Source organism: Rhodanobacter sp. KK11 (assembly GCF_033345435.1).
In the GTDB taxonomy this organism is placed as follows: domain Bacteria; phylum Pseudomonadota; class Gammaproteobacteria; order Xanthomonadales; family Rhodanobacteraceae; genus Rhodanobacter.
Map to the genome: position 1 here is coordinate 1 of NZ_JAWPMI010000003.1, position 55,272 is coordinate 55,272.

The 55,272-nt window shown below is 67.8% G+C and carries 53 protein-coding genes (1 of these 53 only partly in view); 31 read left to right on the forward strand and 22 right to left on the reverse strand.

Going from position 1 to position 55,272, the window contains the following annotated elements; all coding sequences use genetic code 11:
* The 4 genes from R5H19_RS07840 to R5H19_RS07855 form a co-directional block, all read left to right on the forward strand.
* Positions 1 to 805, forward strand: an 805-nt coding sequence (locus R5H19_RS07840) for an HlyD family efflux transporter periplasmic adaptor subunit (protein WP_318158440.1), incomplete at its 5' end; no start/stop codon positions are given.
* 119 nt (positions 806 to 924) lie between these two features.
* A complete protein-coding gene (locus R5H19_RS07845; RefSeq protein WP_318158441.1) occupies positions 925 to 1,329 on the forward strand; it encodes a DoxX family protein in 405 nt (134 codons plus the stop codon).
* Between the two features lie 139 nt (positions 1,330 to 1,468).
* Positions 1,469 to 2,455, forward strand: a complete 987-nt coding sequence (locus R5H19_RS07850) for a multidrug resistance efflux transporter family protein (protein WP_318158442.1) — start codon at positions 1,469 to 1,471, stop codon at positions 2,453 to 2,455.
* A 98-nt stretch (positions 2,456 to 2,553) separates the two neighbouring features.
* Positions 2,554 to 3,837: an MFS transporter gene (locus R5H19_RS07855; RefSeq protein WP_318158942.1), complete on the forward strand. Its 1,284-nt coding sequence runs from the start codon at positions 2,554 to 2,556 to the stop codon at positions 3,835 to 3,837.
* 125 nt (positions 3,838 to 3,962) lie between these two features.
* On the opposite strand, the gene R5H19_RS07860 is transcribed toward R5H19_RS07855, so the two are convergent.
* Positions 3,963 to 5,249: an ectonucleotide pyrophosphatase/phosphodiesterase gene (locus tag R5H19_RS07860; RefSeq protein WP_318158443.1), complete on the reverse strand. Its 1,287-nt coding sequence runs from the start codon at positions 5,247 to 5,249 to the stop codon at positions 3,963 to 3,965.
* A 52-nt stretch (positions 5,250 to 5,301) separates the two neighbouring features.
* Here R5H19_RS07860 and R5H19_RS07865 point away from each other — a divergent pair, with 52 nt between their 5' ends.
* On the forward strand, positions 5,302 to 5,712 hold the full coding sequence (locus R5H19_RS07865; RefSeq protein WP_318158444.1) for a hypothetical protein: 411 nt from the start codon (positions 5,302 to 5,304) through the stop codon (positions 5,710 to 5,712).
* Between the two features lie 154 nt (positions 5,713 to 5,866).
* Here R5H19_RS07865 and R5H19_RS07870 read toward each other — a convergent pair whose 3' ends face one another.
* The 3 genes from R5H19_RS07870 to R5H19_RS07880 form a co-directional block, all read right to left on the reverse strand.
* Positions 5,867 to 6,373, reverse strand: coding sequence for a methylated-DNA--[protein]-cysteine S-methyltransferase (locus tag R5H19_RS07870; protein ID WP_318158445.1), 507 nt, complete (start codon positions 6,371 to 6,373; stop codon positions 5,867 to 5,869).
* Positions 6,370 to 7,875, reverse strand: coding sequence for an AlkA N-terminal domain-containing protein (locus R5H19_RS07875; RefSeq protein WP_318158446.1), 1,506 nt, complete (start codon positions 7,873 to 7,875; stop codon positions 6,370 to 6,372). The genes R5H19_RS07870 and R5H19_RS07875 overlap by 4 nt, the downstream gene beginning before the upstream one ends.
* Before the next feature lie 193 nt (positions 7,876 to 8,068).
* The gene (locus tag R5H19_RS07880; RefSeq protein WP_318158447.1) at positions 8,069 to 8,836 is read right to left on the reverse strand and encodes a hypothetical protein; all 768 of its coding nucleotides are present in this window, start codon (positions 8,834 to 8,836) and stop codon (positions 8,069 to 8,071) included.
* 14 nt (positions 8,837 to 8,850) lie between these two features.
* Between R5H19_RS07880 and hutU the strand changes: the two genes are divergently transcribed.
* The 5 genes from hutU to R5H19_RS07905 all read left to right on the forward strand — a co-directional run bounded on the left by hutU (position 8,851) and on the right by R5H19_RS07905 (position 15,075).
* Entirely contained in the window at positions 8,851 to 10,521 is a 1,671-nt protein-coding gene (gene hutU / locus R5H19_RS07885) for a urocanate hydratase (RefSeq protein WP_318158448.1), read from the forward strand.
* Between the two features lie 100 nt (positions 10,522 to 10,621).
* Positions 10,622 to 12,364: a hypothetical protein gene (locus tag R5H19_RS07890; protein ID WP_318158449.1), complete on the forward strand. Its 1,743-nt coding sequence runs from the start codon at positions 10,622 to 10,624 to the stop codon at positions 12,362 to 12,364.
* Between the two features lie 162 nt (positions 12,365 to 12,526).
* A complete protein-coding gene (locus R5H19_RS07895) occupies positions 12,527 to 13,246 on the forward strand; it encodes a phospholipase D family protein (protein ID WP_318158450.1) in 720 nt (239 codons plus the stop codon).
* Positions 13,247 to 13,525: 279 nt separating this feature from the next.
* Positions 13,526 to 14,026 carry a hypothetical protein gene (locus R5H19_RS07900; protein WP_318158451.1) on the forward strand — a complete coding sequence of 167 codons (501 nt, stop codon included), beginning with the start codon at positions 13,526 to 13,528 and terminating at the stop codon, positions 14,024 to 14,026.
* 182 nt (positions 14,027 to 14,208) lie between these two features.
* A complete protein-coding gene (locus R5H19_RS07905; protein ID WP_318158452.1) occupies positions 14,209 to 15,075 on the forward strand; it encodes an alpha/beta fold hydrolase in 867 nt (288 codons plus the stop codon).
* A 37-nt stretch (positions 15,076 to 15,112) separates the two neighbouring features.
* On the opposite strand, the gene R5H19_RS07910 is transcribed toward R5H19_RS07905, so the two are convergent.
* Positions 15,113 to 16,381 carry a glycoside hydrolase family 2 gene (locus R5H19_RS07910; RefSeq protein ID WP_318158453.1) on the reverse strand — a complete coding sequence of 423 codons (1,269 nt, stop codon included), beginning with the start codon at positions 16,379 to 16,381 and terminating at the stop codon, positions 15,113 to 15,115.
* Positions 16,382 to 16,496: 115 nt separating this feature from the next.
* On the reverse strand, positions 16,497 to 16,856 hold the full coding sequence (locus R5H19_RS07915) for a helix-turn-helix domain-containing protein (protein WP_318158454.1): 360 nt from the start codon (positions 16,854 to 16,856) through the stop codon (positions 16,497 to 16,499).
* A gap of 251 nt (positions 16,857 to 17,107) precedes the next feature.
* On the opposite strand from R5H19_RS07915, the gene R5H19_RS07920 reads away from it, so the two are divergent.
* Together R5H19_RS07920 and R5H19_RS07925 are read left to right on the forward strand one after the other, a co-directional pair.
* Complete coding sequence (locus tag R5H19_RS07920) at positions 17,108 to 17,827, forward strand: hypothetical protein (RefSeq protein ID WP_318158455.1); 720 nt, start codon at positions 17,108 to 17,110, stop codon at positions 17,825 to 17,827.
* 52 nt (positions 17,828 to 17,879) lie between these two features.
* Positions 17,880 to 18,416, forward strand: coding sequence for a GNAT family N-acetyltransferase (locus R5H19_RS07925; RefSeq protein WP_318158456.1), 537 nt, complete (start codon positions 17,880 to 17,882; stop codon positions 18,414 to 18,416).
* 67 nt (positions 18,417 to 18,483) lie between these two features.
* On the opposite strand, the gene R5H19_RS07930 is transcribed toward R5H19_RS07925, so the two are convergent.
* The 7 genes from R5H19_RS07930 to R5H19_RS07960 form a co-directional block, all read right to left on the reverse strand.
* Positions 18,484 to 19,866 carry a chloride channel protein gene (locus R5H19_RS07930; RefSeq protein WP_318158457.1) on the reverse strand — a complete coding sequence of 461 codons (1,383 nt, stop codon included), beginning with the start codon at positions 19,864 to 19,866 and terminating at the stop codon, positions 18,484 to 18,486.
* A 120-nt stretch (positions 19,867 to 19,986) separates the two neighbouring features.
* Positions 19,987 to 21,420, reverse strand: coding sequence for a GAF domain-containing protein (locus R5H19_RS07935; RefSeq protein ID WP_318158458.1), 1,434 nt, complete (start codon positions 21,418 to 21,420; stop codon positions 19,987 to 19,989).
* Between the two features lie 221 nt (positions 21,421 to 21,641).
* On the reverse strand, positions 21,642 to 22,049 hold the full coding sequence (locus R5H19_RS07940) for a VOC family protein (protein ID WP_318158459.1): 408 nt from the start codon (positions 22,047 to 22,049) through the stop codon (positions 21,642 to 21,644).
* Between the two features lie 151 nt (positions 22,050 to 22,200).
* Positions 22,201 to 22,854, reverse strand: coding sequence for a glutathione S-transferase family protein (locus tag R5H19_RS07945; RefSeq protein ID WP_318158460.1), 654 nt, complete (start codon positions 22,852 to 22,854; stop codon positions 22,201 to 22,203).
* Positions 22,855 to 23,144: 290 nt separating this feature from the next.
* Positions 23,145 to 23,624, reverse strand: coding sequence for a VOC family protein (locus tag R5H19_RS07950; protein ID WP_318158461.1), 480 nt, complete (start codon positions 23,622 to 23,624; stop codon positions 23,145 to 23,147).
* A 94-nt stretch (positions 23,625 to 23,718) separates the two neighbouring features.
* Complete coding sequence (locus R5H19_RS07955; protein ID WP_318158462.1) at positions 23,719 to 24,477, reverse strand: metallophosphoesterase; 759 nt, start codon at positions 24,475 to 24,477, stop codon at positions 23,719 to 23,721.
* 60 nt (positions 24,478 to 24,537) lie between these two features.
* Entirely contained in the window at positions 24,538 to 25,002 is a 465-nt protein-coding gene (locus tag R5H19_RS07960; protein WP_318158463.1) for a GFA family protein, read from the reverse strand.
* 236 nt (positions 25,003 to 25,238) lie between these two features.
* Between R5H19_RS07960 and R5H19_RS07965 the strand changes: the two genes are divergently transcribed.
* The 3 genes from R5H19_RS07965 (at position 25,239) to R5H19_RS07975 (ending at position 27,501) form a co-directional block, all read left to right on the forward strand.
* A complete protein-coding gene (locus R5H19_RS07965; RefSeq protein ID WP_318158464.1) occupies positions 25,239 to 25,736 on the forward strand; it encodes a hypothetical protein in 498 nt (165 codons plus the stop codon).
* A gap of 177 nt (positions 25,737 to 25,913) precedes the next feature.
* Complete coding sequence (locus R5H19_RS07970; RefSeq protein WP_318158465.1) at positions 25,914 to 26,282, forward strand: hypothetical protein; 369 nt, start codon at positions 25,914 to 25,916, stop codon at positions 26,280 to 26,282.
* A 304-nt stretch (positions 26,283 to 26,586) separates the two neighbouring features.
* The gene (locus R5H19_RS07975) at positions 26,587 to 27,501 is read left to right on the forward strand and encodes a diguanylate cyclase (RefSeq protein ID WP_318158466.1); all 915 of its coding nucleotides are present in this window, start codon (positions 26,587 to 26,589) and stop codon (positions 27,499 to 27,501) included.
* Positions 27,502 to 27,639: 138 nt separating this feature from the next.
* Here R5H19_RS07975 and R5H19_RS07980 read toward each other — a convergent pair whose 3' ends face one another.
* The 5 genes from R5H19_RS07980 to R5H19_RS08000 all read right to left on the reverse strand — a co-directional run bounded on the left by R5H19_RS07980 (position 27,640) and on the right by R5H19_RS08000 (position 32,063).
* Positions 27,640 to 28,086 carry an SRPBCC family protein gene (locus R5H19_RS07980; protein ID WP_318158467.1) on the reverse strand — a complete coding sequence of 149 codons (447 nt, stop codon included), beginning with the start codon at positions 28,084 to 28,086 and terminating at the stop codon, positions 27,640 to 27,642.
* Between the two features lie 73 nt (positions 28,087 to 28,159).
* Positions 28,160 to 28,516, reverse strand: coding sequence for a DUF1428 domain-containing protein (locus R5H19_RS07985; RefSeq protein WP_318158468.1), 357 nt, complete (start codon positions 28,514 to 28,516; stop codon positions 28,160 to 28,162).
* A gap of 410 nt (positions 28,517 to 28,926) precedes the next feature.
* Complete coding sequence (locus R5H19_RS07990; protein ID WP_318158469.1) at positions 28,927 to 29,391, reverse strand: SRPBCC family protein; 465 nt, start codon at positions 29,389 to 29,391, stop codon at positions 28,927 to 28,929.
* Between the two features lie 68 nt (positions 29,392 to 29,459).
* Positions 29,460 to 30,281 carry an NAD-dependent protein deacetylase gene (locus R5H19_RS07995; RefSeq protein ID WP_318158470.1) on the reverse strand — a complete coding sequence of 274 codons (822 nt, stop codon included), beginning with the start codon at positions 30,279 to 30,281 and terminating at the stop codon, positions 29,460 to 29,462.
* 99 nt (positions 30,282 to 30,380) lie between these two features.
* Positions 30,381 to 32,063, reverse strand: coding sequence for a winged helix-turn-helix domain-containing protein (locus R5H19_RS08000; RefSeq protein ID WP_318158471.1), 1,683 nt, complete (start codon positions 32,061 to 32,063; stop codon positions 30,381 to 30,383).
* A 203-nt stretch (positions 32,064 to 32,266) separates the two neighbouring features.
* Between R5H19_RS08000 and R5H19_RS08005 the strand changes: the two genes are divergently transcribed.
* The 6 genes from R5H19_RS08005 (at position 32,267) to R5H19_RS08030 (ending at position 37,053) form a co-directional block, all read left to right on the forward strand.
* Positions 32,267 to 32,950 (forward strand): GNAT family N-acetyltransferase, encoded by a 684-nt coding sequence (locus tag R5H19_RS08005; protein ID WP_318158472.1) that lies wholly within the window; start codon positions 32,267 to 32,269, stop codon positions 32,948 to 32,950.
* Positions 32,951 to 33,168: 218 nt separating this feature from the next.
* Positions 33,169 to 33,789, forward strand: coding sequence for a CPBP family intramembrane glutamic endopeptidase (locus tag R5H19_RS08010; RefSeq protein WP_318158473.1), 621 nt, complete (start codon positions 33,169 to 33,171; stop codon positions 33,787 to 33,789).
* A 171-nt stretch (positions 33,790 to 33,960) separates the two neighbouring features.
* Positions 33,961 to 34,365: a host attachment family protein gene (locus R5H19_RS08015; RefSeq protein ID WP_318158474.1), complete on the forward strand. Its 405-nt coding sequence runs from the start codon at positions 33,961 to 33,963 to the stop codon at positions 34,363 to 34,365.
* A 103-nt stretch (positions 34,366 to 34,468) separates the two neighbouring features.
* Positions 34,469 to 35,173, forward strand: coding sequence for a glutathione S-transferase N-terminal domain-containing protein (locus R5H19_RS08020; RefSeq protein WP_318158475.1), 705 nt, complete (start codon positions 34,469 to 34,471; stop codon positions 35,171 to 35,173).
* 43 nt (positions 35,174 to 35,216) lie between these two features.
* A complete protein-coding gene (locus tag R5H19_RS08025) occupies positions 35,217 to 36,248 on the forward strand; it encodes an aldehyde reductase (protein WP_318158476.1) in 1,032 nt (343 codons plus the stop codon).
* 109 nt (positions 36,249 to 36,357) lie between these two features.
* The gene (locus R5H19_RS08030; RefSeq protein WP_318158477.1) at positions 36,358 to 37,053 is read left to right on the forward strand and encodes a VIT family protein; all 696 of its coding nucleotides are present in this window, start codon (positions 36,358 to 36,360) and stop codon (positions 37,051 to 37,053) included.
* A 27-nt stretch (positions 37,054 to 37,080) separates the two neighbouring features.
* Here R5H19_RS08030 and R5H19_RS08035 read toward each other — a convergent pair whose 3' ends face one another.
* A complete protein-coding gene (locus R5H19_RS08035) occupies positions 37,081 to 39,309 on the reverse strand; it encodes a penicillin acylase family protein (RefSeq protein WP_318158478.1) in 2,229 nt (742 codons plus the stop codon).
* Complete coding sequence (locus tag R5H19_RS08040; RefSeq protein ID WP_318158479.1) at positions 39,309 to 39,551, reverse strand: hypothetical protein; 243 nt, start codon at positions 39,549 to 39,551, stop codon at positions 39,309 to 39,311. Before R5H19_RS08040 ends, R5H19_RS08035 begins: the two co-directional genes overlap by 1 nt.
* Here R5H19_RS08040 and R5H19_RS08045 point away from each other — a divergent pair.
* From R5H19_RS08045 to R5H19_RS08060, 4 genes are all read left to right on the forward strand, one after another.
* A complete protein-coding gene (locus R5H19_RS08045; RefSeq protein WP_318158943.1) occupies positions 39,535 to 41,046 on the forward strand; it encodes an acetyl-CoA hydrolase/transferase family protein in 1,512 nt (503 codons plus the stop codon). The genes R5H19_RS08040 and R5H19_RS08045 overlap by 17 nt on opposite strands.
* A gap of 87 nt (positions 41,047 to 41,133) precedes the next feature.
* Complete coding sequence (locus R5H19_RS08050; RefSeq protein ID WP_318158480.1) at positions 41,134 to 41,562, forward strand: VOC family protein; 429 nt, start codon at positions 41,134 to 41,136, stop codon at positions 41,560 to 41,562.
* A 107-nt stretch (positions 41,563 to 41,669) separates the two neighbouring features.
* Positions 41,670 to 42,554: a patatin-like phospholipase family protein gene (locus tag R5H19_RS08055; protein ID WP_318158481.1), complete on the forward strand. Its 885-nt coding sequence runs from the start codon at positions 41,670 to 41,672 to the stop codon at positions 42,552 to 42,554.
* Positions 42,555 to 42,695: 141 nt separating this feature from the next.
* On the forward strand, positions 42,696 to 44,528 hold the full coding sequence (locus R5H19_RS08060; protein WP_318158482.1) for an FAD-binding oxidoreductase: 1,833 nt from the start codon (positions 42,696 to 42,698) through the stop codon (positions 44,526 to 44,528).
* Between the two features lie 55 nt (positions 44,529 to 44,583).
* Here the strand turns inward: R5H19_RS08060 and R5H19_RS08065 are convergent, their stop codons facing one another.
* Positions 44,584 to 46,881 (reverse strand): cbb3-type cytochrome c oxidase subunit I, encoded by a 2,298-nt coding sequence (locus R5H19_RS08065; RefSeq protein ID WP_318158483.1) that lies wholly within the window; start codon positions 46,879 to 46,881, stop codon positions 44,584 to 44,586.
* Between the two features lie 388 nt (positions 46,882 to 47,269).
* Here R5H19_RS08065 and R5H19_RS08070 point away from each other — a divergent pair, with 388 nt between their 5' ends.
* The 6 genes from R5H19_RS08070 to R5H19_RS08095 all read left to right on the forward strand — a co-directional run bounded on the left by R5H19_RS08070 (position 47,270) and on the right by R5H19_RS08095 (position 53,552).
* On the forward strand, positions 47,270 to 48,046 hold the full coding sequence (locus R5H19_RS08070) for an iron-containing redox enzyme family protein (RefSeq protein ID WP_318158484.1): 777 nt from the start codon (positions 47,270 to 47,272) through the stop codon (positions 48,044 to 48,046).
* 64 nt (positions 48,047 to 48,110) lie between these two features.
* A complete protein-coding gene (locus R5H19_RS08075) occupies positions 48,111 to 50,867 on the forward strand; it encodes an EAL domain-containing protein (protein WP_318158485.1) in 2,757 nt (918 codons plus the stop codon).
* Positions 50,868 to 50,973: 106 nt separating this feature from the next.
* Positions 50,974 to 51,951 carry a lipoyl synthase gene (lipA, locus tag R5H19_RS08080; protein ID WP_318158486.1) on the forward strand — a complete coding sequence of 326 codons (978 nt, stop codon included), beginning with the start codon at positions 50,974 to 50,976 and terminating at the stop codon, positions 51,949 to 51,951.
* A gap of 59 nt (positions 51,952 to 52,010) precedes the next feature.
* Positions 52,011 to 52,226, forward strand: a complete 216-nt coding sequence (locus tag R5H19_RS08085) for a hypothetical protein (RefSeq protein ID WP_318158487.1) — start codon at positions 52,011 to 52,013, stop codon at positions 52,224 to 52,226.
* Positions 52,227 to 52,258: 32 nt separating this feature from the next.
* Complete coding sequence (locus R5H19_RS08090; protein WP_318158488.1) at positions 52,259 to 52,600, forward strand: carboxymuconolactone decarboxylase family protein; 342 nt, start codon at positions 52,259 to 52,261, stop codon at positions 52,598 to 52,600.
* A 1-nt stretch (position 52,601) separates the two neighbouring features.
* The gene (locus R5H19_RS08095; protein WP_318158489.1) at positions 52,602 to 53,552 is read left to right on the forward strand and encodes a cysteine synthase family protein; all 951 of its coding nucleotides are present in this window, start codon (positions 52,602 to 52,604) and stop codon (positions 53,550 to 53,552) included.
* Between the two features lie 45 nt (positions 53,553 to 53,597).
* On the opposite strand, the gene R5H19_RS08100 is transcribed toward R5H19_RS08095, so the two are convergent.
* A protein-coding gene (locus R5H19_RS08100) for an aminopeptidase P family protein (RefSeq protein ID WP_318158490.1) crosses the window boundary here: on the reverse strand, positions 53,598 to 55,272 show its 3' portion. 125 nt of this gene lie beyond the right edge of the window; only the last 1,675 of its 1,800 coding nucleotides appear in the window; the start codon falls outside the window, past its right edge; it ends in the stop codon at positions 53,598 to 53,600.

The following is a 55,272-nucleotide window of genomic DNA, read 5'->3' on the forward strand; positions in this document are numbered from 1 at the left end:
GGCCGCGCGCGACGCCAGCCGCATGCGTACGCTCGGCGCCTCTGGCGTGGTCAGCGTGGCCACGCTCGACGAAGTCGAGGCGCGCCTGGCCCGCGCGCAGGCGGCGGCCGCGGCGGCGCAGGCTGAGCGCCGTGCGGCCGCGCAGCAGCGCGCGGCGCTGGCGGCGCTGCTGCTCGGGCAAGGCCGCAGCGGCGGGCAGGCGGTCGAGCTGCGGGCGCCGATCGACGGCGTGGTCGTGCATCGTTTCCAGGAAAGCGCGGCGCCGGTGCAGGCCGGGCAGCCGCTGCTGGAATTGGGCGACCTGCGCCAGCTCGAGGTGATGGTGCAGGCGCTGTCGCAGCAGGCGACCCTGCTGCGACCGGGCTCGTCGGCGCGGATCCTGCGCTGGGGCGGCGCGGACGCGTTGCCGGCGCGGGTGACGCGGATCGAGCCGGGCGGCTTCACCAAGGTCTCGGCGCTCGGCGTGGAGGAGCAGCGCACCCTGGTGTGGCTGGACATCACCGCGCCGCGCGCGCAGTGGGAGCAACTGGGCGACGGCTACCGCGTCGAGGTGGAGTTCGAGGTGGGGCGCCGCGCGGACGTGCTGCAGATGCCGTCCAGCGCGCTGTTCCGCGACGGCCGGCGTTGGGCGGTGTATCGCGTGGCCGGCGGCCGTGCGCGCCTGACGCAGGTCACCCCGGGGATGCAGGGCGATGGCGCGACGGAGATCGTGGCGGGCTTGCGCCAGGGCGAACAGGTGGTTGCCTATCCGGACGACCGCATCGCCGACGGGCTGCGCGTGCGCCCGCTGGCCGTGTCGCCGTGAAGGCACCGCGCCGCTTGCGGGGATCGGCCCGTGCGGCGGGCGCAGAATCGGTTTAGCCTGTGCGCGCGTTGCGTGCCGTCGACGACGGCTTTCCGGAAGCCACCAAGGGGGAGAGTCTCATGCAGGGTTCTACCGATCTGGGCAAGCTGGTGCTTCGAGTCGTGCTGGGTGTGTTGATCCTGTTCCATGGCGTATCCAAGCTGATCCACGGGCCGGGCTACATCATCGGCGTGGTGACCGGTGCCGGCCTGCCGTCGTTCCTGGCCTACGGGGTGTACGTGGGCGAGGTGGTCGCGCCGCTGATGTTGCTGCTCGGTTACTGGACGCGGGTCGGTGCGCTGATCATCGTGATCAACATGCTGGTGGCGATCGGGCTGGTGCACATGGGCCAGCTTGCCACGCTGGCCGACACCGGCGGCTGGGCGCTGGAGCTGCAGGGCATGTTCCTCGGCACCGCGCTGGCGATCATGCTGCTCGGCGCCGGCCGTTACAGCTTCGGTGGCAGCGGCGGCCGCTGGAATTGAGCGGGTTTCCGTCCGCCATCGCTTGACCGGAACGCCCGCCTGCCACGGCGGGCGTTTCGCGTGGACTCCCGCCGCCGTACCGGATGCTTCGCAGACGCAGCGCGATTTGCCACACTCGCGCTTTGCCCGATGGCGCCGCATGCGCACCCATGCCCTTGCCGCGGTGGGACTGGCGCTGTGCTCGGCGCTGTTCTTCACGCTGACCTACGTGCTCAACCGCAGCCTGGTGGCCGGCGGCGGCCACTGGGCGTGGGCGGTGATCCTGCGTTACCTGCTCACCTTGCCGATGCTGGCCGTGGTGCTGCCGCTGCAGGGCGGGCTGGGCGAGTTGCCGCGCGAGCTGCGCCGGCATGCGCGGCCGTGGCTGCTGTGGAGCAGCGTGGGCTTCGTGCTGTTCGGCGTGCCGCTGACCTGGGCGGCCAGCAGCGGGCCGTCGTGGCTAGTCGCCGGCAGTTTCCAGACCACCGTGCTGGCCGGGCCGCTGCTGGCGCCGCTGATCTATCGCGACGAGCGGCGCCGGCTGGCCTGGCGCACGCTGGCGCTCGGCGCGCTGATCGTGACCGGCGTGTTCGCGCTGCAATGGGGTCATGCGCAGGGCCAGCTGCGCGCCGGCGAGTGGCTGGCGATCGGCGCGGTGGTGCTGTCCGCGTTCGCCTATCCGCTGGGCAACCGCCAGCTGCTGCTGCACCTGGAACACTGCGGCACGCGGATCAACGCGGTGCAGCGGGTGTTCGGCATGACGCTGTGCAGCTGGCCGTTGTGGCTGGCGTTCGCCGTGGTCGCCTGGTTCACCGTCGGCCCGCCGAGCTTGCGCGAGGCGCTGCTGGCCGGCGGCGTGGCGCTGTCCTCGGGCACCATCGCCACCATCCTGTTCTTCCGCGCCACCGACATGGTGCGCCGCGAGCCGACCGCGCTGGCCGCGGTGGAGGCGATGCAGGCGGCCGAGTTGCTGTTCGCCACCGTGCTCGGCGTGCTGTTCCTCGGTGAGGCCTGGCCGCGCGGCTACGCCGCGCTCGGCGCGCTGGCGATCATCGTCGGTATCGCCCTGTTCGGCTGGTTCAGCGGGCGCGGCGCGGCAGGGCACGACGAGCAAGTCCGCGCGCTGCGCGGTGACCGCAGTGCCTGAGGCATCTTCGCCGGCGCTGGCGGCGTGCGTGGGCCGCCGCCGCGCCGCGCGGCTTTATCCTTGCCGGATTGAATACCCTGCAGCAGGCGGACGAGATGATGCGTGACGTGGAGCCGGGCGCGGCAGAACCATCCACGGCCGGAGTGTCGGCGCCATGCATCCACCATGGCACGCCGTCGTTCCGGCGCACCAACCTCGCACTGTTCGCCGCCGGCCTCGCCACGTTCGGGCTGCTGTACTGCGTGCAGCCGCTGATGCCGGAGTTCAGCCGCGACTACGGGGTGAGCGAGGCGGGTGCCGCGTTGTCGCTGTCGCTGACCACCGGCGTGCTGGCGTTCGCGATGTTGTTTGCCGGGGCGCTGTCGGATGCCTGGGGGCGCAAGCCGGTGATGCTGGTGTCGCTGCTGTCGTCGGCCGTGCTGGTACTGGTCACCGCCGTGACGCCGGACTGGACCGCGCTGCTGGTGGTGCGCAGCTTGCTCGGGCTGAGTCTGAGCGGACTGCCGGCGGTGGCGATGACCTACCTCGGCGAGGAGATGGACGCCGAATCGATTGGCCTGGGCATGGGCCTGTACATCAGCGGCAGCGCGGTTGGCGGCATGGGCGGGCGACTGGTGTCCGGCGTGCTGGCCGACTTCTTCGGCTGGCGCATCGGCGTGGCGGTGGTCGGCGTGATCGGCCTCGGTTGCGCGCTGGCGTTCTGGCGCGCGTTGCCACCGTCGCGGCATTTCAGCGCGCAGCCGCTGCGCTGGCGCACGCTGGTCGGGCGCTTTGGCGGCATGTTCCATGACCGTGGCCTGCCGTGGCTGTTCGTCGAGGGTTTCCTGCTGCTCGGCGCCTTCGTCACCGTCTACAACTACCTCGGCTATCGGCTGATGGCACCGCCGTACAAGCTGAGCCAGGCGGTGGTCGGGCTGATCTTCGCGATCTATCTGATCGGCACCTTCAGCTCGGCGTGGATGGGGCACCTGGCCGGCAAGCTCGGCCGGCGCAAGGTGTTGTGGACGGCCTTCGCGCTGATGCTGGCCGGCGTGGCGCTGACCATGGCGCGACCGCTGCCGCTGGTCATGCTCGGCATCGTGGCGATCACCTTCGGCTTCTTCGGCGGCCACTCCATCGTCAGCAGCTGGGTCGGCCGCCGTGCCGGCGCGGCGAAGGCGCAGGCCGCGTCGGTCTACCTGTTCTGCTACTACATGGGCTCCAGCGTGGCTGGCGCCAGCGGCGGGCTGTTCTATGCATCGCACGGCTGGAACGGCGTGGCGCTGTTCACCGGCGTGCTGGTGCTGGCCGGCCTGCTGATCGCGCTGCGGCTGTTCCGGCTGCCGCCGCTGGTCAACGTGGCGACGCCACCAGTGCCGATGAGCCGGGGCGCGATGCCGTAAGCCGCGCTCTGCCCCTCCTCTGCATGCAGGGGAGGGTTGGGGTGGGGTGCTCTTTGCCCGGACTTCAGATCAAAAGCCTCACCCCCACCCAACCTCCCCCTGCAAGCAGGGGGAGGGGCAACGGTTCAGCGCGCCGCGGGTTTCAGCATGTCCTTGACGGCGTCATAGTCGCCGTCGTTCGCGGCGGCGGGCAGGCCGAGCAGGTGGGTCATCAGGGGATAGACGTCCACGTTCGGGAACGCCGGCAGCTTCGCGCCGACGCGAAACGCCGGGCCGTGCGCCACGAAAATCGCCTGCATCAACGGCTCGGCGTTGTCGAAGCCGTGCTCGCCCAGGCTCAGCCGGCCCTTGCGCCTGGCCGCGTGCTCGCTGGTGGTGATGCGCCAGTGCACGTTCGCCAGGCACAGCAGCTGCGGCGCGCGCGGATTCTTGCCGTAGGCCAGCCGTGCCGGTACGCGGGTCTTGTCCCAGCACTGCATGTGCGGGTGCGGCTGCTCCAGGGTCCGTTCGACCTGCGCGAAATCGGCGCGCGCCTCGGCGCTGTCCGACTTCGGGTTGAAGCCGGCCAGGATGCCCATGCTCACCGTCTGTACCCGATCGAGCGGGATCACCTTGTCGATCAGCACGCTGTTCGCCTCCGGCACGCTGGCCATGCCGTGGTCGGACAGCACGATCAGGTTGATCCGCTCGAACAGCCTGCGCTGCTTCAGCCCTTCGACCAGCCGCGCCAGCGCGGCGTCGGTCTCGCGCAGTGCGGCGTCCACCTGGGTCGAGTCCGGTCCGTGGACGTGGCCGGCATGGTCGACTTCGTCGAAGTACAGGGTGAGGAAGTCGGGTCGTTCGGCAGCCGGCAAATCCAGCCAGGCCAGCACCTGGTCCACGCGCTGGTCGGCCGTCACGCTGGCGTCGAACGGTTTCCAGTAATCCGGCCGGTGACCGCGGATATCCGCCTCCGAACCGGGCCAGAACATGGTGGCGGTGCGCAGACCATGACGGTCGGCGGTTTCCCAGATCGGCGTGCCCTCGGCCCACCAGCGGCCGTCGCCGACCGCCTTGCGGTTGCCCAGCGAGAACTTGCCCAGCTGCGGATCGAACATGGTGTTGTTGACCACGCCGTGGTGATCCGGGGTGAGGCCGGTGACGAGGGTGTAGTGGTTCGGGAACGTCAGCGACGGGAACGCCGGCTGCATCGAGGCGGCCTGCACGCCGCCCTGCGCCAGCATCGCCAGGGTCGGGCTGAGCCCGCGTTGCAGGTAGTCGTGGCGGTAGCCGTCGATCGAGACCAACAGCAGGGGAGCGGGTTTGCCGGCCGGTGCCGTGGTGGCGGTTGCGGGCAGGGCCGGGTGTTGCGTGGCACAGCCGAAACTGAATGCTGCCAGTGAACACAGCAGCACGCGAAACAGGATTTTCATGCAGGGAACCTTACGATGGATTCAAACCGTCCCTGCATGATCGCGCACCGTCATGACCATTACACGTCCAGCCTGGCACTCCCCGCTGTTACGCACGCTGTTGGCGGGTGTGCTGGCGCTCGCTCCGCTGGGCGCCGCCTGTGCCTGGCAGCAGCCCGGCACGCAGCCGGTGATCCGGCCGGTGCCGCCGAGCGTGCGGTTCCAGCAGGACGCGCAACAGCAGCAGGTGCGCGACGAATTGCAGAAGAGCCAGCTGCAGCAGCAGTTGCAGCAGAGCGTGTCGGACAATGCGAAGCGGCCGATGACGGACGACGCCCGCCGGCAGCTCGAGCAGGCCGACCAGGCGCAGCGCGAGCGCGAGCGCGCCCGGCAGCAGGACTTGATCGACCGCGAGCGCGCCGCCGCGGATCTGCCGCGGGTGGTGCCGAAGACATTGCCGGCATCGGCGCGCAGCGGCGGCTGATCGGAGTCCGGGGCGGCGGTTTCTGCAAGAGCGACTCGGGCAAAACCAGAATGCAAGGGCGGGCACCGCCCGCCGTTTCCGCTCTGCCGTAAGACCACCGGAGGCAAGAGCCGACGGGCAGTGCCCGCCCTGCAGGAGCGGCGAGGGTCGCGTCTCAGCCGAACAAGTCGCCATGCGCGATGCGCTGTTCCAGGCTCAGCAGGTAGCGCTTGACCGGCAGGCCGCCGCCGAAGCCGGTGAGGCTGCCGTCCGCGCCGATCACCCGGTGGCATGGCAGCACGATCGGCAGCGGGTTGCGCCCGTTCGCGGCGCCGACCGCGCGCACCGCCAGCGGCTTGTCGATGCGCCGGGCCAGTTCGCCGTAGCTGATGGTGACACCGTACGGAATCCGCCCCAGCTCGTGCCATACCTCCAACTGGAACGGCGTGCCGACGGGATGCAGCGGCAGCTCGAAGTGCTGGCGCTCGCCGGCGAAGTATTCCTCCAGCTGCACGCGGGCGAACTTCAGCGGCGCGGTCGCGCGGACCCAGCCCGGATGCGCCCGCTTCGGATGGCGCTCGCGTTCGAAGCGGATTTCGCGCAGGCCGCGATCGTCCGCGACCAGGCACAGCGTGCCGACCGGGCTGTCCATCTCGTCGTAGCAGATCGTGTCGTTCGTCATGCGCTGGCCTCCGGCTTTCTCCGGCGGGGCGGCGACGGCGCCTGCGCAGCGTTGCGCCACAGGTGGATGACGGCGTACGCGCGCCACGGGCGCCACGCGTCCGCGCATGCGGCCAGCGCCTTCGTGCCGAGCGGCGTGGTGTCCGCTGCCGCTTCGCGGCGCAGGATCAGGTCCGCCGCCGGGAACGCGTCCGGGTTGCCCAGCGCGCGCATCGCGATGTAGTGGGCGGTCCATGCGCCGATGCCGGGCAGCGCGACCCAGCGCGCCACGAACGCGTCCAGCGATTGCTCCGCGCGGAAATCCACGCGGCCGTCCAGCAACGCCTGCGCCATGGCGCTGATCGTCGCGGCGCGCGTCGTGGTCAGGCCGATCTCGCGCAGGTCCGCCTGCGCCAGCGCGGCCGGCGTCGGGAACAGCCGCTCCAGCCCCGGCAGCGGCGCCGCCGGCAGCGGTTCGCCCCAGCGCTGCACGATGCGCGTCGCCAGCGTGCGCGCGGCCGCCACGCTGATCTGCTGGCCGAGCACCGCGCGCACCGCGATCTCGAAACCGTCCCAGCCGCCGGGCAGGCGCAGGCCGGGCTGGCGCGCGACCAGCGGGCCGAGCACGGCGTCGTGCCGGAACGTGTCCGCGATCGCCTGCGGGTTCGCGTCCAGGTCGAACATCCGGCGCAGCGTCGTCACCACGCCGAGCAGCTGCGTCGATTGCGGACAATGCAGTTGCAGCTGCAACGCATGCTCGCCGCCCGGCCACGCGCTCAGGCGCAGCCAGCCCGGTGCGTTCGCCGGGCCGAACACGCGCGCATAACTGCATTCGTCCACTTGTTCCGCGCCCGGCAACGCGCGCGTGCGCTGGAACGCAAGCAGGCCAGGAAAGTCGTACGGCGGCCGGTAGCCAAGCCGCAGCAGCAGCGCCGCGCCGGCCGCCGCGCGCGGGTGGCGGCGCAGCTCGCGCGGCGCGATGCGGTTCGCCTGCGCGAATGCCGCGTTGAAGCGGCGCAGGCTGCGGAAGCCGGACGCGAGCGCGACTTCCGTCACCGGCAGCGCGGTCTCCGTCAGCAACTGCTTCGCGAACAGCAGCCGGCGCGTCGTGTGCACGCTGACCGGCGGCGCGCCGAGGCGCTCGACGAACAGCCGGCGCAACTGCCGCGCACCGATGCCGACGCGCGCGGCGAGTTGTTCCAGCGACTGCTCCGCCAGCGCGCCGGACTCGATCAGTTTCAGCGCACGCGCGACCACATGGTCGCCGCGCTGCCACTGCCCGTTGCCCGGCGCCAGCTCCGGCCGGCAGCGCAGGCACGGCCGGAAGCCGGCCGCTTCCGCGGCGGCGGCGTTCGCGTAGTAGCGCACGTTCGCGCGCTTCGGTGTCGGTGCCGGGCACACCGGCCGGCAATAGATGCCGGTGCTGGCGACGGCGGTGAAGAACAAGCCGTCGAAGCGTGCGTCGCGACTCAGTCGAGCCTGTTCACAGACGTGCGCAGCGGGCAGGGTGGGCGCTTCGTTCATGGCTGCAGGCTAGCACCGCCGCCACGGCTCGACTCGCCGTTTTCGGACATCAATGGCGCAGGCGGGTTATTGTTGTCCGCGGGGCGGGCAACGGCATGCAAACGGGCCGGTCGGGGCGGTACGTTCAACCGGCCAGGACATCAGTTCGCGTGTTCGATCCACGCAGGCATCGTGCATGTTTCGTTGCGGCATCTCATTTGACCGGCGCCATCAGGTGCTCGTACGGCGTATCGGGCCACATGATGTACGGCGCGCTCGTGTCCGGCTGCGCGCTCCTCGGGTAGTTCGCATAGAACGCCGGGTCCGCGCCAACGACCATGAAATGCGGTCCGGTCTTGACCCAGTGATTGCCCGCATCCGGCTTCGTCGCGTACGGGTCGGTGTTGCTCGCGTCCGTGCCGCCTTCAAGCATGTACATGAGGCCGAGCTTCCCGGCAGGCGGCGGCTGGTGGGCCATCCACGCCTGCGCCCATGCCAGTGCGTTCTTGTCCATGCACATCGGGTCCGGGCCGGGAGTCGTCGGGCTGTCCGGCATGCAGGTGAAGCCATTCGTGCCCTCGCGCAGCGTGCGCATTTTTCCGTCGGCGCCCATGGCCACGATGGTGGCGTGCTTCGACACGTTTGCCGGCGCCGCGCGCATGGCGCTCTGGATCATCTCGGCGTCGGTCGGCGCTTTCTTGCCGGATGCCTGCACGGTGCCACTGAGCAACAACATCGTGGCGGCCAGCGCCAGCGCCAGTGGCGCGGTGGGGATTGCTGCATTCATGGTGAATCCTCCGCAGTGGATCGCGTTGGTCTTCCCGGCATTCCCCTTCGGCAGTCTGAGCTTTTGCAGGGATGGGGTCAAACCGGATCCGGGCCGTTTTGCACGACAGCTCCGCCGTCCTCCGGCCGCCGCACACGGCGCGTCGGCCGGGCGTGCGCTGTCGGGTGCTGGCCTATACTTGGCGGTCTGACTCACCGGAGCGAATCGTGATGAACGCACCCACCCGCATCGACACCACCCGCACCGTCCGCGCGCCGCGCGGCAGCGAGCTTTCCTGCAAGAGCTGGCTCAGCGAGGCGCCGTTCCGCATGCTGCAGAACAACCTCGATCCGGAGGTGGCGGAGAACCCGGCCGAGCTGGTGGTGTACGGCGGCATCGGGCGGGCGGCGCGCAACTGGGAGTGCTTCGACGCGATCCTGAAAGCGCTGCGCGAACTGGAGGACGACGAGACCCTGCTGGTGCAATCCGGCAAGCCGGTCGGCGTGTTCCGCACGCATGCCGACGCGCCGCGCGTGCTGATCGCGAACTCCAACCTGGTGCCGCACTGGGCCACCTGGGAGCACTTCAACGAGCTCGATAAGAAAGGCCTGATGATGTACGGCCAGATGACCGCCGGCTCGTGGATCTACATCGGATCGCAGGGCATCATCCAGGGCACCTACGAAACCTTCGTCGAGATGGGCCGCCAACATCACGGCGGCAACCTCAAAGGCAAGTGGCTGCTCACCGCCGGCCTCGGCGGCATGGGCGCCGCCCAGCCGCTGGCCGCCTCGCTGGCCGGCATGTGCAGCCTCAACGTCGAATGCCAGCAGAGCCGCATCGACTTCCGCCTGAAGACCCGCTACGTCGACGAGCAGGCCAGCGACCTCGACGACGCGCTGGCGCGCATCGCGAAGTACACCAAGGCCGGCGAAGCGAAATCCATCGCGCTGCTCGGCAACGCCGCCGATGTGCTGCCGGAACTGGTGCGCCGCGGCGTGCGCCCCGACGCCGTCACCGACCAGACCAGCGCGCACGACCCGGTCAACGGCTACCTGCCGCAGGGCTGGACGCTGGAGCAGTGGTTCGCGCGCCGCAAGGCCGACCCGGTCGGCACCGCGCGCGCCGCCAAGCTGTCCATGAAGACCCACGTCGAAGCGATGCTCGCGTTCCACGCGCAAGGCATCCCCACCTTCGACTACGGCAACAACATCCGCCAGATGGCCAAGGACGTCGGCTGCGAGAACGCGTTCGCGTTCCCCGGCTTCGTGCCCGCCTACGTGCGCCCGCTGTTCTGCCGCGGCATCGGCCCGTTCCGCTGGGCCGCGCTCTCCGGTGACCCGGAAGACATCTACAAGACCGACGCCAAGGTCAAGGAACTCATCCCCGACGACAAGCACCTGCACCACTGGCTGGACATGGCCAGGGAGCGCATCAGCTTCCAGGGCCTGCCGGCGCGCATCTGCTGGGTCGGGCTGGGCCTGCGCGACAAGCTGGGCCTGGCGTTCAACGAGATGGTGCGCAACGGCGAGCTGAAGGCGCCGGTGGTGATCGGCCGGGACCACCTGGATTCCGGCTCGGTGGCCTCGCCGAACCGCGAGACCGAAGCGATGAAGGACGGCAGCGATGCGGTGTCCGACTGGCCGTTGCTCAATGCGATGCTCAACGTGGCCGGCGGCGCGACGTGGGTGTCGCTGCATCATGGCGGCGGGGTGGGGATGGGGTATTCGCAGCATTCCGGCGTGGTGATCGTGTGCGACGGCAGCGAAGCGGCGGACAAGCGGATTGCGCGGGTGTTGTGGAATGATCCGGGAACTGGGGTGATGCGGCATGCGGATGCGGGGTATGAGATTGCGGTGGAGTGCGCGAAGGAGCAGGGGTTGAAGTTGCCGATGATCTGAAGCGTTAAGAAGGGTAGGGCGGAGCACCTTCCTTTTTTTGTGGTTCGACAGGGGGCATTTAGTGAAATACCTACGCGATTTGGTCGCCGACGATAGTTTTGTGAAGCGTCTAAGCTTGGCCTTCTCAGACCTACGTGCCGACTTCGAGTTGGATCTCGAAACGAGCAAAGAAAAGATCGAGGAGCTGTTAGCGCTCCACGTAGCAACTAAGGACCATCTAGATCACTTAGCTACAATTTCAAGAAATTCTAGCGGGGTAATTTTGGGCCTGAGAGGGACGGGGAAGACCCATCTCATGCTCCTTTCCAGACACAGAATTAATTCTTCGATCTTCGAAGAGAGGAACTTCTGCGTCTACGTGAACCTTAAGCGCCTAGATGTGCCTTCAGGCGTTAGCGAGGATTCGTTCAAGCGCATGCTCGCGGCCTTCATATGCGAAAGTCTTGTGTCGCAGCTTGTGATCGAACTGAAATCTAAGTCGCCAAGCGGCTTGGTATCGCGGCTTCGAACAATGATCGGGGACAAGGATAAGAAGCGCTTCCTTGAGGGTGTCGCAAGGTCTATCTCGTTGGTTTCAAACAAGGCGGTCGAGTTTCTGGCCGGAACCACTACCATTGATGTGCTTGGGGAACATCAAAAGCGCATCACCGAGCAGTGCAACAGCGGGCTCGAAATGATCGGCTCCTTCGATTCGAGCTTAAGCTTGAATGATCTGGCAATGAAAACTGCCGGCTCAGTCAAAAGTACGGACAACACGTCGAGCGGAAGTGAGGCCTCATCATCGTCCCTGAGGTACTTCGATGCTGGAGCCTTCCACAGGCTGATGAAGGAGGTGGCCAGACACATGGGTCTTGGCTCTCTCACGTTCTACATTGATGAGTGGGAAAAAATCTACGGCCATGATGACAAGCAGCGTTGGACCGCAGAGTTCATCAACAAGGTAATCGATACTCCCATATTTTTTTGGATCGCATATGTTCCTTATCGAGGAAACTTAGCTCCACTCTCGATCGGAGCTGATCTTCAGCACCGAATTGATCTAGACTCCGACCTCATCATTGAGAACTCGAAAGGTGATCGCCAGGCGTGTATCGACTTCTTTACTGACTTTATAAATAAACGTTTGAATGCTGCCTTCCATGACAGTCAGATAACAATAAAAACTCTCATAAACAACAATCGAAAGCTAGAGCTCATAATATTAGGTAGTATGGGTAACGCTAGAGATTTTGGCACAATTCTGTTGGCGGCTTGGCAGGAGTTTAAGACATATCGGCAAGGTAAGCTAAAGCAAGGAAAACCATATCAATATATAAGCGATCAGCACCTCCGTGATGCCATAAAGGCCGATGGCAGGAAAAAGATCGAAAACATAAAAAATAACGCAGCCGCTTTGGCGGTGTGGAACAGCGTTATAGACTTTCTCACTTCGAAGCGATCAAGTCATTTTGCGATTTTTGAGAACCAGGAGCAGAAGGCTTGTTTACAAGAGCCCGAGTTTTCGGAGTTGGTCTACCAGCGACTTGTTCATTTCAGGAAGGCCGGCGTTGAGCCGAAGGATCTCCACATTGGTAGTAAGCTGATGATCGTAGCAGCTAGCTACTCCGCCACGCAGGACTTGCATTCAAAGAGTCGAAAGATAACCTTCTTCAAGGATAACGCATCGATTGATAGTAGAGTGAGGCGATACATATTTGACTTAGCTAGGGTTATTAAGGACCTTAGGGTGAAAGAGGGGCGTGTTCATCCCTGTAAGTCATGTGGACAGCCGATCGATGCAGAGAAAATGAAGGCTGCTTGGTTAGCTAATGGTTGCCCGTTCTGTGGTGGGGCCATTCATTAGAAACCCGAAAAACAGGGGTCAGAGTGAACTTTCTTTGACGTCGACAAAAAACAGGGGTCAGAGTGAACTTTCTTTGACGTCGATGCCTTTGATGGTGGACTCTGATCCAGGTTCGGATGGTCGAAAAGCTGACTCTCGCCGCTTTTTTTGTGGAGGCTGTTGATGGCAAAGTTTTTGAACACCAGCGCGACAAATTATTTCCTTGAAGAGTTGATCAAGGACGCCAGGGATCGCCTGATCCTGATCAGTCCGTACCTGAAGCTCAACGACCGTGTGAAGGAACTGCTGGCCGACAAGAACCGGCTGAAGATCGATGTGCGCATGGTCTACGGGAAAAGTGAGCTGCAGCCGGTGGAGATCAGCTGGCTGCGCGACTTGACCTATATCCGCACCAGCTTCTGCAAGAACCTGCATGCCAAGTGCTATCTCAACGAGGAACTGTGCATTGTCACCAGCCTCAACCTCTACGAGTTCAGCCAAGTCAACAACAATGAAATGGGTATCCTGATCCGCCGCGAAGAGGACCCCGAGCTGTACCGCGATGCCTATGAGGAAGCGCAGCGGATCATTCGCATCAGTGACGAAATCCGCATCTCGATGGAACGTGTTGCAGTGTCTGAGAACGCCAGTGCGGAGGAGGGCGAGCACGACGCTGGCAAGGATGACGCCGATACGGTTGGCAAGCTCACTACCTCCAAGCTGGCCCGCAAGCTGGGACTGAAGACGAACGAACTGATGGACAAGCTGCTTGCCAGCGCCTATCTGGAGGTCAAGTCCGACAAGACGCACCTCACCGAGAAAGGGAAGGCGGCGGGTGGCGAATTCAGGATGAGCTCGCGCTTTGGCGGATACTTTCTGTGGCCCGACTCGTTGAAGGTCTGACAGATGCGCGGGGCCGACATGAAGCCCAGGTCAGAGCCACTCACTGCGCGAAACTGGCTCTGACCCGGTTGAACCAAAACAGGGGTCAGAGTGCCCTTTCCTTGAGTCCGACCATAGAAAGTCGACTCTGACCCCGGTTCCGGACCCCGGTTTCGTTCGCGTGGGGCGGCAACGGGAGTTGTCAAATTTTTCCTGGGCACCGTTCTTCCGTTTCCCGCGTTCCGGCGTAGTAGTCTCTGGCGACGCTGCAAACCAACTCGATCACACTGGACCGATCCGATGCCGTACTACATCTGTGGCAATGGAGCTTGCCCGACCGCGGGGCAGGCGTTTTCGATGACGAGTGCGGGCCAGACGTATTGCCCGCAATGCTTCACCGCCGGTTCGCTGGCGGCAGCGCCGACGCCGGTGGTTGCCCCGACTTCGCAGACGCGAACGATCGCGACCAGCAACGCGATGGATGCCGTCGGCAAGGACGCGGCCGAGGTGGAGAGCCTGATCGCCAAGTGGGATCTCAACACGGTTTCCGATAACGAGGCCAAGAAGACCAAGGATTACCTCTATACCCTCGGCGCCAAGTCCAAGCGGATCGACCGAGAAGGGCCCGTGACAAACGGCAACAAGGTCGTCACGCACGGCAAGTTCCGCCTGCAGTTCGGCACCAAGACGTATGCCGGCGTGTGGATCAAGGTCAACGAGATACTGGACGCTGCGGTGATCCGCCGCGCATTCGCCGAAAGCGTGGTGGCCGGGCGCTACGTCGAGGTGTATCTGGGCTGACGTGACGGCGAGCGGGTGGCGGCAAGTCGAAACAAGGGTCAGGTTCGACTTTCCAACGAATGGCGAGCTTTTCGTGGCCGCTACTTACAGCGTGGGGTGTCGGGGGAATGCTTGCGATGACGATGGTTGCGCTTCGTGGAGGCGAGCGACGCGGTGCTGGGCGCAGGCGTCTGGCGCTGTGCGTGGCGAGCGGTCTCGGCTGCCTGCTGCTCGGCATGGGGCCGGTCCGGGCGGCGCAGGCGCCGTCGGCGCCTGCCGGCGTGCTGCGCTTTGACGATGCCCGCCTGTTCCATCCGGCCAAGCGGCTGCCGCCCGGCGTGTGGGCCGATGCGGCGAAGGACGATTCGCGTCAGGCCGTGCTGCTGACCGCGGCCGACGGCGTGGCCCTGCGTGGATGGTTCTATCCCTCGCCGGTGGCGAGTGCTCCCTTTGTGGTCAGCTTCCACGGCAACAACGAGATCATCGGCGATGCCTTCACGCAGGCCCGCGACGGGTTTCTCTACGCCCAGCTCGGCTTCAACCTGCTCACCTTCGATTACCGCGGCACCGGCTTCAGCGACGGCGCCATCTCGCTGGCGCAGGCGCGCGCGGATGCGCTGGCCATCTACGACCTGGCGATCAAGAAGGCGGCAGGGCGACCGGTGTACGTGGTGGGGTGGTCGCTGGGTTCGGTGTTCGCCAGCCACGTCGCCGCGAGCCGGCCCTCGGTGGCGGGGCTGGTGCTGCTCGACCCGCTGGCCGCGGCCGATGCGCTGCCTGCCGATATCGCCCGGGCGCTGCACCGGCCGGTGGAGGTCGCGGCCAGCGTGAAGGACGGCATCCGCAACGCCGAGGAACTGCGGCGCTACCACGGACCCTTGTTGGTCGTGCACGGGACGGCGGACGAGGTCATTCCCATCGCCGAGGGCCGTGCCGATTTCGCCGCAGCCGGCTCGACCGACAAGCGCTTCGTGCCCGTGGCCGGCAAGGGCCACGTCGCCGCCATCTGGTCGGTGGAGGCGGACGACGCCATGGCAGCGTTTTTTGCCCGGCACGCGCGGGGCAACTGACACCTCCCGGAGGATTGTCCCCGTTCAAAGGTGTCACTCAAACCCGGGCCCTCTCACTCTGATCCTGTTTCGGCAGCAGGCTCCGCACGATCAGCAAGGCCAGCAGCGGGATGCTGATCGCGTAGATGTACTGCGTGCGCGACACGCCGATGTTGAACGGGAACCAGATGCCCGGCACGCCGAAAGGGTCGAGCAGCTCGCTGCCGAACAGCGCGGCCAGTACCGAGGCCAGCGTGACGAGTGCCAGGATGCGCATCGAACCGCCACGGGCGATGCGCGCGACGATCACGGCGAACAGCGCGATCGAACCCAGCCGGCTGACGCTCGTGCAAAGCGGCGCGTGGGCGAGGGTGCCGACAATGCCGACGACGCCCAGCGCGACGGCCAGCACGTCGATGCTGCGCCACGCGGGTAGGCGCCAGCGGTTCCAGGCCAGCAGCCAGGTGGTCATGGTCGGCACCCACATCACCTTGGCCAGCCACGCATAGGTGCGCAGGTCCTGCAGGTCGGTCCATGACACGATCGCGTTGTTGAGCCGCCGGGCTGCGGTCAGCGCGAGCGCGATGCCGGCAAACAGCAGCAAACCCCGGCGGCAACTGCGCGAGCCGACCACCAGCATCAGGCCGACCAGCGCCAGCATGGCGGCTGGCTCGACTGCGTCGAGGATGTAGCCGGCGATGCTGCGTCGCCATTGCGCGCGGTGCAGTGCGTCGCTCGTCGGCCGCGGCGCGAGGATGGGCGCGGCGTGGATGCCGCCGCCCTCCGCGCTGGCGCCGGAGCCGGGGAGCATGTAGGTGCGCACGGCGAGCACGCCGCGGCTGCCCGCCGCGCCGGCGGGCAGGGCGAACCGCAGCGGTCGCGTGCCGACCAGGCGCGGGTCCGGGCCGAGCCTGCCCGAGCCGCCCAGCAGCTGGCCGTTCCAATACAGTTCGTAGCCGTCCTCGACGAGGGTCGGCCCGAGGATGTCCCACGACGCGCTTCCGGCCGGCACCGTCACGGTGCGCCGGTACCAGGCGTAGCCGTGGTAGCCGGGATGGCCGTGCGCCATCCATCCGGGCACGTAGTCGGGCAGACCCACGTCGCCGTCGTGGCTGCCGGGCAGGGCAGTCAGGTCAATCGTTTCCCAGTCGCCGTCATCCGCATCGGCGGCCGCCCAGTGCGGATCGTCGCCGGCATGGAATCGCCAGGGGCCGTCGAGCAGGGTGGATGCGGCGCGCAGCGGCGCCGGATCGGGGCGGCCGCCGGTGGCCAGGTCGACGATCACGAGGGCCACGGTCAGCAGCGTTGCGATGACGATGCCGACCATCCATCGGCGCTGGGTCGGGTCGGCCGATACGGGTGTCGAAGGGGGTGTCGTGCAATGGTCTCGCCCCCTTTTTCGAAAAGTCGGCGCTGCCTCTTCTTTCTGCGTCCTGCTGCTTTCAGGCAAGGAACTTCACCAGCAATTGCCGCTTCGATTCGGGCAGCTTGCGGAACGCATCGAGCAGGTGGTTCTCGTTGTCGCTCAGGCGACGATAGAGGGCGCTGGTTTCGCCCACGCCGGGCGCGATGGGGCCGCGCCCGGTGGCGAGCCACTCCAGGCTGACGTCGAAATCCTTGGCCAGTTCGATGATGCGCGGGAGCTCGGGCAGGGCCAGGCCGGTGAGCCATTTGCGGGCGGTTTCCCGCGATACCGCGTAGCGGGCGGCCAGGGCACTTGTCCTTCCGCGCCCTGGAACGAAGTCGGTCCGGTCCAGCGCCTTGCGCAGGCGGCTCGCGAAGTGCTCGTAGGGTGCTGCCATTCCAATTCCCGGTTGTCGCATCGTCCCCGTGCTTGCGCGCGGCGAGGCTTGGCAAGTGCGATCCATTGTTGCGCACCCGCGTTGGCAGATACGCCATTTATGGTTGTTGACATGAGCAATTCATAGTTGCATTGTGGCCATGGAGAGAAGGGGGCAGTGACGGGCGCCGGGGGCATCGGTCGAAGGAAGAGGCGTAGAGCCGGGCTTGCCCTCTGTTTCCGATGGGCATGTGATGGAACGAGGAGGCGAGCATGTCGACGACCGATTCGAATGATCTGGGAGTGACCGGCTATTTCCTGTCGGAGGACAGCCAGCTGCGGCTGAAGCAGCTGCGCGAGTACGTGGGGTTCCTGACCAACCTGGCGCGGCCGCGCAGGCCGGACGAGGACCAGGAATGGACCACGGAGATTCGCCCGGGCGAAGTGGCGATCTGCCTGGAACTGCTGGAGGAGCAGATCGCCCAGGTGCTGGACGAACTTTCCTGGCCGGCCGAGCGTGGCGAACGGGCCGCGGCAGGCGGGGCCGATGCGGAAGCGGAAGCGGAAGCGGAGGCTCACACGGAAGCCGCGGAAGCGGACATTGCCGGGCCGGTGTGGGATGGGGCGGGCAACCGCCACCTGTTCGGGGTCACCCTGGAGCAGGTCGACGCGATCAACCTGCTGCTCGACAGCCTGCGGGCCCTTGGCAACGTGGTGACCTGCAGCGATCACGCCGAGTTGTCCGACGCCACGCTGTCGATCATGGGCGATGCCATCGTCCGCGACGTGGAGAAGCTGCGTGGCATCATCGGCGACGTCTATGACGAGCAGCGGTTGACGCCGTGGCGTGGGGCGAAACCCGGCGTGCGCGACGCGCAGGCCACCTACCTCGCGCCGCCCGGGCAACAAGACGGGGTCAGGCCCACTTCCCGGAGATGGAGGGTGAACCTGCTCCCGTTCGATTCCCCCGGTTCATTGATGCTGATCAATTGACCGCCTGGGGCGACGGTTAGGCTGAAGCATCCGGTTGATGACGGAGCATGCCATGGCACACACCGACGCAACCCCGGGCGAGGGCTGGAACGAGAGGCTGCCGGACGGCACGGTCGTGCGCATCCGTTCGATCGGCCAGCAGGACGCGGGGCTCGAACTGGAGTTTCTCACCCACCTGTCGCCCGCGTTCCGCAGTTCGCGCTTTCTCGGCCTGGTCCACGACCCGACGCCGGAAGTGGCGCGCGAGCTGACCAACCTCGACCCGGCCTGTGCCGTGGGCTTCATCGCACTGGTCCCGTACGAGGGACGCGAGCGGGAGATCGGTGCGGCGCAGTTTCATGCCAATGCCGCGGGCGACCGCTGCGATGCCTCGCTCACGGTGAGTGGCGAATGGCGGCAGCGCGGCGTCGGTTCGCTGCTGATGCGCCACCTGATCGCCGCGGCAAGGGCGCGCGGCATCCGGCACATGCGCGCCTACGCCCCGAGCCGGTCCGGCGGCGGCGATCGTCTGGCGGCGAACATCGGCTTCCAGCGCTGCCTGGATCCGCGGGATCCGGCCACGGTGATCTACGACCTGAGCCTGGAATAGAGAGCGATCGACGGGGACGCGGATCCCTGGCGTCCAGTCGTCATGCCGCACGGGGCGGTTTGGCGGCTCAGCTCCCCTTTTCGCCGTCCCCGGCGGCCCGTGACTTTGCAGCGCCGCGCCGTCGCGCACTCCACCAGCGCAGCAGGCCGTACGACAGGCGCACCTTTTCCTGGCCGACCGGCAGGTCGGCGTGGGCGAAGATCCACGACGATTTGCTGAACGCGATCTGCTGGGCCGGATAGACGCTGCGATGGCCGATGATCAGGTAGGCGGCGACGCAGGCGCCGGCCACGTACAGCGTCGAATCGGCGCCGAACAACTCGATGCCCATCAGGATGGCGGCGATCGGTGCATTGGACGCCGAGGCGACCACGGCCACGAGGCCCACCGCCGCGCCCAGCGCCGGCGCCAGCCCGAACAGATGCGCAAACGCGCCGCCCAGCACGGCGCCGATCACGAACTGCGGGGTCACGATGCCGCCGTAGAAGCCCGAGCCCAGCGTGATCGCCACCAGCAACGCTTTCCACAGGAAACCCAGGTACGGCATCGTCTCGCCGTGCAGGGCGCGTTCCATGATCGGCAGGCTCAGGCCGAGGTAGTCGGACGGCACGACCATGATCAGCAGCGACAGCACCACGCCGCCCAGCAGCGGCAGCAGCGGCGGCCACAGCGCGTAGCGGTCGCGCAGACGTCCAAACAGCCGCCTGGCCTGCTGCAGCAGCTCGACGAACACCCACGCCGCCGCGCCGCACAGGATGCCGATCAGCACGGTCTTCAGGAACAGCAGCTCGGTGAAGTCGCTGACGAAGGCGATGTGGTAGACGGGGTAGGGCACGCCCAGATATTTGCTGACCTGGAACGCGGTGACGCCGGCCACGATGCCGGGAAACAGGAAGTCGTGACGGATGCGGCCGATCGCCAGCATCTCCACGCCGTAGATGGCGCCGGCGACCGGGGTGCCGAACACGCTGGCGAAGCCGGCGCTGACCCCGCACGCCAGCAGCCGCTTGCGCAGCTCGGGGTTCAGGTGCAGCAGCCGGCCGATGCCGGCAGCCAGGCTGGCGCCGATGTGCGAGCACGGCCCTTCCTTGCCAGCCGAACCGCCGCAGCCAAGGGTGATCAGCGCGGCGAGCGGCTTCACCCACAAGGTCCGGAACGGCATCCTGCCGTGCTGCTCGTTCACCGCGACGATCGGCGAGTCGCTGTAGCCGCTGCGGCTCAGCCGGTAGCCGTAATGCAGCAGCAGGCCGTTGGCGAGCCCGCCGAGCATCAACAGGCTCATCTGCCACCCCAGCGGCACCGCGTAGACGCGGCCCTCGGTGGCGAACAGGAAGCGCAGGAAGATGCTGCAACCCACGCCGACCACGGCGCCGGTCAGCATCGACAACGCCAGCCATTGCACCACGGTCGCCAGCATCACGAGCGGTTCGGCAAGGCGTAGGCGTGGCATGGGCGGGGCACTGAGCCGGGGGATGAAGGTTTGCAAGTATAGGGATGTGCGGCGTCAGGGCCACCGGCGCGGGCACGGTCGCGCCGGTTTCCCATGACGCAGGGTGTCGAAGCAGCGCGGTCAGGGCGTCCGCCGCGAGGTGGCCGCGGCGCGCCGGAACGGCTCCAGCTCGACTTCGAAATAGCGATGGCCGGCGAGGCTGGCCGCCTGGCTGGCACGGGGGTCGAGCCACTGGTCGAAATCAGCGAGCGCGGCGAGGTAGCCCGGGTCGATCTGCTCCAGCGCCCGGCCCACGTTGTCGTCGACCAGCACCACGTCGCGGTCGCGCGGTGCGTAGGCACTCATTTTGGCCGAACGGTTCACGCACTGGCCCATCACCGTCGGCAGCTGGAATTGCTGCGGCCCCATCGTGGTCGAGATCACCGGCCCCAGCGCGATGGTGACGCGCAGCTTGATCGAATCGGCGAGATCCTGCGCCACACCGTGCCAGTGCAACGACTTGAAGCTGCGGAATTCGTCGACCAGTTCGGCGGCAACGCACATCGCCCGCAGTGCCGGGTTGCCCAGCGGAGCGCGCGTGTCGGCCTCGTCGTAGTGGAAGCGGATCAGCACGCCGTCGCCGTTGAATTTCTCCAGCACGCCGCCGAACGGGTTCGCCCGCTTGTAGATGTTGCGACTGAAGCGGTTGATCAGGCGCGCCACCTCGATCAGCGGCATCTCGCGATACAGCGCCGAGGACTGGGTCAGGTCCACGTACATGATCACCGCGTTTTCCAGATCCAGCTCGCCCTGCAGGCCGAGGAAGCGCAGCGCGTCCGGGCTGGACTGGAAGTAGTGCAGCTTGCCCGCCAGGCCGGTGTCGTCGGCTTCCTGCAGCGCCTCGGCCAGCAGCCGCCGGTCGTCGCCGCGGAAGCCCTGTTCGTCGACTTCGTAGGTGCGGCCGGGCACGGTCTTGTTGAAGAACTGCGCCACGCCCACCGGCCGGCCTTGCCAGCGCACCGGCGACACCAGCGTGTTGACCGGCACGAAGCCGGACTGCTTGTCGTACGACGGCACGTGGCGGACGTTGCGCTGCAGGTTGTTGACGGTGATCGGCGTGCCCTTGTCCCAGCACTCGCCCACCACGGTCCACGCTTCGACCAGCTTCATCTTCAGGATCGCCGCCGTTGCGGCGGGTTCGATATTCCATGCCGCGACGAAAGCGAAGCTGCGCGGTGCGCTGCCGCGCTCGTCGCCGGCATTGAACAGCGGGATGTACAACGAGGCTGCCTGCACCTGCATGGCCTGCGCCAGCCGTTCCAGCACCTCGCCAAGCTGGCTGCGCAGCCGGGTCAGGTCGCGATGCGCCGGCAGCGCGTCCCGTTCGGCGCTCTGCGCACGCGCCTCGGCCTTGTCCAGCTCGGCCCGCACGCGAGCCAGTTCGGCATCCTTGATCTTCAGCTCGGTGTCTTTCCCGGCCACCACCTTGTCGTGGTACAGCTTGGCCAGCGTGGCGATGCCCAGCGCGCCGACGAAGGCACCGGCCATCTTGGCGTATTCGATCCACTCGACCATGGCACGCCCTCCGCCTTCCCCGGCGTCTTTCGGGAACAGGAGCGCGCTTTCCTCGAACGCTCTGTTGTGGACCCGGATCGGGGAAGGAAAAGACTACGCCTCCGCCTTCGGCGCACAAGTGCAGGCGAAGCGTCCTCAACGAGTCCGCTTTCCAGGAAAGCCGGTTGGCGGGCGCCGAACCCGGTTCCGGTTTTCGCCGCTTGAGCGGAATGCCGGCGCGTTCAGCCCGGCTGGTCGCCGGAGGGAATCGCTGCCGGGTCCATCCAGAACGGCTCCCACACGTGCCCGTCGGGGTCGGCCAGGCAGCGGCTGTACATGAAGCCGAGATCCTGCACGGGGTTGACGTCGGCGGTTCCGCCCTTGGCGGCTGCCTCGATCATGGCGTCGACGGCCGCGCGGTCGGGCAACGAGATCGCCAGCGCGACTTCGCTGGCGCCTGCGGGCGGGATCGGGCGATCCGTGAAAGTGCGCCACCGGGCGTGGGTGAGCAGCATGAGGTAAATCGCCTCGCTCCATACCATGCACGCCGCCGTTTCATCGCTGAAGCGAGCGTTGTTGTCGAAGCCCAGCGATCGGTAGAAATCCATGGACGCATGGAGATTGCCGACGGGGAGGTTCACGAAAATCATTCGGGACACGGCGGAGATCCTTCAGCGGGTGGAAAGGGGTCAAGGCATGCGTGCTGCCTTCCATGCGACGAACGGCAGGCGGCGCTTTCGACGTGGGCGAACGAAGGGTTGAAATCCGCGGGCCGGCTCCGGCCGGAAGCCGCGGCGGCCCTCAGCCAGCCGGATGCGCGCCGGTGAACACGGCCAGCTGCGCGGCGAAGGCGCGCCGATAGGCCGGCCGCGCTTCGGCGCGGGCGACGTAGGCGGCGAGGTTCGGGTAGCCGTCCAGCAGGCCCGACGGCTTCAGCCGCTGCAGCGTGTGCACCATCATGAGGTCGCCCGCGCTGAAGGCGCCATCGAGCCAGTCGGTGTCGCCCAGGCGGGTGGAAAGTTCGCCCAGCCGGTGGCGGATGCGCTCCTTGATCAGCGGCAGGCGCTGCGCGCTCCAGGGCTTGTCGCCCTCGGCAAACTTCGCGGTCTGCAGTTCGAGGATCGGCGGCTCCATCGTGCTGAGCGCGGCGAACATCCACATGACGGCGCGCGCCCGGGCGTTCGCGTCGTCCGGCAGCAGGCCCGCGTGGCGCTGCGCGACATGCAGCACGATGGCGCCGGACTCGAACAGCACGAGCTCGCCTTCCTCGTAGGTGGGGATCTGCCGGAACGGGTGCAGCGCGCGGTGCGCGGGTTCCTTCATGGCCTTGAACGAAACGAGGCGGACGTCGTAAAGCTGGCCCGTTTCTTCCAGCGCCCAGCGCACACGCATGTCGCGCGCGAGCCCCTGGCCGCGGTCGGGCGAGCTTTCGAAGGCGGTGATGGTGGGGGTCATGGGGAACTCCAGATAACCTGATTGACGATGTGGTTCGGCTGTATAAAGCCCCTCTCCCTCCGGGAGAGGGGTTGGGGTGAGGGTTCGGGCGTAGCGCGATGTACAGGATCCGATATGCCTGCATTGCCTCGCTTCGCCCGTACCCTCATCCGGCCCTGACTCGCGCCATCCATGGCGCTCGCCCCAGTGGGGCCGGCTTCGCCGTTCCGCCGGTGCATCCGCACCGGCAGGTCGGGCCACCTTCTCACCCGCAAGGGGACTCCTTTCAGTCGCCGGAGGGAGATGGGAATTTAGCCGCGCCGCGCCGCCTCGATCGCGGCGATGTCGATCTTGGTCATGCCCATCATGGCCTCGAACGCGCGCCTGGCCGCGGCAGGATCAGGGTCGGTGACCGCGGCGATCAGGGCGCGCGGGGTGATCTGCCACGACAGGCCCCACTGGTCCTTGCACCAGCCGCATTCGCTGGCCTGGCCGCCGTGGTCGATGATCGCGTGCCACAGGCGGTCGGTTTCGGCCTGGTCGTCAGTGGCCACCTGGAACGAGAACGACTCGTTGTGCGGCATGCCGGGGCCGCCATTCATGCCCAGGCAGGGGATGCCCATCACGGTGAACTCCACCATCAGCACGTCGCCCTGCTTGCCCGCGGGGTAGTCGCCCGGCGCGCGGTGGACGGCGCCCACGGTGCTGTCCGGGAAGGTTCTGGCGTAGAACGTGGCGGCGTCCAGCGCGGCGCCGTCGTACCAGAGACAGATCGTGTTCTTGCTCATCATGCCGTTGCTCCTGGGTCGGGGGAAGTGGCTCTTCCTGCAGCCGACGAACGGCGGGGGCGCGGATCGACATGGCGCCGCCGCAGCGCGCCCCTTGTCAGCCGACCGCCACTTCGATGCACAGGCACGGGTCGAAATGCGGGTTCTCGTTGACTCCGCCGACGCTGTAGCCGCGCGGGTTGCACACCACGCGGGTGCCGTTCGCGGTGTAGTCGAAACTGTCGTGGGTGTGGCCGTGGACCCACAACACGGCGCGGCCCATCAGCGTGCTGCAGTCGGACACGAAGGCGGCGCTGACCGGCGAGTCGGCAAAGCGCGGGTGGACGCTGCGCGGGGTCGGCGCGTGGTGGGTGACGACCACGGTCGGCCCGGCGAAGGGTTGCTCCAGCACGGAGGCGAGCCAGGCGTATTGTTCGGCGAACAGCGTGCAGGCATCGGCCGGGGTGAACACGCTGCCGTCGGCGTTGCGGATGGCGGCGAAGTCGCGCATGAACTGCGCCGACGCCGTCATCGCGAGATCCTTGCCGTCGACGCCGAACAGCTCGAAATCCGTCCACAGGGTGGCGCCCACGAAGCGCACGCCGCCGATCGTGCATGTGTCCTGGTCCAGCAGCCCAATGCCGTGTTCGCCGGCGCTGCGCGCCAGCGCCTGGCGCACTTGCGGGATCGCGCCGCCGTAGAACTCGTGGTTGCCGGGGACGTACAGCACCGGGCGACCCAGGCCGGCCGCCCATTGCATCGCCTCGGCCGCCGGGCGTCGGATGTCGCCGGCAAGGATGGTCACGTCCGCCACCACTTCGGGCGGCGGCATGCCGTGCGCACTCAGGTGCAGATCGGACAGGATGTGCAGGCGCATGCGGTGCTCCGTTCTTGACTATCGTGGCGCGCCCTGAGCCGACAGGCTCGGGCACGTGGATCAGGCATCCGCGGTCGCGGCGGCGTAGGCCTCGACCAGCGGCTGGTAGTCCTCCATCGGCGGGAAGCCGGCGTAGCTGTGCCGGGCCGGGGTCGATGCCCAGGCGAGCCGGGCATCGGTGCAGGTTTCGATGAAAGGCACGAAGTCGGCATGAGGGTCGAGTACCGAGGGGCGCAGGTTCACCAGCCAGTCGAGCCCGGCCGGCCGGGTCATCACCCACGACTTGCAGAACGCGCAGTACAGGTGGCTGTGTTCCTCCTGCAGGCCGCCGCGGACCAGTTCGCCGGCGATCACCTCCACCCCGTCGGCGGGCAGGGCCAACGACAGCGAGAATGCGCTGCCGGTCATCTTCTGGCAGCCGTGGCAGTGGCACGCCATGCTGAGCATGGCCGGCTTGGTGACGCGCAGGCGTACGCGGCCGCAGCGGCAGGTGCCGGTGGCAGGAAGCTGTCGTGGGTACGGCATGGGCAGTTCCTCGCGTGGAAAGGGTGCCGGGGCAGTTCCGGTTTCCCGGACGGCTTATTTAGTCACACGGGCTCCGGCAGGTCACTTGCCGCCGCCTGGGCAAGGGGGAGGGACGGCATTCGGGCCATGGTCTTCGCTGTCTTGAGTCGGGGCGGCTGTCCGGCGGCCGCCTGCGGAGTAAGCTGAGGCCGCTTTGCGACATCGGTTCATCACCTTTCCGCCTTGCGGAGCGTGCCATGTCTCGATTGACCAACGAACAGCTGACGGACTGGGCCCTGCCGTATTCCACCCGGAACAAGGGGGACTGCGCGGGCGTGACGAAGCTGCTTCTCGACGTGGGTTTCGGCAACTACGTCGGCGACCCCCCGACCGAGCGGAGAAAGAAGGCGGTGCGCATTCCGCTGCGGGAAAAGACCTCCCACACGAGCGTGCTTCTTCGTTGGGCCCATACGGGCGAAGAGGTGATCGTGGACGCCACGATCCAGCAGTTCGGCGGTGAAAGACGGGTCTTCGTCGGCAGCTACGACGAGTGGGTGGCGTGCCTGAAGGCACTGACCCACGTGGACCATGTGGAGCCCGTCGATGCGGACTACGGCTTCATGTACGACGTGCTCGATACCCTGGACACCCTGGACAAGGACGACCTGCGGCGCAGCACGGGCGGCACGAGCAGCGAGGCCCACCGGGCCGAGACGCTCAACAAGAAAGGCTGCTGCAACTGCACGCTGTTGTGAGGGGCGACGAGGGAGCGAGGGACAGGCCGTCACCCCGGGCCCGCCCGCTTCGTCGCCGGGGCAGCGATGGCGACGAGGCGCTTCCGACCCGGCCGGCTCACTGTACGATGACCCGCGCACCACGAAAGATGTCGGGTGCGGCATTCGCATGGTCATGGAAAAGGCAAGGCGGCAGTGATGGAAAAAAACCCCGAGGCGCTACTGCGCAGGCTTTCGGTACGGCAGCGGATGACGGCGATCATCGCGCTTCTCTTGCTGCCGCTTGCCGTCCTCAGTGCCGTGAGCATGGCGGTACTGAACGAGCAGGAGATGGCTTTTCGCGATTCCGTCGAGGAGTCGGTAAACGGACTGCTCCCGCTGGGCACGCTGGAGTACTACCTTCAGCAGGCGCTGGTGGATGAACTGCTGGCCGAGTCGAACGACTCGGTACCGGACTTTGCCGCGCTGACCCGGAACATCGACGACAGCTTTTCCGCCATTCATGTCGGCATGGACGTCAAGGACGTGCCTAGGGATGCCCTGATCTATTCAGCGCAGGCGGCATGATATCCAGAAGGTTCGCAGGTGGTAGCGCGTGGCGCAGGCAAGGCTGGCTGCCTTGGCAAGCCGCGCGCTACCGCCTGCGGGCCTTCTGGATATCACCCCATCATTATGTTTTGAGCTGTGGGGCCGGCTCTGTCTGTCCGCATCTCCGCGGCGCGCCTCCTCGACAGGCGGACGCCTGCCTTCGTCCGCGCACCACGAATCTGCGAACAGACAGAACCGGTGCCGCCTGCGCTGAATAGACCAGGGCATCCCTAAGGGAGCCCTGGACGATGCGCAAGACGCCTGGGTGCAGGCACGTCCCTCGGTGCGTCGCCTGATCGAGCAGGTGCATGCCCGGCATGCGAGCGGGGCCGTTGCCAGCCTGAACACGCGCACGGAGCTGGAGCGCGCCATCCGGGACGTCTCGGGGGCACGCGCGAGCCTGTCCGGCGTGCTCAAGGCGCGCTACGAGCACGCCGCCGCCCAGCGCAAGAGCCAACTGCGCTGGCTGATGGGGATCTGGCTGATCACCCTGACCGTGGCAGGGTTGCTGGTGGTGGTCTTCCTGCGCTCCCTGCTGCGGCCGTTGCATGCGTTGACGCATGCCGCCCGGCGCATCGAGGAAGGACAGCCGGGGGTGCGCGTGGACGTCGATGGGCGGGACGAGCTGGCGGTGCTGGCCGAGTGCTTCAACCGGATGACCGCCAACTGGGAGGCCACGCAGGCCCAACTGCAGACCGAGGCGCTCAAGGACCCGCTCACCGGGGTGCTCAACCGCCGGGGCATCCTGTCCCGCCTGGACGCCGAACTGGGCCTCCACCGGCTTCGGCAGCAGCCCCTGAGCGTGCTGGCGATGGACCTGGATCGCTTCAAATTCATCAACGACCACTACGGGCACAGCATGGGCGACCGCGCCCTGACCTGGGTCGCCGACACCATGCGCGGGATGTTGCGCGAAAGCGATCACCTGGGGCGGCACGGCGGCGACGAATTCATTGCCGTGCTGCCGGACACGAACCATGCCGGCGCACTGGAAATCGCCCACCGCATCAGCGAGGTCGTGCGCGAAGGCGCCGCCCGCGAGGCGGCCTACCCCGGGATCACCATCGGCGTCGCCACCGCGCCGGCGGATGGCGACCGGGCCGCCTCGTTGCTGGAGGCGGCCGATGCCAGGCTCTACGCGCAGAAGAAGCATCGCCGCACGGCGGGCGAAGCGGATGCGCGCGACAGCGGCCGCTGAAAGCCTGCCGTCGTGATCACGACATGTTGCGCAGCCACGACCGGCAGGCGCGCCTGGGCGGCGACGCCGCGCTTGTCGTCGGCGCCACCGGCATCCGCGGCCGTGCCGGCGTCATGCCAGCCGGCTGCCGCCGTGCGGTCAGCCCGGGATCTCCGCCTCCACCAGTTTTCCGAGCAGCAGCAGTGATTCCTGCCAACCCAGGCAGCACTGCTCGACGGGAATGACCTCGGGCAGACCTTCCTGCACGATGTCGATCTCGGTGCCGCAGGACACCGCACGCAGCGTGATGGTGGTGGTCATCTCGCCGGGCAGGCCGGGGTCGTCGAAGCGGTCGCTGTACCGGATGCGCTGGTCCGGCACGAGCTCCAGGTAGGTACCGCCGAAGCTGTGCCCGTTGCCGCTGGAGAAGTGGGTGAAGGTCATCCGGTGGCTGCCGCCGACCCGCGCATCGAGCTGGTGCACCTTGCAGGTGAAGCCGTTCGGCGGCAGCCACTTGGCGATGGCGTCGGCATCGAGGAAGGCGCGGTAGATCCGCTCGGGCGGCGCGCGCAGCACACGGTGGAGACGAACGGTATGGGTGGTCATGATGGCTTCCGTGGCAAAAATGAAGAACCTTCGCCCCGCAGGGCGAGCGGATGGGGCGGGAGGGACGTCGCGGCTACGCCGGCAATTCCACGACCGGCGTGAAGCCGCCGAAGATCATGCGCTTGCCGTCGAAGGGCAGGTCGCCGGCCGCCTCTATGCGCGGGTCCTTCATGATTTTTTCCATGCCGACGTCGCGGGTGGCCTTGTCCGGCCACTCGATCCAGGAGAACACCACCGATTCGTCCGGCTTCGCCTGCACGGCGCGGCGGAAATCGGTGAGCTTGCCTTCGGGCACGTCGTCGCCCCAGCACTCCAGCACGCGCGTGGCGCCGAGCTCCAGAAAAATGACGTCGAAGGTACCGGCATGCCTGACGAACTTGTCGCGGTTGGCGTTGGGCACGGCGATCACGAAACCATCGATGTAGGACATGGCTGTCTCCTCAGGGAAATGGCGACCGCGGTGGCCACCTTCATGGGGCGACGAACAGGCATGGGTCGGATCGACATGGAGCCATGTGCGGGCGCATTTTCGCGTGAAAGGGGGCGTCGCTCTCGTCGGTCCTGCCGATGAGGGCAGGCTTGCCCGGCATGCCATCCGGCCGCGACCCGGCGCAATGGGGTACGCGATGAACGGGCCACGGCTTTTCCTCCCGTGCGGGCTCCTCCTGGCGACGGCCGGTTCGGGAGCGGCTCGCGCGGCCGGCGGCGAGGCCACGCAGGATGGCGGCGTGTTCTCGCTGCCGTGGGAGAAGACCACGGATGGCGGGAAGATCATCCCGGCCCACGCCGGCTGGGTCGTGCCTTCATGGCGCCACGAATGCCTGCAGCCGCACCGGCACGCTAACGGCCACGGCCGGCGGCGCCTTCGAGGTGCTGGCGGATGTTCTCCATCTGCACGCTCCAGCCTTGGTCGTTCATGCGGAACGCCTCGGCGCGGCGGCTGGCGGGGACGCGGTCGAAGCCTGATTCGTCCAGGGTCAGCAGCGTGCCGTCGCCGCGCGCCTCGAGGCGGAACTCGACCAGGGTCGGCGGCTCGCCGGAATAGTCCACGCCCGGCTCGATGGCATACGGGTGCCAGGTGAAGCTGAACAGCCGCTCCGGCTCCATCGCCCGGACCACCGCACGCCAGGCGATGTGCTCGTAGCCGGGCCAGGTGATGTGGCCGACGGACTCCCGCCCGGGCTCGAACGGCCCGGACAGCGCCACGCGGAACCAGCTGCCGAATTCGCGCGGGTCGGTGAGCGCGCGCCACACGCGCGCCACCGGGGCCTGCAGCTCGATGCGTTTCTCGATGCGGTCGTTCATGGGCCATCTCCCGGGTTGCACGCGAGTTTGCGCCGCCGTGGCGTGCGATGCAGCCTTCATGTTGCCTTTCAGGCGAGCGACGGCGACGCCCGGCGGAGAAATTGCAGCGCCTCGTGGCAGGGTGCGTCCACCTTCAGCGCCAGCAGCGCGTCGGCGCGGGTACGGCCCAGCGTCACCGCCGCCACCGGCTTGCCGGCGCTTGCGGCGGCATGCACGAAGCGGTAGCCGGAATACACCATCAGCGAGGAGCCCACCACCAGCACCGCGTCGGCGGCCTGCCAGGCACGCGTGGCGATGTCCACGCGCGCGCGCGGCACCGCTTCGCCGAAGAACACCACGTCGGGTTTCGCGATGCCGCCGCAGCGCGGGCAGGGCGGCACGTCGAAGGCGGCGAAGTCGTGGCCTTCGAGATCGGCGTCGCCGTCCGGCGCATCAGCGGCGTCCAGCGTCGCCCAGGCCGGGTTGCGCTGCACCAGCAGCTGCTGGAACACCTGGCGCGGCAGCCGCCAGTCGCAGCCCATGCAGCGTACCTCGTCGAGGCGGCCGTGCAGCTCCATCACGCGCTCGCTGCCGGCGCGCTGGTGCAGGCGGTCCACGTTCTGCGTCACCAGCAGTTCGACCTGGCCGCGCCGCTCCAGCTCGGCCAGCGCGTGGTGCGTGGCATTCGGCAGCGCGTTGCCGAAGCGCCGCCAGCCGACCAGGCTGCGCGCCCAGTAGCGCTGGCGCGTGGCGGGCTCGTGCATGAACGCGGCGAAGTTCACCGGCGGCGGGCGCTTCCACTGGCCGTCGCGGTCGCGGTAGTCGGGAATGCCCGAGTCGGTGCTGCAGCCGGCGCCGGTCAGCACGAACAGGCGCGGGTGGGCTTCGATGAACTGTTGCAGTGGAGTCATCGGCTGGAAGTGGGGTCGCGGTGGCTGGAAAACAGGGGCGGGCGGGGTTTCCGGCAGGCGCGCGCGGCGGCGATCCATCCGGGGCGCCGCGCCTTCGTTTCAGTGCAGGCTGTCCAGCAGCGCCTGGAAGCGGGGCTTGTCGCGCAGCGAGGCCAGGTCACTGTCGTTCTGCATCCAGGCGCGATCGCCCCAGCCGAGCTGCACGGCGCGCTCGAGCAAGTCGATCGCCCGCTCATGCTCGTCCAGCACGGCAAACGTGCAGGCGGCGTTGTAGAACACCATCGGTTCGTCTTCGCTCGAACGCAGCGCCAGGTTCGCCCACTCGATCGCCTTGGCTTTTTCGCCCACGGTGGCGAAATTCGCCGCGCCCATGTAGCGGGCGCGCGCGTCGTCGGGATTCACCTCCAGCGCCCGTTCGATCAGGCCGATGGCGCGGCGGCGCGCCTTGTTCTCGTCGTCCTTGCGGCCCATCTCGCTGTAGGCCTGGCACAGGTACACCAGCGGCAGGTAATCGGCGGGGCTGACCTCGGCGGCGCGCAGGTACAGCCAGGCGGCCTTCTCGAAATTGCCCAGCGAGCTGCAGATCGTCCCATAGAGGAAGTAGGGCTCGAACAGATTCGGGTTGAGCATCATTGCCGTTTCGAAATGTCGTTCGGCCTGCTCGAACTGCCGGTCGATGTACAGTGCAAGGCCACGCGAGGCGTGTGCCTCGGCCGAGTCCGGATCCAGCTGCACGGCGCGTTCGCTGGCATCCAGGGCCTTGGCGACGTGCCCGATGTCGGCGTCCAGGAAGCGGTAGCGCATGACGTACGCGTCCGACAGGCCGGCCCATGCCGCGGCGTACTTCGCATCCTTCGCGATCGCCTGCTTGTACATCTCGATCGCGCGCAGGGAGTCGCGCCGGTTCCACGCGTAGAAGTACTTGCGGCCGCGCAGGTAGTCGTCATAGGCCTGCACGTCGGCGGTGGCCACGTACTGGATGGCGCGCCGTTCCTTCGGCGACAAGGTGACCCGCAGCGCATCGACGATGCTTTGCGCGATGTCGTCCTGGATGGCGAACACGTCGCGCAGTTCCCGGTCGTAGGTCTCGGCCCACAGGTTCGAGTCGGAAGCCGCGTCGATCAGTTGCGCGTTGATGCGCACGCGGTTGCCGGCACGGCGCACGCTGCCTTCGAGCAGCGTGCTCACGTCGAGCTTGGCCGCGACCATCGGGATGTCGATCTGCTTGCCCTTGAAGAAGAACGACGAGGTGCGCGACGACACCTTCAGCTGCGGCAGCCGGGTCAGCAGGTTGAGGATTTCCTCGGCGATGCCGTCGCTGAAGTACTCGTTCTCCAGCTCGCCGCTCATGTTGACGAAGGGCAGCACGGCGATGGTGCGCCGGTCGCCGTCCTGTTGCCGGCGTATCGGCGACGTGGCAACCGGCGTGTCGGTTTGCACGGGGGCGGTCGTCGTCACGCTGGCGATCAGGCGATAGCCGCAACCGTGCACGGTCTGGATGTAGCGCGGCGCGGCGGCGACGTCGCCGAGCTTCTGCCGCAGCTGTGCGACGATCCGGCTCAGGGTCGCCGGTGCCACGTGGCGGTGCCCCCAGACGCGGTCCAGCAGGTCGTCGCGCTGGATCAGCTCGCCCGGGTGGGCCAGGAACTCCAGCAGCACGGCGTAGGCCTTCGGTTCCAGTTCGAGCTCCTGGTTGTTGCGCAGCACGCGATGTGCAACCGGTTCGACGCGTATGTCGCCGAACGCGTAGCCCACCTTGGAACCCGTCGAGCCCGTGACCATGGCACGGCCATATCACATCGGTCGTTCAAGATCGGTCAAGGGTCGTTTGGCCTGCCTATGGCGACGTCGGACGGCAGGTTTCTTGCGTGATCCCGGGGCTTGTCCCGATGCGCGCGCCACGCACCGTGCGTGCAAGATCCGGCTGGCCGCCTGCCCTGTCGCGGCAGGTTCGGCACGCGACGCCGGCGCGTTAGCATGGCGGCATGAACCCGACCGAGCTCGACAATCCGTTCTGGTCCGCACTGTGCAGCCGGCATCGGGCCATCGCGCTGCGCCGCGGCGAGGCGGCGCGTTACCCGGCACCGTTCGCCCCGTTTCTGGGCGTGGCGAGCGCGCAGGCCGACGTGGCCGCGGCGGTCGCCTCGCTGGTCGAGGTGGACGAGTCCGTCTACCTGCTCGGCGTCGCGCCCACGCTGCCGCGCAGCTGGACGCTCGATGCATTCGCGCCGCTGGCGCAGATGATCTGCCCGGCGCCGATCGCGGTGATCGACGGGCCGCCGGTGATCGAGCTGACCGAGGCGCATCGCGCCGACGTGCTGGCGCTGACTGCGCTGGTGTATCCGCATTACTTCCGCCCGCGCACGATGGAGCTGGGCCGTTATTTCGGCATCTACCGGGATGGCCGGCTGGCGGCGATGATCGGCGAGCGGCTGGGCACCGACGCGCAGCAGGAGATCAGCGCCGTCTGCACGCATCCCGACTTCAATGGCTGCGGCTACGCACGGCGCCTGCTGGCGCTGCTGTCGAACGACAACCTCGAGCGTGGCCGATTGCCGTTCCTGCACGTGAGCCACCAGAACCATCGCGCGAAGCAGTTGTACGAACAGATCGGCTACCGCCACCGGCGCGACATCGGCTTCTGGTCGCTGCGCCGCGCGCCCGCATGAACCACCGCCGGCGACGTTGCAGGGTGCGGACGAAGCCGCCGGTTCGACCGCTCACGTGATTGCCGGCGAAGCCTGGTCATGGCGTGCCGGGTTATGTGACGAAAGACAGTGGCGGCGTCCACGATGGCCGTGGCAGCATCCGCCCGGCGTCGGATCATGGGTAGCCGGGGGAGAGGCTCGGCGGGTTCCCGAGTCCGGTTCCTTCCGCAAAACAGGGGATGACCATGTGGCTTGCAGCGCCCGTCGTGAACGCGTTGATTGCGGTGCTGTTGCTGGCCGGCGTGCCCTTCCTGGGTTATGTCGTCTGGCACAAACGGCGACATGGACGACGCTTCGCCGACATCGCGCGCCGTGCGGGCTTGCAGGGGTCGAGTACCCGCTACCTGCTGATCAGCGCGGCGATAGCACTGGCCTTGACCTGCGTGCTGCTGCTCTGGCAACCGCCGGTGGCGCCGTTTGTGCAGGAGGGGTCGCCGCAGCGGGCCTTTGCCGGGTTGGGGCTGGGTGTGCAGGCCATCGTGATGGCGCTGCTTTACGGTGTGGTGCAGACCGGTTTCGTCGAGGAGCTGGTATTCCGTGGCTTGATCGCCGGAAGCCTGGCGCGGCGGTTGTCGCTGATATGGGCGAACCTGCTGCAGGCGCTTGTCTTCCTGGTACCCCATCTGCTGATCCTGCAGGCGATGCCGCAGATGTGGATGCTGCTGCCGCTTATTTTCCTGCTGGCCCTCGTGATGGGCTGGCTGCGCATCAAGTCGGGTTCCATCCTCGGGTCATGGTTGGTGCACGCCACCTTGAACGTCACGATGTGCCTGATGGTGGCTGTGCGCACGGTGGCTTGAGCCCGGTTCCGGGCGTGTCCGATCGCCTGCGACAGATGCTGACGGCGCGGTAGCCCGGGCCTGCAAGCTGTTGCCCTGGGCCAGGTTTTCCATCGGCATCACGTCCCCGAGGCTAGCCTTGGCAGCATGGCGCATCGCTATTCGATACGCCGGCAACCCGAGGAGATCCCGATGAAGAAGATTCCCACTGGCGCATGGGTCGTGGTGGCCGATGGCACCGGCGCGCGACTTCTGCGCAACGTCGGCAAGGGCCTCAACGTATCGCTCGAACAGGTGAAACTGGTGGGGCCGAAGGATCTTGCCCATGACGGCCCGGCCGGGCGTCAGCCGCCCGAGCGCAGCATGGCGGAGATGGACGAAGCCACCTTCGCCAAGCAACTGGCGCAGCGCCTGAATGCCGCCGCGCTGAAGAACGAGTATGCGCACCTGGTGCTGGTGGCCGACCCGCAGACACTGGGACAGACGCGCCCCTTGCTGCATGAGGAAACCATCAGGCGGATGGTGGAGGAAGTGAACAAGTCGCTGTTCCGTGCGCCGCTGGAAGAGATCGAGCGCGCGTTGAAAGCGACCTGGTGAAGGCACCGGAAGGATGAGGTCGGCGCGTCACCGCGTGCTCCGCGGTTGAACCGGCCGGGGCAAGCACCCACCTTGCAGTGATTCCCTACTGCAGGAGTGCCACGTGACCCGGTTGTCCGACTTTCCCGTCAGCACACGCTGGCCTGCGCAACATCCCGATCGCATCCAGCTGTATTCGCTGAACACGCCGAACGGCGTGAAGGTGTCGATCATGCTGGAGGAAACCGGCTTGCCGTACGAGCCGCACCTGGTCGACATCACGCAGGGCGAGAGCCACGCGCCGGAGTTCCTTGCACTCAACCCGAACGGCAAGATTCCCGCGATCATCGACCCGCACGGGCCGGGCGGACAGCCGCTGGGCCTGTTCGAATCCGGCGCGATCCTCATGTACCTGGCGGAGAAGAGCGGGAAGTTCCTGCCCGCCGACCCGGCGCGGCGCTGGGAGACGATCCAGTGGGTGTTCTTCCAGATGGCATCGATCGGGCCGATGTTCGGCCAGGTCGGCTTCTTCAACAAGTTCGCCGGCAAGGCGTACGAGGACAAGCGCCCGCTGCAGCGCTACGTCAACGAATCGAAGCGCCTGCTCGGCGTGCTCGACGAGCGGCTCGCCGGTCGCCGCTGGCTGATGGGCGAGGACTACACCATCGCCGACATCGCCACGCTGGGCTGGGTGAACAACCTGATCACGTTCTACGAGGCGCGCGAGCTGGTGGAGTTCGGGCGTTTCGTCCATGTTGCCGCATGGCTCGAGCGCGGCCTGGCGCGCCCGGCGGTGCAGCGCGGGCTGCAGATTCCCAGCCGCGGTTGAGATCGCACGATCACGCCGCAACGAAGCAACCTCGGAGATCGACATGAGCACGGTCCTGGTCACGGGTGGGTCGGGTTTCATCGGCAGTCACTGCATCGTGCAATTGCTGGCCGCGGGGCATCGGGTGCGCACCACCGTGCGCAGCCTCGAGCGCGAGGGCGTGGTGCGCGCGATGCTGAAGCAGGGCGGGGCCGAGCCAGGCGAGCGGCTGTCCTTCGTCGAGGCCGACCTGCAGCGCGACGCGGGCTGGCCGGAAGCGGTGGCCGGCTGCGACTACGTGCTGCACGTGGCCTCGCCGTTCCCGCCGGACCTCCCGAAGCACGAGGACGAGCTGATCGTGCCCGCGCGCGAAGGCGCACTGCGCGTGCTGCGTGCCGCGCGCGACGCCGGCGTCAGGCGCGTGGTGCTGACTTCTTCGTTCGCGGCGGTGGGCTATGGCCACGCGCCGCGGCCGGCGCCGTTCGACGAGACGAGCTGGACCGACCTCGACGGCGCGGGCGTGCTGCCCTATATCAAGTCCAAGACCCTGGCCGAGCGCGCCGCGTGGGATTTCATCGCGCGCGAGGGCGGCGCGCTGGAGCTTGCGGTGGTCAACCCGGTGGGCGTGTTCGGGCCGGTACTGGGGCCGGACTATTCCACCTCGATCCTGCTGGTGCAGCGGCTGATGGATGGCGCCATGCCCGGTTGCCCGCAGCTGTGCTTCGGCGTCGTCGACGTGCGCGACGTGGCCGACCTGCACCTGCGCGCGATGACCGACCCGGCCGCAGCCGGGGAGCGCTTCCTCGCCGTCGCCGGCGACTTCCTGTGGATACGCGAGATCGCCACGACGCTGCGCCAGCAACTGGGCGCGTCGGCGCGCAAGGTGCCCACGCGGCAACTGCCCAACTGGCTGGTACGCCTGGCGGCGCTGCGCGACCCGGCGGTCAGGCAGATCCTGCCCGAGCTGGGCATGCACAAGAACGCCAGCAGCGCCAAGGCCCGGCGCGTGCTGGGCTGGTCGCCGCGGCCGCCGCAGGAGGCCGTCGTCGCCACGGCCGAGAGCCTGCTGCAGCTTGGGCTGTTGAAGGCGGCGTGAAGGCGCAGGGCTAGTTCGGCCGTTGCCCGCCTCGGTGGGACGAGAAGCGTTTGCACGGCCGCCGGCCAACTTGCGCACAATGCGTCACCCGACCCGCGAGATTGCCGGCATGCCACGACACCATCACGAACGACACCGTACCGACCGCATCGGCTGGCTGCGCGCCGCGGTGCTGGGCGCGAACGACGGCATCGTCTCGACCGCCAGCCTGGTGCTGGGCGTGGCGGCGGCGCATGCCAGTGGGCAGAACATCCTGGTCGCTGGCGTCGCCGGGCTGGTGGCCGGCGCGATGTCGATGGCTGCCGGCGAGTACGTGTCGGTGCACTCGCAGGCCGACAGCGAGCGTGCCGAACTCGAACGCGAACACCACGAGCTGCAGACGCAGACGGAAGCCGAGCACCGCGAGCTGGCGGCGATCTACGTCGGCCGCGGGCTCGACCCGGCGCTGGCCCGGCAGGTGGCCGAGCAGTTGATGGCGCACGACGCGCTCGACGCGCATGCCCGCGACGAGCTGGGCATTACCGAGGCACTGAAGGCGCGCCCGCTGCAGGCGGCCGGCGCCTCGGCGCTGAGCTTTGCGGTGGGCTCCGCGCTGCCGCTGCTGGTGGTGGCGCTGTCGCCGGAGGCGAAATTGCTGCCGCTGGTGTTCGCCACCTCGCTGGTGTTCCTCGCCGTGCTCGGCGCGGTGGCGGCATGGGCCGGCGGCGCGAAGATGGGCGTCGGTGCCATGCGCATCACGTTCTGGGGCGCGCTGGCGATGGCGGTCACCACCGGCGTGGGCATGCTGTTCGGCACCGCCGCGTAGCGCCGCGGCGGGCCGACACGCGGCGGCTCACTCGCCGGGATGGTAGACCCGCTCGGTGTGGTCCTTGAGCTGTTCCGGCCAGAAGTACACCGTGCGCAGGTTGCCGGTGGTGTAGCGCTCGGCCTGGTCGCCGAAGTGCTTCGAACCCGGGTGGCCGCTCTCGCCGCCGGCGGTGATCGCGCGCGCGCTCACCTTCGGGCCGAACTCCACCACGGCTACGAAGCTGTTGCCGCTGGTGCCGTAGTACTTCCTGGTACCGGGCCAGCGGTGCGCGCCGAACGAGGCCAGCGAGCCCCAGCGCGAGGACACGAACGGCACCGGGATGCTCGGCTTGGCATCATCGAATTTCTGCACGATGGCGCCGTCGTTGCGCTGGTAGCGGTTGACCTCGCCCCACGGCACGCCCCAGCTGCCGAAATCCTGTTCCAGCCGGTCGGAGGCTTCGACCAGCGTGTCCAGCCGCGCCTTCGGGCCCGCATCGCCGGCCATGTAGTCGTACACCGAAAGGTCTTCGGACTCGGCTTCGGCGTGCACCTTGTCCCACAGCATGTCGCCCCAGAACACCGCCAGCGTGGTCGGCATCGAGGCGATCCCCCAGCGGTAGTCCCAACCGCGCAGCAGGGCGATCTGGCCCGCGAGGCGCGGCTTCAGCGGATCGTTGTCGGGCAGCATGTCGTAGTCATGCACCAGCACCGGGATCAGTCGCGAGAACGCCGGCAGGTACGAATCGAACGCAGCGGTGGTCAGCGAGGCCTGGCTGAAATCGCGCACGCGGTCCAGTACGCGGGTGGCGTGGATGCCGCGCGGGTTCTCGCCGAAGCTGTCCATGTAGCGCGGGTAGTCCGCCTGCCGCGGGCTGAACTTGCCGGCGGCGGAGTACGGCCAGTTGTTGGTGTTCATGATCCAGCCGTTCGGCGGGTTGAGCAGGTGCGGTGCCTCGTCGAGCTTGTGCAGGCCCTGCCAGTCGGTGGCCGGGTCGCTGCCGTCGACCGGCTTGGTGTAGTCGAAGCGGTTGTCGCGTTTCGGGATGAACTGCGGGTGCAGGTACGCGATCTCGCCCTTGTCGTCGGCGAAGATGGTGTTGTTCGAGGAATTGGCCTTGAGTTCGGCCACCTTCATGTAGCTGGCGTAATCACTGGCCTTGGTGCGCAGCCAGCTCTGTTCCAGCGCCTCCATGGGCTTGTTCATCAGCGCAATGGCGATCCATTTGCCGTCGGCCTCTCGCACGATCGGGCCGTGGTGGGTGAAGTACGCGGTGAAGCTGCGCGTCGCCATCGCGCCGTCCTTCGCGCGGTACGCCAGGCGGATCGTGCGCGTGGTGACCGGCCGCAGTTCCTTGCCGTAGCGGTAGAACGGCTTGCCGCCCTTGTGCACGATGGTTTCGGCGAACTCGTCGACCACGTCGGCGCCGGTGGAGGTATGCATCCAGCCGACGTGGCGGTTGAAGCCCTGGTAGACGAAGAACTGGCCCCAGGTCACCGCGCCGTAGGCGTCGAGCCCCTCGTCGCTCGACATCTGCAGCTCGGAGCGGAAGAAGAACGAGGTGTGCGGGTTGATCCACAGCAGCGCATGGCCGTCGGCGGTGAGCTTGGGCGCGATCGCGAAGCCGTTGGAACCGGTCGGCTCGACCCAGCTGGACGGCGTATCCGCGCGCGCCAGGGCGGCGGGGTTGCGGCCGTAGAACGCTTCGAGCTCTTTCAGCGAGACGCGCTCGATGTCGCCGCCGATGCTGCCCTCGCTGAAGGAGAGCGCCATCCACGGCTCGAAATGTTTGATGACGCGCGGATGCACGTCCGGATGCGTGGCCAGGTAGTAATTCAGCCCGTCGGCCCAGCTGTTCATCAGCGCCTGCAGCCAGGCGGGACTCTTCGCGTACAGCGCCTTGAGCTCGGCCGGGTCGATGAACAGCTGCTGGCGCAGGTCGCTCCAGATCGCGGACTCGCCTTCGGCCTCGGCCAACCGACCCAGCGAATTCAGGTAGTTCGTCTCGACCCGGTTGAAGTCGTCCTCGGCCTGGGCGTAGGCCATGCCGAACACCGCATCGGCGTCGGTCTTGCCGTGCACGTGGGCGATGCCCCAGTCGTCGCGGGTGATCGTGACCGCCTGCGCCTGGCGCTGCCAATGCGCCTGCACGGACGGTGCGGCCGGCGCGGCGGCGACCAGGCCCGGCACGAACAGCGCAGCGGCCAGCAGCAGGCGCGCCAGGTGCCGGGAGCGTGTACCCGGGCATGGGTTCTTCGAGGTGTGTATGTGCATCAACTGGTCGTCCCCTGATGGTGGTCGGTGCCACCGTGCTTCACGGAGTTGACCACCACTCGGGCGCGCTTGCAAAAACCGGGCGATGGCGGCGCTTTGACGCAGGCGCCGAAGGTCGCCTTGGCGGCGCGCATCTGCGCGTCCAGAATGGACTTTTGGCCGGGTCGCGGCCTGCCGGTACGCTCGGTGACGCTTCCTGTGCCAGCCTTTCCGACGAGTTGAGAAATCATGACAGCACGCATTGCACATCCCGCTCTGGCCGCGCGCCGCATGTCGGCGGAGCAGGCGGCCGAGCTGATCCTGCCGGGTATGACCGTGGGCATGAGCGGTTTTACCGGTGCTGGCTACCCCAAGGCCGTGCCGCTGGCGCTGGCCGCGCGCATCGCCGCGGCGCACGAGCGCGGCGACAAGTTCGCGCTGCGCATCCTCACCGGGGCCTCGACCGCGCCCGAGCTGGATGGTGCGCTGGCGCGCGTGGGCGGCATCGACTTCCGCCTGCCGTACCAGTCCGACCCGGAACTGCGCGCGCGCATCAATGCCGGCCAGATCGAGTACATGGACATCCACTTGGGCCAGGTGGCGCAGTACGCGTGGTGCGGTTTCCTCGGCAAGATTGACGTGGCGCTGATCGAGGTCGCCGGCATCCTGCCCGACGGCCGGCTGGTGCCGTCCACCTCGGTGGGCAACAACAAGACCTGGCTGGACCTGACCGACAAGGTGATCCTGGAGGTGAACCGGCGTCAGCCCGAAGGGCTCGACGGCATGCACGACATCTACTACGGCACCGCGTTGCCGCCGCACCGCAGGCCGATCCCGCTGCTGCAACCGGGCGACCGCATCGGCGAGCCGTACCTGCGCTGCGACCTGGACAAGGTGGTCGCGGTGGTGGAAAGCGATGCGCCCGACCGGCTGGGCCGGTTCGCGCCGCCGGACGAGGCGTCGCGGCGCATCGCCGGGCACCTGGTGGAGTTCTTCCGCCACGAGATCGCCGCGGGGCGGCTGGGCGAGCAGTTGCTGCCGCTGCAATCCGGCGTGGGCAACATCGCCAATGCGGTGCTCGGCGGCCTGCGCGAGGGTGGCTTCCGCGGGCTGACCGCGTTCACCGAGGTGATCCAGGACGGCATGCTGGAACTGATCGGCGACGGCACCATCGCGATGGCCTCGGCCACCTCGCTGTCGCTGAGTCCCGAGGGCGTGGATGAGTTCGTGCGCCGCATCGACTTCTACCGTCAGCACATCGTGCTGCGGCCGCAGGAGATGTCCAACCACGCCGAACTGGTGCGCCGGCTCGGCTGCATCGCGATGAACGGCATGGTCGAGGCCGACATCTACGGCAACGTCAATTCCACCCACGTCGCGGGCAGCCGCATCATCAACGGCATCGGCGGCTCCGGCGATTTCGCCCGCAACGGTTTCCTGTCCTGCTTCATGAGTCCGAGCACGGCCAAGGGCGGCGCCATCTCGTCGATCGTGCCGATGGTCAGCCACGTCGACCACACCGAGCACGACGTGGGCCTGGTGGTCACCGAGCAGGGCCTGGCCGACCTGCGCGGGCTGTCGCCGAAGCAGCGCGCGCAGGCGGTGATTGCGCAGTGCGCGCACCCGGACTACCGGCCGATGCTGCAGGACTACTTCGACCGCGCCCGCCGCGACAGCTACGGCAAGCACACGCCGCACTTGCTGAACGAGGCGCTGTCGTGGCACCAGCGCTACCTGGACAGCGGCAGCATGCGCTGAGCGCTGTCGATCTGCGCCCGGGTCATTCGTCGTCCCTCCGAGCCGATGTGTCGGCTCGGCATGTCCCAACCACGACGAGGCCACCCCATGCAAATCCAGCCCTACCTGTTCTTCGACGGCCACTGCGAAGAAGCCATCGCGTTCTACCGCCAGGCGATCGGCGCCGAAGTGGTCATGCTGATGCGCTACGCCGATGGCCCGGAAGGCTCGGCCCGGCGCCCCGACGGCACGCCGCTGCCGGCGGACAAGGTGATGCACGCCTGCCTGCAGATCGGTGCCAGCCAGGTGCTGGTCTCGGACGGCTACAGCGGCGGCACGCCGACGTTCGACGGCTTCTCGCTGGCGCTCACCGCCGATGACGATGCCCAGGCGAGGCGCCTGTTCGAGGCGCTCGCCGATGGCGGTCAGGTGCAGCAGCCGCTGATGTCGACCTTCTTCGCCTCCAGCTTCGGCATGCTGGTGGACCGCTACGGCGTGTCGTGGATGGTGCTGGTGCCGAGCGAGCGGGCCGGCTGAGCGCACCACGCGGGAGTGGCCTGCCGCGGCGCCCCGCGGAACCTGCCGGCATGGCATGCGTCAGATGGCCGGGCACGCCGTAGTATCGGCGCATGCAGGTGGCTGGGATGGCAGAGGCAAGTCCGCAGGTGGAACGTGCGCCGCCGCGCACCGCTTTCGTGCTGGCCGGCGGCGGCAGCCTCGGCGCGATCGAGGTGGGCATGCTGCAGGCCCTGCTGGAGTGGGGCGAGCAGCCGGCGTTCCTGGTCGGCGCCTCGGCTGGCGCGATCAATGCGGCGTACTTCGCCGGCGACCCGACCCACGCCGGCGCGCGCGAGCTGGAGCGGATCTGGTGCGCACTGAAGCGCAGCGACGTGCTGCCATTCAACCTGCGCAGCGTGTTCGGCCTGCTGCGCCGGCGCGGTCACCTGGTGGACTCGTCCGGGCTGCGGCGCCTGCTCGAGCGCTACCTGCCTTACCGGCGGCTGGAAGATGCGGCGCTGCCGGTGCACCTGGTGGCGTCGGACATGCTGAATGGACAGGAGGTGCTGCTGTCCACCGGTGCGGCGGTGGATGCCGTGCTGGCCAGCGCCGCGATTCCCGGCGTGTATCCACCGGTGCGCATCGGCGAGCGCTGGCTGGTCGATGGCGGCGTGACCAACAACACGCCGATCTCGGCTGCGGTCCGGCTTGGCGCCACGCGGGTGATCGTGCTGCCCACCGGGTTTGCCTGCGCACTGGAACGGGCGCCGTCGGGCGCGATCGCGCGCGCCATGCATGCGCTCAGCCTGCTGGTGGCGCGGCAGCTGGTGTATGACGCCGAGCGCTTTGCCGGTACCGCGCTGGCGCTGCGCATCGTGCCCAGCCTGTGCCCCCTCGATGTTTCACCGTACGACTACACGGCAGCGGCCAGGTTGATCGCCCGCGCCCGCACCGAGACCCACCGCTGGCTCGAGCGAGGCGGGTTGGAACAGGCCGGGATTCCGCCGCAGCTGCGCGAGCATCACGACTGAGTCGCGCGCGCTGGCCGCGCCCCATCCCGGTGGGCCGCCACTGGTCACCAGCGCGGCGCCGTTCGTCACAGGTCACTGGCGCGCCGGGCGATGGCGCCTCATGGTGGCGACTGTCGAGACGATCCTGCCGGGGGATGCGCGATGAAACGAAGGGACCTGCTGAAAGCCCTGCTGGCGACCCCGTTGCTGCCGGGCCTGCTTTCCGGCGGCCGCGCGCTGGCCGGGACCGCCGCGGCGACGTCGGCGCGCCTGCGCTTGCGGCCGCGCCCCGGCGACCCCGGCTGGCCTTCCGCCGCCGAGTGGGACCGGTTGAAGCGCGAGGTGGGCGGGCGATTGCTGAAGCTGGAATCGCCGTTTGCCGGCTGCGGTACGAGGCCGGTCAGCACCGCTTGTGACGAGGCGCTGAAGCACCTGGACAACCCGTTCTACCTGGGCGACCAGCCGGCGCTGACCCAGACCAGTGGCTGGGTCGACGCGTGGACCTCGCAGCCGAGCGTGTATGCGGTGGCCGCCGAAAGCACGGCGGACGTGGTCGCGGCGGTGAATTTCGCGCGCGAGCATCACTTGCGCCTGGTGGTGAAAGGCGGCGGGCACAGTTACCAGGGCACCTCGGACGCGCCGGATTCGCTGCTGGTGTGGACGCGGCACATGAACGACGTCACCTTGCACGACGCCTTCGTGGGGCAGGGTTGCATGGGCACGCAGGCGCCACAGCCGGCGGTGTCGATAGGTGCTGGCGCGATGTGGATCGACGCCTACGACGCAGTGACCACCCGCGGCGGCCGCTACGTGCAGGGCGGCGGCTGCACCACGGTGGGCGTGGCCGGCCTGGTGCAGAGCGGCGGCTTCGGCAGCTTCTCGAAGAACTATGGCATGGCCGCGGCGGGCCTGCTGGAGGCGGAGGTCGTCACCGCCGATGGCCAGGTGCGCATCGCCAATGCCTGCACCCATCCGGACCTGTTCTGGGCGATCAAGGGCGGTGGCGGTGGCAGCCTCGGCGTGGTGACCCGGCTGACCTTGCGTACGCGCCAGCTGCCGGAGTTCTTCGGTGGCGTGTCCGGCTCGATCGAGGCCGCGTCGGATGCGGCCTACCACGCCCTGATCGCGAAGCTGATCGCCTTCTACCGGGACGCGCTGTTCAACCCGCACTGGGGCGAGCAGATCCGCTTCGGCTCGGACAACACCGTGCATATCGACATGGTGTTCCAGGGCCTGAGCCAGCCGCAGGCCGAGCAGGTCTGGGCGCCATTGCTCGACTGGGTTCGTGCACGCAGGGAATACGCGCTGGTGAAGCCGGTCCAGGTGCTGGCGCTGCCTGCGCGGCACATGTGGGACGCCGAGTTCTTCCGGCAGCATGCGCCCGGCATCCAGGTCGACGACAACCGCCCCGGCGCACCGCGGAACCACGTGTTGTGGGCGGGCGACCAGGGCCAGGTGGGCTGGTTCATCCATGGCTTCAAGTCGGCGTGGCTGCCGGCGTCACTGCTGCAAAAACGGCGGCAGACATGCCTGGCCGACGCGTTGTTTGCCTGCACGCGGCACTGGCCGGTCGGCCTCCACTTCAACAAGGGGCTGGCCGGCGCGCCGGAGGCCGAGCTTGCCGCGGCGCGGGACACCGCGACGAACCCGCAGGTGCTCGATGCGTTCGCGCTGGCGATCATCGCCGGCGACGGCCCGCCGGCCTTCCCCGGCATGCCCGGCCCGAAGCCGGACCTGGCGCGGGCGCGCGATCGCGCCGCGAGCATGGGCAGGGCCATGGACGCGCTGCGGCGGGTGGCGCCGGACGCGGGTTCGTACGTGTCGGAGAGCGACTATTTCGAGCGCGACTGGCAGCGTGCGTTCTGGGGCACGAACTACCCGCGGCTCGCGGCCGTGAAGCAGAAGTACGACCCGGCCGGCCTGTTCTTCGTGCATCACGGCGTGGGCAGCGAGGCGTGGAGCGCGGACGGCTTCACCCGCGTGGCATCGGGCTGAGGCCGCGGGCCGGGCGCGCTGCGAAGCGCACCGCACCCGGCCCGCCGGCGCCGGCTCAGCCGGACGACGGCGTCGCGCGCACGCCCAGCCAGCCCTTGACCGCGGCGATGGCCAGCGGGATCGCACCGAAGATGATGAACACCAGGTCGCCGGGCAGGCGCAGCCATTCGATCAGGTGCGAGCGCGAACTGCCGATGTAGTCGAGCGCGCGCGCGTGCCAGTAGCCGTGCTGCACCACGTCCCACACCTGCAGCACGCCGCTGGGGAACAGGCTGAACACCACCATCATGGCCAGGCCGACGTTGCAGCCCCAGAAGCCGGTTCGCACGTACTTTTCCATGCCGGCCCAGCGCTCGTCGCTGCTGGTCTGGCGCAGCACGAACACCATCAGCGCCAGCGCCAGCATGCCGAACACGCCCATCATCGCGGCGTGGCCGTGGTTCGGCGTGAGCTGGGTGCCGACTTCGTAGTAGCTGACGATCGGCAGGTTGATCAGGAAGCCGAAGATGCCGGCGCCGACGAAGTTCCACACGCCCACCGCGATCAGGAAGTAGAACGTCCACTTGTGCGGCACCGCCACCGACTTGCCGCAGACGTCGCAGTGGCCGCGGGTGGTGCGTACGAAATCCCACGCGTCCAGCGTGAGCAGGGTCAGCGGCACCACCTCCAGTACCGAGATCATCGCCGACATGGCCATGTTGACGCTGGTCTGGCCGGTGAAGTACCAGTGGTGGCCGGTGCCGATCAGGCCGCCGAGGAAGTACAGGATGCCGTCCAGGTAGATCACCCGCAGCGCCACGTTGCGGCGGGTAAGCCCCAGCTGATAGAAGGTCAGCGCCACCACGGTGGTGGCGAAGAACTCGAAGAACCCCTCGACCCACAGGTGGATGATCCAGAAGCGCCAGGTGTCGACCACGGTGTAGTTCGTCTTCGCGCCGAAGAACAGCGCGGGGATGTAGAACACCGGGATCGCCACCGCGGCGAACAGGAACATCTTCACCAGCGGCTTCGATTCCTGGTTGGCCAGCGAACGCGGGCGCACCAGCAGCCACAGCAGGGCGAACCACACCAGCAGGCCGACCACCAGCAGCAGCTGCCAGATCCGGCCCAGCTCCAGGAACTCCCAGCCCTGGTTGCCCAGCCAGAACCACCACTTGCCGAGCATCTGCGCGATGCCCAGCCACTCGCCGAGCAGACTGCCGCCAATCACCACTGCGAATGCCACGAACAGCAGGTGCACCCACGGCGCGAACCAGCGCGGCTCGTCGGTGCGCAGCGTGCGGCCGAGGAACAGCGCGGCGGCCACGTAGGCGGTGGCGATCCAGAAGATCGCCGTCTGCAGGTGCCAGGTGCGCATCAGGTTGCTGGGGAAGATCGTTTCGAGCTGGAAGCCGTAGAAGCTCGACGGATCGGCGCGGTAGTGCGCCACCGCGCCGCCGACCAGGGTCTGCGCCAGGAACAGCAGCGCCACCACCACGAAGAACTTCACCAGTGCGCGCTGGCCGGGGCTGGCCACGCCCGGCAGCAGGTGCGGGTGGATGTGCTGGCCGCGGCTGATCCAGCCGAGGTAGTCGAACTTGCCGAACATCAGCAGTACCGTGGCGATGCCGGCCAGCAGCACGGCCAGGCTCAGCGCGCTCCACAGCAGCGCGCCCGGCACCGGGGTGTTGCCGACGGCGGGGTCATAGGGGAAGTTGTTGGTGTACGAGTAGTTTTCGCCGGGGCGGTTTGCCACCGAGGCCCAGGCGGCCCACGTCACGAACGCGGCGAACTGGTGCAGCTCGTTCGGGTCGGTGATCAGCCCGGCCTTGAGCCCGCCGTTGCGTTCCGGATGCAGGAAGTAGTCGGTCCAGTAGGGAATCTGCTGGCGGTACGCCGCCGCTTCCGGCGCGGTCAGATGGAGGGTGTCGTTGGCGGCGTCGTAGCGATTGGTCTTCAGGTTCACCGCTGTTTCCGCCCGTACCGCGGCGCGCTGGCCAGGAGCCAGTGCAGCCAGCGGTTGCTGGTACTGCTGCTGTGCGGTGGCCTCGGCGGTGTCCTCGCCGATCCGGTGCAGCGCCTCGGCCGAGTAGTCCGGTCCCAGGTAGGCGCCGTGGCCCCAGATGCTGCCGTTGTTCATCAGCCCGTATTTCAGGAAAACCGCCTGGCCGTCGCGGACGTCGTCGCCGCTGAACAGCTGGTTGCCCTGTGCGTCCACGGTCCGTGCTGGGATCGGCGGGGCGTTGCGGTAGGCCAGCATGGTGATCGCGATCAGGCCGGCGAAGCCCAGCACCATCACGGTCAGCAACGTGCGCAGCCACCAGGGGGAAAGTTCCGGGTCCTCCGGGCTCAATGGCTGGGCGGCAATGCTCATGGCGCTTCCCCTTCCGCAACGCGTGGGCGAGTATCGGGCGATATCGGCAACACCATAGCCTGGCAGCACCGGAACCGGATCGTGCCTTGTGCGTATTCACCCGCAGTTGTCGCGGCAAGCCTTTCCCTTTTTTTGTGCACGGCGTGTGAATGACGTCCGGTCCGACCGCCAGTCCGCGCAGTGGAATAAGGGGGTGGACAGGGGGCACCTGCCGGCGGCACCGGATTCCGCAGCATGTGCGCGGAGGCGCAGCCATGGTCATGCACAAGAGAATTTCGGCATCGCCCGCGATGCCGGATGGAGGCCGGTACCGGGGCTTCTGGCCTGCCGGGCCGGCCATCGACGCTGCAGTTGACTGCAGCACCCTTCACGACTGAGGAAAAATTACATGAATACCCTTTTTGAGCGCACTGGCCCGCTGACCGAACTGGCCAGCTACCCGCAATGGGCGCAGGACATGGTGGCCGACTGCGAAAGCGCCAAGCAGAGCGTGGTTACCCACGAGCTGTGGGAGAAGATGAGCAGTGGGACATTGGGCATGGCTGGCACCACCCGTTTCATGGTTGGCATCTGGCCGGTGATCGAACGCTTCCCGGCCTACATGGCGAGGAGCCTGCTGAAGACACGCTATGGCCGCAGCCCCGGGGACAATCTTGCGCGCCGCTGGTTGGTGCGCAACATCCGGGTCGAGCAGAACCACGCCGAATACTGGCTCAACTGGGCGGAGGGGGCCGGCGTTCCGCGCGAAGAACTGCTGAAGGGAGTCCCCCCCCGGGGTACCGAGGTGCTGGCGGATTGGTGCGAGGATGTCAGCACTCGCGACTCGCTGACCGCCGGCATCGCGGCCACCAACTACGCGGTCGAAGGAGCCACGGGCGAGTGGTCGCGCCTGATCTTCGAAAGCCAGAGCTACAGGGAAAGCTTTCCGCCGCAGATCAGGGCTGGAACCTTGCGCTGGCTTCAGCTTCATGCTGCGTACGACGACACGCATCCATGGGAGGCACTGGAGATAGTCTGTACACTCATGGGCACGAATCCGGCACTCGATGAAGTGGCTCATGTCAGCGAGTGCATCAAGCGCAGTTACACCAGCATGCGGATACTTGCTGACCGTTGCGTTGAGCCGCGTCGCCTGTTGGAGGTGGCGAGTGCCGCCGCTGCCTGACGATCGTTTACGCTTTGGTGCAATGCCCAGAGGTTGATTCGCCAGACGCGAAACAGGGGATGCAATGCGTACTTCCACAATCAATTTGCAACGGCCGCTGTCACGGCGTTTGATGCCGCTTGCGTATGGATTGGTGGGAGTGGTCGGGTTGATCCTGGCGCTGACCTGGGTGGCTTTGCAGGTTCAAGTGGCTCTCGCCGGTTTCCTCAACGGCGAGAGCATTTGGTCCAAGGCGCAGAAACAGGTCGTCATATCCCTGGACGCCTATGCGGCGAAAGGCGACGCGGCGGATCTGGCCAATTACAGGCTCAATTACGAAGTGTTGATGGCCGATCAGTGGGCGCGTGACCAGATTGCGACAGGCGACTATGACTACGAGGCGGTCGCAGGTTCGCTGCGGCGCAGCAGGACGGTCACGATAGCGATCCCCGGCGTGATCTTCATGCTGCACCATTTTGCGGACGCGCCCTACATGCGCGACGCACTTCAGGCCTGGCGATCGACCGACAGTTCCATCGCGCAGCTCGACACCATAGCGGCTTCGCTGGAAAAGGGTTACGCAACCGGCGCAATCACTTACGCCGAAATCAACAACCAACGCGAACGCATCGCTGCGATCAACAGCTTCATCGAGCCGCGCAGCAAATTGTTTTCGCGCTCGATCGCCGATGGCGCCGTCTGGATAGGGGGAGTGCTTTTTGGCGGCGTCCTGGTGGCGGCGGCCGTCGCCGCCCTCCTGTGGCTGGGCATGGCGCGCCGGATCCTGGCCGGCATCCGCGGAACCGAGGAGCGTTACCGCCTGCTGTTCGACAGCGCGGCCGACGCGATCGTGATGGTCGACGAGAGCAGTGGGCGGATCCTGGACGTCAACCGCACTGCCGCGGCATGGACCGGGCGCAGCGCGAGCGAGCTGGTCGGTGACCGCTTCGTGCACTTGTTCGCGCAATCCATGGCAGGGCAGCAGGCCGGGCGGGCCGCTGCCAACGTGCTGCTGGGTGCGGGCGGTCGTACGCGTCCGGTGGAAACGCAGACCAGCCTGGCCACCTGGGGCAACCAGCCAGTGCGCCAGGCGATCATCCGCGACATCTCCGAGCGGGTCGCGATGGAGCGGGAGCGCCGGATCGCCGCCGAGGCGCTGGCCAGCATCGCCGAAGGCGTGATCATCGCCGACGCCGGGCAGCGGGTGATCTCGACCAATGCGGCGCATACCGAACTGACCGGCTTCACCACCCAGGCGCTGCAGGGCAAGCGCCTCGACGACAGCCGCCGCCTGCCCAACGGCAAGCCGCTGCCGCAGTCGATCTGGGACAGCGTCGCCGCCGGCCACAACTGGATGGGCGAGGTACTGAGCACGCGCAGCGACGGCAGCAGCTACCCCGAGCACTTGAGCCTCAGCACGATCCGTGACGCCGACGGCCAGGTGGTCTACTACGTCGCCGTGCTCACCGACATCCACGAGGCGAAGACGAACCAGCATCGGCTGGAGCACATGGCGCGGCACGACCCGCTGACCGGCCTGGTCAACCGGGCGGAGTTCGAGCGGCACTGCGCCGAGGCGATCGCCGTGGCCGAGCGCGAGCGGCTGGCCGTGGTGGTGCTGTTCATCGACCTGGATGCGTTCAAGATCGTCAACGACAGCTACAGCCACGCGATCGGCGACCGCCTGCTGGTCAAGGTGGCCGAACGGATCCGCCGGCAACTTTCCGAGGGCGATGTGGCCGGGCGCATCGGTGGCGACGAGTTCACCGTGCTGATTCCGCGACTGATCCTGCGCGAAGACGCGCGGGCGATCGTCAACCGCCTGCTCGCCACCTTGTCCGAGCCGTTGCTGGTGGACGACTACGAGATCGTGCTGAGCGCCAGCATCGGCGTGGCGGGCTATCCGCTGGACGGCGACAACGCGCTGGCGCTGATCGCCAACGCCGACGCGGCGATGTACGCGGCGAAGACCGAGGAGCGCAACGCGTTCCGTTTCTACACGCCGATGATGCACGCCGACACCCGTCGGCGCCTGCAGCTGGCAGCCGAGTTGCGCCAGGCGCTGGCGCGCAACGAGTTCCATCTGGTGTTCCAGCCCAGCGTCGAGTTGCGCAGCGGGCGCATCGTGGCGGTGGAGGCGCTGCTGCGCTGGCAGCATCCGGAACGTGGCGAGGTATTGCCGGCCGAGTTCATCCCGGTGGCCGAGAGCCTGGGCCTGATCCGTCGCATCGACGAGTGGGTGATGCAGACCACCTGCGCCCAGGTCCAGGCCTGGGACCTGGCCGGCGTGCCGCCGATCCGCGTGGCAGTGAACATCTCGGCGCGCTGGTTCGGCCACCCGGCCTTCGTCGACGGGGTCAGTCGCAACCTGCAGTCGCGGCGGCTGGCGCCGGGGCGATTGCTGCTGGAAATCACCGAGAGCGCGATGCTGCGGCTGGGCGACGACATCGAGCGCACCATGCAGACGCTGGACACGCTCGGCATCGCGGTGGCGATCGACGATTTCGGCACCGGCTATTCCTCGATGGCCTACCTGAAGCTGCCGGCGGTGACCTGCCTGAAGATCGATCGCTCCTTCGTCACCGGCCTGCCGGGCGACAGCAACGACGCGGCGATCACCGTGGCAATGCTGGCGATGGCGAAAAGCCTCGGCCTGACCACCATCGCCGAGGGCATCGAGACCGAAGCACAGCATGATTTCCTGCTGCGCAGCGGTTGCGTCGAAGGGCAGGGTTACCTGTACTCCTATCCGTTGCGGCCCGAGGAGGTGCAGCACCTGCTGTGCCCGAGCCAGCCGCCGGTGCCGACGCGGCTTAAGCTGGTACCGCCGAAGCGCAGCTGAGCGGGCACCTCGCGCACGGCGCCGGGCCGGCCGCCTTGACGTGCATCAGGGCGGGTGCGCGCGCCGAGCGGGACACTGGCTGCAGTCCAGCCAGCCGCGCGTCTTCATGTCCAGCAGCCATTCCGTCCCCGACGGCAGCAAGTTCATCAGCCCGCAGGGCACCCGCGCGGTGAAGGGCGGGCAGAAGCCCAACGCGCACAGCCATGAGCCCGACGTCAGCCGCAAACCGCCGTGGCTGCGCGTGAAGCTGCCCAGCGGGGCGCGTTACGAGGAAGTGGCCGACATCGTGCGCACGCACCAGCTCAACACCGTGTGCGCCGAATCCAAGTGCCCCAACATCGCCGAGTGCTGGGGCCGCGGCACCGCCACGCTGATGCTGATGGGATCGGTATGCACGCGCGCCTGCAGGTTCTGCTCGGTTTCCACCGGCAACCCGAACGGCTGGCTCGATCCGCTGGAGCCGGCCAAGGTGGCCGACGCGGTGGCACTGATGGGGCTCAAGTACGTGGTGCTCACCTCGGTGGACCGCGACGACCTCGCCGACGGCGGCGCCGCGCACTACGCCGCCTGCGTGAAGGCCATCCACCTGCGCTCGCCCGATACCGCGGTGGAGGCGCTCACCCCCGATTTCGCCGGCAACCATGCCAGCGTCGCCACCGTGCTCGACGCCGGCCTGGCCACCTACGCGCAGAACCTGGAGACGGTGCGCCGGCTCACCCACCCGGTGCGCGACCCGCGCGCCGGCTACGAGCAGACGCTGGGCGTGCTGGCCTTCGCCAAGCGCCACGCTCCCGGAACACTCACCAAGACCAGCCTGATGCTCGGCCTGGGCGAGACCGACGACGAGATCGAGCAGGCGTTGGACGACATGCGCGCCGCCGCCGTCGACGTGGTCACGCTGGGCCAGTACATGCGCCCCAGCCCCCACCATCTGCCGGTGGAGCGTTTCGTCACCCCGGACGAATTCCGTGCCTATCGCGAACTGGCGCTCGGCAAGGGTTTCGTGGAAGCGGTCGCCGGACCGCTGGTGCGTTCGAGTTATCGCGCCGAACGCGTGCTGGAGCACAACAACCTGGGACTGTGACCCGCGGCGCGACGGGACGGTCCATCGCTTCGATGTCCATCGACATCAGGAGGTACGCCATGTTCCGTTTCTTCGTACAACGCTCCCTTCGCCGCTCGCTGACCGGACCCGACGCCGCCGGCGCCGCGCTGGCGGCGGGCCGCAAGCCTTCCGCTGCGCCGGCCGGCGAGTCCGTGCTGGCGCGAGAGCAGCGCATCGACGACGAACTCGCCCAGAGTTTTCCGGCCAGCGACCCGCCGAGCTGGGTGCAGGGCTCGGTGTCGGCGCAGCATTGAATTCCCACCCGGCTTCATCCAAGGAGGATGGCATGGACACGACGATGTACCCGCAGGCAACGGCGGAACTGGCGCGCAAGCGTCGCGAGCTGGCGCCGGCACCGCTGGACGCATTCAAGGCGTTCAGCGCCGCGGTGTTCGCCGATGGCGCGCTGCCGGCAGTCACCAAGCAGCTGATCGCGGTGGCGGTGGCGCACGTCACCCAATGCCCGTACTGTATCAAGGGCCATACGGCAGGGGCTTTGAAGCAGGGCGCCAGCGAGCAGCAGATCATGGAGGCGATCTGGGTGGCTGCCGAGATGCGCGCGGGCGGCGCCTACGCCCATTCCGCGCTGGCGCTGGACACGATGCGTCACGCGCACGAGGCCGCCTGAGATGGCCGCACGCTTCACCACGGTATCGCACAGCATCCTCGATGCGGTGGGCGACACCCCGCTGCTGGAGATCGAGGGCGTCTACGCGAAAATCGAGTTCCTCAACCCTTCCGGCTCGATCAAGGCGCGCATCGCCAAGTACATGATCGAGCGGGCCGAGCAGGAGGGCCTGCTCAAGCCCGGCGACACCATCGTGGAGGCGACCAGCGGCAACACCGGCAACGCGCTGTCGATGGTGGCGGCGGTGAAGGGCTACCGCATGCTGGTGGTGATGCCCGAAGGCATGTCCAGCGAGCGCGTGGCGATCTCGCGCGCCTACGGCGCGGACGTGCTGTTCTGCGGCAATTTCCACGTCAACGAGGCGTTGCAGCGCGCGAGCGAACTGGGTCGACAACCGGGTTACTTCGCACCCAGCCAGTTCGAGTCGGAGTGGAACGTGGAGGAGAACCGGCTGATCCTCGGCCCGGAAATCCTCGCCCAGCTGCCGTCGGGCCGCGTGCCGGATGCGCTGGTGCTGGGCGTCGGCACCGGCGGCACGCTGATCGGCGTGGGACAGGCGTTCCGCGCGGCCAATCCGGCCGTGCGGCTGTTCGCGATGGAACCGTCCGAGTCATGCACGATCCTGTGCGGCGAGATCGCCGCACACACCATCGAGGGCATTTCCGACGGTTTCGTGCCGGGTATCTTCCAGCGCCACGCGGGGCTGGTGAACGAAGTGCTGAGCGTGTCCAGTGCCGATGCGGTGAACGAGATGAAGCGGCTGGCGCGCAGCTACGGGTTGTTCTGCGGGCCGAGCTCCGGCGCGCACCTGCTGGCGGCCAAGCGCATCCGGCAGAATTTCCCGGAGCTGAAGACGGTGGTCACGGTGTTCTGCGACGAGGGCGAGAAATACCTGCACGAGTATTTCATGCAGCCCGCCGCCGTCGACGTGGGCGCCACGCACTTCCGCTGAGCCGGTGATGCGGGGCCGGCCTCGCACCGCGCGTTCGGCAAGGATCTACAGCGGCGCGCAGTGGCGGTGCAGCCACTCCAGGTCGGCGTCCTCCAGCAGCGGGCTGAGTGCGGCGCGCACGCTGGCGTGGTAGTCGTCCAGCCAGCCACGCTCCTCCGGGTTGAGCAGGCCCGGTTCCAGTGCGCGGCGGTCGAACGGACACATGGTCAGGGTTTCGAAGGCGAGAAACTCGCCGAACTCGGTGCGGTCGGCCTCGACCACCACGGCCAGGTTCTCGTGGCGGATGCCGTGGCGACCGGGCTTGTACAGGCCCGGCTCGATCGAACTGATCATGCCCGGCTCCAGCGCCACCAGCGCGCCGCCGGCCACCGGCGGGCGGATGCCGTGCGGGCCCTCGTGCACGTTGAGAAAGTAGCCCACGCCATGGCCGGTGCCGTGGCCGTAGTCCATGCCGCTGGCCCACAGCGGTGCGCGCGCCAGCGCGTCCAGCTGCGGGCCGCTGGCGCCCTTGGGGAAGCGCGCGCGCGACAGGGCGATCATGCCCTTCAGCACCAGCGTGGCGTCGCGGCGCTGCTCCGCGGTGGTTTCGCCCAGCGCCAGCATGCGGGTGATGTCGGTGGTGCCGCCGAGGTACTGGCCGCCCGAATCGATCAGCAGCAGGCCCTTCGTCTGCAGCGTGGCATGTGCTTCCGGCGTGGCGCGGTAGTGCGGCAGCGCGCCGTTGGCCTGGTAGCCGGCGATGGTGGCGAAGCTCTCGCCGACCCAGCCGGGCTGGGCCGAGCGCTCTTCGTGCAGCAGGGTGTCGACGTCGAGCTCGGTCACCGTCATGCCGGCGGCGAGACGCTGTTCCAGCCGGCGGAAGCCGCGCACCAGGGCGGCGCCGTCGCGGCGCATCACGTCGCGGATGTGGTCGAGTTCGGCGGCGCTCTTGACCGCCTTGAACGCGGTGCTCGGATTGGCGGCCTCGATCTGCGCCACGGCCGGCGGAATCGCCGCGGCGATCGCGCTGACCACCCGGCCGTTGTCCAGCAGCAGGCGGTCGTTCGCGCCCAGTTCCCCAAGCATCGAGGTGATCGAGGCGTAGTCGGCGATGGCGATGCCGTCGACGGCCAGCTTCGCGACCAGCGCGTCGTCGAGCTTGGCGCGGCTGACGAACAAGGTGGCGCGGCGATCGGCCTGCACCAGCAGGTGGGCCAGGAACACCGGGTTGCATTCGACGTCGCTGCCACGCAGGTTGGTCAGCCAGGCGATGTCGTCCAGGCTGGACAGCAGGTGATGGGTGGCGCCGAGCTTGTGCATCGCCTTGCGCAGGCGGGCGAGCTTGTCGGCGCGCGGGATGCAGGCCCAGGCCAGTTCGTGTTCGGTCACCGGCGCCTGCGGCATGGCCGGACGATCCGCCCAGATCGCGCCGGGCAGGTCCAGATCGATGCGCAGCGTGGCGCCGCTGTCGGCGAGCCTGCACTCGATCTGCTGCCGAGTGGCCACCGCCACGCTGTCGCCGGCTACCGCCAGCACATCACCTTCGTGCAGATGCTGCTGCAGCCATTCCAGGTGCTCCGGCGTGTGCGCCACGCGCAGCTTCATCAGGTCGATGCCGCTGCCGGCCAGTTGCTGCTCGGCCTGCGCGAAATAGCGCGAGTCGGTCCACAGCCCAGCCCACTCGCGGCCGACCACCAGGGTGCCGGCCGAACCGGTGAACCCGGACAGCCATTCGCGCGTG

Excerpts from the sequence above, each read along its gene's own strand:
- R5H19_RS07845 (WP_318158441.1), top strand. The coding sequence starts at position 925 with ATGCAGGGTTCTACCGATCTGGGCAAGCTGGTGCTTCGAGTCGTGCTG.
- R5H19_RS07850 (WP_318158442.1), top strand. The coding sequence starts at position 1,469 with ATGCGCACCCATGCCCTTGCCGCGGTGGGACTGGCGCTGTGCTCGGCG.
- R5H19_RS07855 (WP_318158942.1), top strand. The coding sequence starts at position 2,554 with ATGCGTGACGTGGAGCCGGGCGCGGCAGAACCATCCACGGCCGGAGTG.
- R5H19_RS07860 (WP_318158443.1), bottom strand. The coding sequence starts at position 5,249 with ATGAAAATCCTGTTTCGCGTGCTGCTGTGTTCACTGGCAGCATTCAGT.
- R5H19_RS07865 (WP_318158444.1), top strand. The coding sequence starts at position 5,302 with ATGACCATTACACGTCCAGCCTGGCACTCCCCGCTGTTACGCACGCTG.
- R5H19_RS07870 (WP_318158445.1), bottom strand. The coding sequence starts at position 6,373 with ATGACGAACGACACGATCTGCTACGACGAGATGGACAGCCCGGTCGGC.
- R5H19_RS07875 (WP_318158446.1), bottom strand. The coding sequence starts at position 7,875 with ATGAACGAAGCGCCCACCCTGCCCGCTGCGCACGTCTGTGAACAGGCT.
- hutU (WP_318158448.1), top strand. The coding sequence starts at position 8,851 with ATGAACGCACCCACCCGCATCGACACCACCCGCACCGTCCGCGCGCCG.
- R5H19_RS07895 (WP_318158450.1), top strand. The coding sequence starts at position 12,527 with ATGGCAAAGTTTTTGAACACCAGCGCGACAAATTATTTCCTTGAAGAG.
- R5H19_RS07900 (WP_318158451.1), top strand. The coding sequence starts at position 13,526 with ATGCCGTACTACATCTGTGGCAATGGAGCTTGCCCGACCGCGGGGCAG.
- R5H19_RS07910 (WP_318158453.1), bottom strand. The coding sequence starts at position 16,381 with ATGGTCGGCATCGTCATCGCAACGCTGCTGACCGTGGCCCTCGTGATC.
- R5H19_RS07915 (WP_318158454.1), bottom strand. The coding sequence starts at position 16,856 with ATGGCAGCACCCTACGAGCACTTCGCGAGCCGCCTGCGCAAGGCGCTG.
- R5H19_RS07920 (WP_318158455.1), top strand. The coding sequence starts at position 17,108 with ATGTCGACGACCGATTCGAATGATCTGGGAGTGACCGGCTATTTCCTG.
- R5H19_RS07925 (WP_318158456.1), top strand. The coding sequence starts at position 17,880 with ATGGCACACACCGACGCAACCCCGGGCGAGGGCTGGAACGAGAGGCTG.
- R5H19_RS07930 (WP_318158457.1), bottom strand. The coding sequence starts at position 19,866 with ATGCCACGCCTACGCCTTGCCGAACCGCTCGTGATGCTGGCGACCGTG.
- R5H19_RS07935 (WP_318158458.1), bottom strand. The coding sequence starts at position 21,420 with ATGGTCGAGTGGATCGAATACGCCAAGATGGCCGGTGCCTTCGTCGGC.
- R5H19_RS07940 (WP_318158459.1), bottom strand. The coding sequence starts at position 22,049 with ATGATTTTCGTGAACCTCCCCGTCGGCAATCTCCATGCGTCCATGGAT.
- R5H19_RS07945 (WP_318158460.1), bottom strand. The coding sequence starts at position 22,854 with ATGACCCCCACCATCACCGCCTTCGAAAGCTCGCCCGACCGCGGCCAG.
- R5H19_RS07950 (WP_318158461.1), bottom strand. The coding sequence starts at position 23,624 with ATGATGAGCAAGAACACGATCTGTCTCTGGTACGACGGCGCCGCGCTG.
- R5H19_RS07955 (WP_318158462.1), bottom strand. The coding sequence starts at position 24,477 with ATGCGCCTGCACATCCTGTCCGATCTGCACCTGAGTGCGCACGGCATG.
- R5H19_RS07960 (WP_318158463.1), bottom strand. The coding sequence starts at position 25,002 with ATGCCGTACCCACGACAGCTTCCTGCCACCGGCACCTGCCGCTGCGGC.
- R5H19_RS07965 (WP_318158464.1), top strand. The coding sequence starts at position 25,239 with ATGTCTCGATTGACCAACGAACAGCTGACGGACTGGGCCCTGCCGTAT.
- R5H19_RS07970 (WP_318158465.1), top strand. The coding sequence starts at position 25,914 with ATGGAAAAAAACCCCGAGGCGCTACTGCGCAGGCTTTCGGTACGGCAG.
- R5H19_RS07980 (WP_318158467.1), bottom strand. The coding sequence starts at position 28,086 with ATGACCACCCATACCGTTCGTCTCCACCGTGTGCTGCGCGCGCCGCCC.
- R5H19_RS07985 (WP_318158468.1), bottom strand. The coding sequence starts at position 28,516 with ATGTCCTACATCGATGGTTTCGTGATCGCCGTGCCCAACGCCAACCGC.
- R5H19_RS07990 (WP_318158469.1), bottom strand. The coding sequence starts at position 29,391 with ATGAACGACCGCATCGAGAAACGCATCGAGCTGCAGGCCCCGGTGGCG.
- R5H19_RS07995 (WP_318158470.1), bottom strand. The coding sequence starts at position 30,281 with ATGACTCCACTGCAACAGTTCATCGAAGCCCACCCGCGCCTGTTCGTG.
- R5H19_RS08000 (WP_318158471.1), bottom strand. The coding sequence starts at position 32,063 with ATGGTCACGGGCTCGACGGGTTCCAAGGTGGGCTACGCGTTCGGCGAC.
- R5H19_RS08005 (WP_318158472.1), top strand. The coding sequence starts at position 32,267 with ATGAACCCGACCGAGCTCGACAATCCGTTCTGGTCCGCACTGTGCAGC.
- R5H19_RS08010 (WP_318158473.1), top strand. The coding sequence starts at position 33,169 with ATGACCATGTGGCTTGCAGCGCCCGTCGTGAACGCGTTGATTGCGGTG.
- R5H19_RS08015 (WP_318158474.1), top strand. The coding sequence starts at position 33,961 with ATGAAGAAGATTCCCACTGGCGCATGGGTCGTGGTGGCCGATGGCACC.
- R5H19_RS08025 (WP_318158476.1), top strand. The coding sequence starts at position 35,217 with ATGAGCACGGTCCTGGTCACGGGTGGGTCGGGTTTCATCGGCAGTCAC.
- R5H19_RS08030 (WP_318158477.1), top strand. The coding sequence starts at position 36,358 with ATGCCACGACACCATCACGAACGACACCGTACCGACCGCATCGGCTGG.
- R5H19_RS08035 (WP_318158478.1), bottom strand. The coding sequence starts at position 39,309 with ATGCACATACACACCTCGAAGAACCCATGCCCGGGTACACGCTCCCGG.
- R5H19_RS08040 (WP_318158479.1), bottom strand. The coding sequence starts at position 39,551 with ATGCGTGCTGTCATGATTTCTCAACTCGTCGGAAAGGCTGGCACAGGA.
- R5H19_RS08050 (WP_318158480.1), top strand. The coding sequence starts at position 41,134 with ATGCAAATCCAGCCCTACCTGTTCTTCGACGGCCACTGCGAAGAAGCC.
- R5H19_RS08055 (WP_318158481.1), top strand. The coding sequence starts at position 41,670 with ATGGCAGAGGCAAGTCCGCAGGTGGAACGTGCGCCGCCGCGCACCGCT.
- R5H19_RS08060 (WP_318158482.1), top strand. The coding sequence starts at position 42,696 with ATGAAACGAAGGGACCTGCTGAAAGCCCTGCTGGCGACCCCGTTGCTG.
- R5H19_RS08065 (WP_318158483.1), bottom strand. The coding sequence starts at position 46,881 with ATGAGCATTGCCGCCCAGCCATTGAGCCCGGAGGACCCGGAACTTTCC.
- R5H19_RS08070 (WP_318158484.1), top strand. The coding sequence starts at position 47,270 with ATGAATACCCTTTTTGAGCGCACTGGCCCGCTGACCGAACTGGCCAGC.
- R5H19_RS08075 (WP_318158485.1), top strand. The coding sequence starts at position 48,111 with ATGCGTACTTCCACAATCAATTTGCAACGGCCGCTGTCACGGCGTTTG.
- lipA (WP_318158486.1), top strand. The coding sequence starts at position 50,974 with ATGTCCAGCAGCCATTCCGTCCCCGACGGCAGCAAGTTCATCAGCCCG.
- R5H19_RS08085 (WP_318158487.1), top strand. The coding sequence starts at position 52,011 with ATGTTCCGTTTCTTCGTACAACGCTCCCTTCGCCGCTCGCTGACCGGA.
- R5H19_RS08090 (WP_318158488.1), top strand. The coding sequence starts at position 52,259 with ATGGACACGACGATGTACCCGCAGGCAACGGCGGAACTGGCGCGCAAG.
- R5H19_RS08095 (WP_318158489.1), top strand. The coding sequence starts at position 52,602 with ATGGCCGCACGCTTCACCACGGTATCGCACAGCATCCTCGATGCGGTG.